At 46.0% G+C, this 57,671-nt stretch carries 48 protein-coding genes (1 of these 48 running past the window's edge); 37 read left to right on the forward strand and 11 right to left on the reverse strand.

Annotated elements, in window-relative coordinates; genetic code table 11:
- From A37S_RS24145 to A37S_RS0109170, 4 genes are all read left to right on the forward strand, one after another.
- Nucleotides 1-256 (forward strand): IS30 family transposase (locus A37S_RS24145; protein ID WP_036601995.1); only part of this gene is annotated, 256 nt, incomplete at its 5' end.
- 287 nt (nucleotides 257-543) lie between these two features.
- On the forward strand, nucleotides 544-2,319 hold the full coding sequence (locus A37S_RS0109160) for a sensor histidine kinase (RefSeq protein WP_028296729.1): 1,776 nt from the start codon (nucleotides 544-546) through the stop codon (nucleotides 2,317-2,319).
- On the forward strand, nucleotides 2,316-3,002 hold the full coding sequence (locus tag A37S_RS0109165; RefSeq protein WP_028296730.1) for a LytR/AlgR family response regulator transcription factor: 687 nt from the start codon (nucleotides 2,316-2,318) through the stop codon (nucleotides 3,000-3,002). Before A37S_RS0109160 ends, A37S_RS0109165 begins: the two co-directional genes overlap by 4 nt.
- A gap of 173 nt (nucleotides 3,003-3,175) precedes the next feature.
- Complete coding sequence (locus A37S_RS0109170; RefSeq protein WP_028296731.1) at nucleotides 3,176-3,856, forward strand: hypothetical protein; 681 nt, start codon at nucleotides 3,176-3,178, stop codon at nucleotides 3,854-3,856.
- Between the two features lie 10 nt (nucleotides 3,857-3,866).
- Here the strand turns inward: A37S_RS0109170 and A37S_RS0109175 are convergent, their stop codons facing one another.
- The 6 genes from A37S_RS0109175 to A37S_RS24155 all read right to left on the reverse strand — a co-directional run bounded on the left by A37S_RS0109175 (nucleotide 3,867) and on the right by A37S_RS24155 (nucleotide 16,919).
- Nucleotides 3,867-6,395: an MFS transporter gene (locus A37S_RS0109175; protein WP_028296732.1), complete on the reverse strand. Its 2,529-nt coding sequence runs from the start codon at nucleotides 6,393-6,395 to the stop codon at nucleotides 3,867-3,869.
- Between the two features lie 5 nt (nucleotides 6,396-6,400).
- Nucleotides 6,401-9,031 (reverse strand): TonB-dependent receptor plug domain-containing protein, encoded by a 2,631-nt coding sequence (locus tag A37S_RS0109180; protein ID WP_028296733.1) that lies wholly within the window; start codon nucleotides 9,029-9,031, stop codon nucleotides 6,401-6,403.
- Complete coding sequence (locus tag A37S_RS24150; protein WP_051292932.1) at nucleotides 9,031-12,234, reverse strand: nSTAND1 domain-containing NTPase; 3,204 nt, start codon at nucleotides 12,232-12,234, stop codon at nucleotides 9,031-9,033. The genes A37S_RS0109180 and A37S_RS24150 overlap by 1 nt, the downstream gene beginning before the upstream one ends.
- A gap of 9 nt (nucleotides 12,235-12,243) precedes the next feature.
- Entirely contained in the window at nucleotides 12,244-13,740 is a 1,497-nt protein-coding gene (locus A37S_RS0109190) for a toll/interleukin-1 receptor domain-containing protein (RefSeq protein ID WP_028296734.1), read from the reverse strand.
- Between the two features lie 22 nt (nucleotides 13,741-13,762).
- Complete coding sequence (locus A37S_RS0109195) at nucleotides 13,763-15,709, reverse strand: NAD-binding protein (RefSeq protein WP_028296735.1); 1,947 nt, start codon at nucleotides 15,707-15,709, stop codon at nucleotides 13,763-13,765.
- 172 nt (nucleotides 15,710-15,881) lie between these two features.
- Entirely contained in the window at nucleotides 15,882-16,919 is a 1,038-nt protein-coding gene (locus A37S_RS24155; RefSeq protein ID WP_036602001.1) for a LacI family DNA-binding transcriptional regulator, read from the reverse strand.
- Between the two features lie 218 nt (nucleotides 16,920-17,137).
- Here A37S_RS24155 and A37S_RS0109205 point away from each other — a divergent pair, with 218 nt between their 5' ends.
- The 4 genes from A37S_RS0109205 to A37S_RS27975 are packed head-to-tail and all read left to right on the forward strand — an operon-like array spanning nucleotide 17,138 to nucleotide 25,568.
- Nucleotides 17,138-20,365, forward strand: a complete 3,228-nt coding sequence (locus tag A37S_RS0109205) for a SusC/RagA family TonB-linked outer membrane protein (protein WP_028296736.1) — start codon at nucleotides 17,138-17,140, stop codon at nucleotides 20,363-20,365.
- Between the two features lie 39 nt (nucleotides 20,366-20,404).
- On the forward strand, nucleotides 20,405-22,258 hold the full coding sequence (locus tag A37S_RS0109210; RefSeq protein ID WP_211229752.1) for a RagB/SusD family nutrient uptake outer membrane protein: 1,854 nt from the start codon (nucleotides 20,405-20,407) through the stop codon (nucleotides 22,256-22,258).
- Nucleotides 22,259-22,288: 30 nt separating this feature from the next.
- Nucleotides 22,289-23,890 (forward strand): DUF5123 domain-containing protein, encoded by a 1,602-nt coding sequence (locus A37S_RS0109215; protein ID WP_028296738.1) that lies wholly within the window; start codon nucleotides 22,289-22,291, stop codon nucleotides 23,888-23,890.
- A gap of 31 nt (nucleotides 23,891-23,921) precedes the next feature.
- Nucleotides 23,922-25,568 (forward strand): pectinesterase family protein, encoded by a 1,647-nt coding sequence (locus A37S_RS27975; RefSeq protein ID WP_036602003.1) that lies wholly within the window; start codon nucleotides 23,922-23,924, stop codon nucleotides 25,566-25,568.
- 8 nt (nucleotides 25,569-25,576) lie between these two features.
- Here A37S_RS27975 and A37S_RS24165 read toward each other — a convergent pair whose 3' ends face one another.
- From A37S_RS24165 to A37S_RS24170, 4 genes are all read right to left on the reverse strand, one after another.
- A complete protein-coding gene (locus A37S_RS24165; protein ID WP_084163834.1) occupies nucleotides 25,577-27,073 on the reverse strand; it encodes a glycoside hydrolase family 28 protein in 1,497 nt (498 codons plus the stop codon).
- A 128-nt stretch (nucleotides 27,074-27,201) separates the two neighbouring features.
- Nucleotides 27,202-28,110 (reverse strand): alpha/beta hydrolase, encoded by a 909-nt coding sequence (locus A37S_RS0109230; RefSeq protein ID WP_028296739.1) that lies wholly within the window; start codon nucleotides 28,108-28,110, stop codon nucleotides 27,202-27,204.
- 48 nt (nucleotides 28,111-28,158) lie between these two features.
- Nucleotides 28,159-29,787, reverse strand: coding sequence for a glycoside hydrolase family 43 protein (locus A37S_RS0109235; RefSeq protein WP_028296740.1), 1,629 nt, complete (start codon nucleotides 29,785-29,787; stop codon nucleotides 28,159-28,161).
- Nucleotides 29,784-30,815, reverse strand: coding sequence for a pectinesterase family protein (locus A37S_RS24170; protein ID WP_051292949.1), 1,032 nt, complete (start codon nucleotides 30,813-30,815; stop codon nucleotides 29,784-29,786). Before A37S_RS24170 ends, A37S_RS0109235 begins: the two co-directional genes overlap by 4 nt.
- A gap of 273 nt (nucleotides 30,816-31,088) precedes the next feature.
- Between A37S_RS24170 and A37S_RS0109245 the strand changes: the two genes are divergently transcribed.
- From A37S_RS0109245 to rocD, 8 genes are all read left to right on the forward strand, one after another.
- Entirely contained in the window at nucleotides 31,089-32,576 is a 1,488-nt protein-coding gene (locus A37S_RS0109245; protein ID WP_157278539.1) for a pectate lyase family protein, read from the forward strand.
- 174 nt (nucleotides 32,577-32,750) lie between these two features.
- A complete protein-coding gene (locus A37S_RS0109250; RefSeq protein ID WP_036602006.1) occupies nucleotides 32,751-34,364 on the forward strand; it encodes a glycoside hydrolase family 28 protein in 1,614 nt (537 codons plus the stop codon).
- Between the two features lie 21 nt (nucleotides 34,365-34,385).
- The gene (locus A37S_RS0109255; protein WP_028296743.1) at nucleotides 34,386-36,308 is read left to right on the forward strand and encodes a glycoside hydrolase family 88/105 protein; all 1,923 of its coding nucleotides are present in this window, start codon (nucleotides 34,386-34,388) and stop codon (nucleotides 36,306-36,308) included.
- Nucleotides 36,309-36,332: 24 nt separating this feature from the next.
- Nucleotides 36,333-37,871: a tagaturonate reductase gene (locus A37S_RS24175; RefSeq protein ID WP_169719467.1), complete on the forward strand. Its 1,539-nt coding sequence runs from the start codon at nucleotides 36,333-36,335 to the stop codon at nucleotides 37,869-37,871.
- 2 nt (nucleotides 37,872-37,873) lie between these two features.
- Nucleotides 37,874-39,517, forward strand: coding sequence for a UxaA family hydrolase (locus A37S_RS0109265; protein ID WP_028296744.1), 1,644 nt, complete (start codon nucleotides 37,874-37,876; stop codon nucleotides 39,515-39,517).
- Between the two features lie 23 nt (nucleotides 39,518-39,540).
- Nucleotides 39,541-40,953: a glucuronate isomerase gene (gene uxaC, locus A37S_RS0109270; RefSeq protein ID WP_028296745.1), complete on the forward strand. Its 1,413-nt coding sequence runs from the start codon at nucleotides 39,541-39,543 to the stop codon at nucleotides 40,951-40,953.
- Nucleotides 40,954-41,018: 65 nt separating this feature from the next.
- The gene (gldG, locus tag A37S_RS0109275) at nucleotides 41,019-43,436 is read left to right on the forward strand and encodes a gliding motility-associated ABC transporter substrate-binding protein GldG (RefSeq protein ID WP_036602010.1); all 2,418 of its coding nucleotides are present in this window, start codon (nucleotides 41,019-41,021) and stop codon (nucleotides 43,434-43,436) included.
- Between the two features lie 78 nt (nucleotides 43,437-43,514).
- On the forward strand, nucleotides 43,515-44,765 hold the full coding sequence (gene rocD / locus A37S_RS0109280) for an ornithine--oxo-acid transaminase (protein WP_051292937.1): 1,251 nt from the start codon (nucleotides 43,515-43,517) through the stop codon (nucleotides 44,763-44,765).
- Nucleotides 44,766-44,789: 24 nt separating this feature from the next.
- On the opposite strand, the gene scpC is transcribed toward rocD, so the two are convergent.
- Nucleotides 44,790-46,313, reverse strand: a complete 1,524-nt coding sequence (gene scpC / locus A37S_RS0109285) for a succinyl-CoA:acetate CoA-transferase ScpC (protein ID WP_028296748.1) — start codon at nucleotides 46,311-46,313, stop codon at nucleotides 44,790-44,792.
- A 374-nt stretch (nucleotides 46,314-46,687) separates the two neighbouring features.
- On the opposite strand from scpC, the gene A37S_RS0109290 reads away from it, so the two are divergent.
- The 21 genes from A37S_RS0109290 to rpsE form a co-directional block, all read left to right on the forward strand.
- Nucleotides 46,688-47,488 carry an AraC family transcriptional regulator gene (locus tag A37S_RS0109290; protein WP_028296749.1) on the forward strand — a complete coding sequence of 267 codons (801 nt, stop codon included), beginning with the start codon at nucleotides 46,688-46,690 and terminating at the stop codon, nucleotides 47,486-47,488.
- 127 nt (nucleotides 47,489-47,615) lie between these two features.
- Nucleotides 47,616-48,740: a DNA polymerase III subunit beta gene (gene dnaN / locus A37S_RS0109295; RefSeq protein WP_028296750.1), complete on the forward strand. Its 1,125-nt coding sequence runs from the start codon at nucleotides 47,616-47,618 to the stop codon at nucleotides 48,738-48,740.
- A gap of 30 nt (nucleotides 48,741-48,770) precedes the next feature.
- Nucleotides 48,771-49,418 carry a DedA family protein gene (locus A37S_RS0109300; RefSeq protein WP_028296751.1) on the forward strand — a complete coding sequence of 216 codons (648 nt, stop codon included), beginning with the start codon at nucleotides 48,771-48,773 and terminating at the stop codon, nucleotides 49,416-49,418.
- A 115-nt stretch (nucleotides 49,419-49,533) separates the two neighbouring features.
- Complete coding sequence (gene rplC / locus A37S_RS0109305; protein WP_028296752.1) at nucleotides 49,534-50,148, forward strand: 50S ribosomal protein L3; 615 nt, start codon at nucleotides 49,534-49,536, stop codon at nucleotides 50,146-50,148.
- Nucleotides 50,149-50,152: 4 nt separating this feature from the next.
- Complete coding sequence (gene rplD, locus A37S_RS0109310) at nucleotides 50,153-50,782, forward strand: 50S ribosomal protein L4 (RefSeq protein WP_028296753.1); 630 nt, start codon at nucleotides 50,153-50,155, stop codon at nucleotides 50,780-50,782.
- Nucleotide 50,783: 1 nt separating this feature from the next.
- Nucleotides 50,784-51,074 (forward strand): 50S ribosomal protein L23, encoded by a 291-nt coding sequence (rplW, locus tag A37S_RS0109315; RefSeq protein ID WP_028296754.1) that lies wholly within the window; start codon nucleotides 50,784-50,786, stop codon nucleotides 51,072-51,074.
- 6 nt (nucleotides 51,075-51,080) lie between these two features.
- Nucleotides 51,081-51,905 carry a 50S ribosomal protein L2 gene (gene rplB, locus A37S_RS0109320; RefSeq protein WP_028296755.1) on the forward strand — a complete coding sequence of 275 codons (825 nt, stop codon included), beginning with the start codon at nucleotides 51,081-51,083 and terminating at the stop codon, nucleotides 51,903-51,905.
- Entirely contained in the window at nucleotides 51,905-52,171 is a 267-nt protein-coding gene (gene rpsS, locus A37S_RS0109325) for a 30S ribosomal protein S19 (RefSeq protein WP_028296756.1), read from the forward strand. The genes rplB and rpsS overlap by 1 nt, the downstream gene beginning before the upstream one ends.
- A gap of 7 nt (nucleotides 52,172-52,178) precedes the next feature.
- Nucleotides 52,179-52,613 carry a 50S ribosomal protein L22 gene (gene rplV / locus A37S_RS0109330; protein WP_036602013.1) on the forward strand — a complete coding sequence of 145 codons (435 nt, stop codon included), beginning with the start codon at nucleotides 52,179-52,181 and terminating at the stop codon, nucleotides 52,611-52,613.
- Nucleotides 52,614-52,624: 11 nt separating this feature from the next.
- Nucleotides 52,625-53,440, forward strand: a complete 816-nt coding sequence (gene rpsC / locus A37S_RS0109335; protein ID WP_028296758.1) for a 30S ribosomal protein S3 — start codon at nucleotides 52,625-52,627, stop codon at nucleotides 53,438-53,440.
- 49 nt (nucleotides 53,441-53,489) lie between these two features.
- Nucleotides 53,490-53,912 (forward strand): 50S ribosomal protein L16, encoded by a 423-nt coding sequence (rplP, locus tag A37S_RS0109340; protein WP_028296759.1) that lies wholly within the window; start codon nucleotides 53,490-53,492, stop codon nucleotides 53,910-53,912.
- A gap of 91 nt (nucleotides 53,913-54,003) precedes the next feature.
- A complete protein-coding gene (gene rpmC, locus A37S_RS0109345; protein WP_028296760.1) occupies nucleotides 54,004-54,234 on the forward strand; it encodes a 50S ribosomal protein L29 in 231 nt (76 codons plus the stop codon).
- 14 nt (nucleotides 54,235-54,248) lie between these two features.
- Entirely contained in the window at nucleotides 54,249-54,503 is a 255-nt protein-coding gene (gene rpsQ, locus A37S_RS0109350; RefSeq protein WP_028296761.1) for a 30S ribosomal protein S17, read from the forward strand.
- A gap of 1 nt (nucleotide 54,504) precedes the next feature.
- Nucleotides 54,505-54,873, forward strand: coding sequence for a 50S ribosomal protein L14 (gene rplN / locus A37S_RS0109355; protein ID WP_028296762.1), 369 nt, complete (start codon nucleotides 54,505-54,507; stop codon nucleotides 54,871-54,873).
- A 1-nt stretch (nucleotide 54,874) separates the two neighbouring features.
- A complete protein-coding gene (rplX, locus tag A37S_RS0109360; RefSeq protein ID WP_028296763.1) occupies nucleotides 54,875-55,201 on the forward strand; it encodes a 50S ribosomal protein L24 in 327 nt (108 codons plus the stop codon).
- On the forward strand, nucleotides 55,201-55,770 hold the full coding sequence (gene rplE, locus A37S_RS0109365; RefSeq protein ID WP_028296764.1) for a 50S ribosomal protein L5: 570 nt from the start codon (nucleotides 55,201-55,203) through the stop codon (nucleotides 55,768-55,770). The genes rplX and rplE overlap by 1 nt, the downstream gene beginning before the upstream one ends.
- On the forward strand, nucleotides 55,763-56,032 hold the full coding sequence (gene rpsN / locus A37S_RS0109370; protein ID WP_028296765.1) for a 30S ribosomal protein S14: 270 nt from the start codon (nucleotides 55,763-55,765) through the stop codon (nucleotides 56,030-56,032). Before rplE ends, rpsN begins: the two co-directional genes overlap by 8 nt.
- A 140-nt stretch (nucleotides 56,033-56,172) precedes the next feature.
- Nucleotides 56,173-56,571 carry a 30S ribosomal protein S8 gene (rpsH, locus tag A37S_RS0109375; RefSeq protein ID WP_028296766.1) on the forward strand — a complete coding sequence of 133 codons (399 nt, stop codon included), beginning with the start codon at nucleotides 56,173-56,175 and terminating at the stop codon, nucleotides 56,569-56,571.
- A gap of 16 nt (nucleotides 56,572-56,587) precedes the next feature.
- Nucleotides 56,588-57,145 (forward strand): 50S ribosomal protein L6, encoded by a 558-nt coding sequence (gene rplF, locus A37S_RS0109380; protein WP_028296767.1) that lies wholly within the window; start codon nucleotides 56,588-56,590, stop codon nucleotides 57,143-57,145.
- Between the two features lie 5 nt (nucleotides 57,146-57,150).
- On the forward strand, nucleotides 57,151-57,504 hold the full coding sequence (gene rplR / locus A37S_RS0109385) for a 50S ribosomal protein L18 (protein WP_028296768.1): 354 nt from the start codon (nucleotides 57,151-57,153) through the stop codon (nucleotides 57,502-57,504).
- A 13-nt stretch (nucleotides 57,505-57,517) separates the two neighbouring features.
- A protein-coding gene (rpsE, locus tag A37S_RS0109390; RefSeq protein ID WP_028296769.1) for a 30S ribosomal protein S5 crosses the window boundary here: on the forward strand, nucleotides 57,518-57,671 show its 5' end (the start). It continues 365 nt past the right edge of the window; the window shows 154 of its 519 coding nt (coding positions 1-154); it begins with the start codon at nucleotides 57,518-57,520; its stop codon lies off the right edge, out of view.

A 57,671-nucleotide genomic window follows, 5' to 3' on the forward strand; every position in this document is an offset into this window, starting at 1 on the left:
CATCGCAAAGAAACTGGAGGCCGATTTCTTCTTCGCCCACCCCTATTCCTCTTGGGAAAGGGGACTCAACGAATACACCAACAAGCTTATCAGGCAGTATATACCGAAAAAGCAGCCCTTTGAACAATTCAATGAACAGGATATCAGAAAGATACAGCACAAAATCAATGCAAGGCCAAGAAAAAAACTAGATTACCAAAACCCCAAGAGCATTTTTTATGCTACCTTAGACCAAAATGTTGCATTGGTGAGTTGAATCTACCGTGACGTACAAATCAGTTTTCGATATAAATAATATGCGATAGGAATGCTATATTTGCTCGGGCTTATGTCATTAAAGGCTATCCTGAACCTATAAAAAAAGGATGTTTTTTAATGGAAGATGATATGATAAGAAATTCCGTTCAATAAACTGCATCGATCATGTGTGTTTCTGTTTTTTTAGCCTTTGTTTTCAGTTATGGTTTTGCCCAAGATCTTCCTCATTCGTCTCATACGGATTCTTTGTACGAGCAAGCTTTTGCATTAATTAGCGCCGATACTATGAAGGCCGATTCCTTGATTGAAAAAGCCATGCACCTTAGCCAGGTACGTAAAGATACTTTAGGCATAATCGACGGATATTATTACAAAGGCTGTCTTTTGGATCATCAAAGCCATTTGGATAGCGCGATAATATATCTAGAACAATCTAGGGCGGGCTATGAACGTCTAAAGGTATATAATACCAATTTGGCCAATAATTATGGCCGGTTGGGACTTTTGTACGATAAGAAAAACCAATATAAACTCGGCTTAGAAGCGTTGTTGAAAGGGCTTTCCATTGCAGTGGAAAATAAGCAAAACTTATCTGTTATCAGACTAAACAATGTGCTCGCAATGCATCACAATGATTATACGGGCAATTATAAGCAGGCTATAGCGCATTTAAACAAGGCGGAAGAGATGGCCATTAAGGAGAAAGAAAGCATGTTGTTAGGCCATATTTACCTGCAATATAGCTTGAGCTATAACCTGCTAAAAAATCTGAATGAGGCACTTTCCTATACCAAAAAATCGGCTCAAGCCTTTCAAAAAGTAAAGAGTAAATACAATCTGGCAAGGGTATGGCTTACGCAGGCTGGCATCTTCGAGAAAATGGATGATGTAAGGTCATTGGACTCAGTTATGGACAAGCTAAGGCCTGTAATGACCGACTACACGGCCAATTTGCAATTAATGGCCAAGTATGAGGAATACCGTGCCGTGTCGTTTTATATGAAAAAAGAGTACCAAAACGCTTTAGAACGGGCATTGGCGTGTGAGAAATATATGCGTCTTGGTGGGCAGGACCGGGATGAGCAGACAATCCGTCCCATGTTGATCAAGCTATATTACCTTTTGGGTATGCGTGAGCAAGGTGATTCGTTGTTCACGAGGTATAGCACGGTCAATGACAGTGTGTTTTCGCAACATGCCATTGCTAGCGATACCGAAATGCGCAGTAAATACAATGCCGAACAGCAGGAGAAGGAAATTGAGTTGCAACGATTGGCGATTAAAAATGCTAGTATTGTCCGCACTGCCCTGATAGGTGCCGGTATTTTTCTTCTGATACTGGCTGCTTTTTTTCTCCTTAGGGCTAAGGAGAAAGAACGTGCAAGTGCTGTGCTGACCCTGAAAAACGAAGAAATCGAACGCAAGAACGAGCTATTGGTCAAGATAAACGCACAAAATGAGACCCTTCTGCGGGAGATCCATCACCGTGTGAAAAACAACCTGCAAATGATTACCAGTCTGTTCAACATGCAGTCGCGACGGACACATAGCCCCGAAGCACTCAGTGCGCTCAACGAAGGCAGGAGTCGTCTCAAGAGCATAGCCCTTATTCACAATAAATTATATCAGCAAGACAGGCTGAACAGGGTGAATGTACAAGAATATATTCAGCAATTGAGTGATTATTTGCTGGGACTATATCAGGGAGACGAGTCGAAGATTGCCGTTGAAGTAGCTGCAGAAAAGATCGAATTGGATGTAGACACGGCAGTGCCTCTGGGGTTGATCGTTACCGAGCTTTTTACCAATTCGCTGAAATATGCCTTTACGAAGCATGAAGAAGGGATTATCAAGATAAAGATAGATCATCAAGACGAAGGGTATTGCATGGAGTTTTCCGATTCGGGAGAAGGTATTCCGGCAGATGTCGACCCTGTACATAGCAATACGCTTGGATTGCGCCTGGTGCGAGACCTTACGCAACAATTGTCCGGAGTTTTCCAGTATAAAAACGAAGGAAAAGCCGTGTTTTTCGTTCGTTTTAAGGAACAAATTGTATGAAAGATTTTTCTGTACTTATTGTTGAAGATGAGATGATTATCGCTAATGATTTGCGAGACATTCTTGAAATACTTGGTTATCAGGTTTGTGGTGTCGCCAGATCCTACGAAGAGGCCGTTGTAGCAGTCAATAGTGAAGCTCCTAACATGATTTTATTGGATGTCATGATCAGCGGGAACAAGACGGGAATAGATGTAGCCAATTATTTGAACGAACATAAACCAATACCTTTTATTTATATTACGTCGTATACAGATCAACTCACCCTCAAGCAAGCATTCCACACCAAACCATTGGGCTATCTCGCAAAACCCTTTGAGCTTAAGGATGTGAAGGTGGCTATGGCCATGGCCATTGATAAGAGCGAAAACGCAGATGAATTCCTTTTGTTACCGGATGGGAAAAAGAAGATAAAAATATCTATTAATGAAGTCTACTATGCTGAGGCGGACGGCAATTATACCTTTATACGGATGAAAGGCAGGTCCCATTGCCTAAGAAAAACATTGAAAGACACCCTCGTCTATTTACCGGTAGAAAGAGGCTTCGTCCGGATTCATAAATCCTATGTCGTAAATCTTTTTCAAGTGAGAAAGATAGGTGCACATGAAGTGGTCATGGCCAATGAGACTGTTCTACCGGTAGGTCGTGCCTATGCCCAAGAGCTAGACCACCTTAAATAGAAATGTCGCTATCATCTTTCTCCTTGTGATGTTGTTCATGTACAACAATCGGTTGTTTGCATGCGCTATTCTTTAAGGTTTTTATATTTCTGTTTATTTGCTATCTTATTGATATCTAAATGGCTATGGGCAAGTAAGCGGTGCTTTCTTGTTTTGCAAACACAACGTAAACTATGGAAACAACAGCCCAATCGATTTCTTTTTTGAGCAATTTCAAGGAAAACAAAGAATTGATCGCTGAAATTCTGGAACTGACCTTACCAAGTTATGTTTCGAATGCGCAATTGATAGACCGCGAGATTATGCATAACAGGGACATCTACCTCATTCGATCTGATGAGGGGGAGTTGTTGGCCTTTTTTATGGTCAATTTTGAGTCCCTCGGTTCGGAGGAGACCTTTTACCTGGGCCTGAGTGCCTGCCGGGAAGAGCATAAAAGTAGAGGTTTGGTAAAGTCCTTGTATATGAAGTTTCTGGAAGATTGTCGCAGCAAAGAGAGGCTTCATGAGAAGAAATATTTGCTTTGGTGGACTACCGCAACACCAGTGGTGTATTACTGGTTCAATAAACATGTGGCTCGTGTTCAGCCCGATATGGATGGCGCATATGATGAGCTAGGGAAGCATTATGCCATCAAGATCATAGGCGAAAAATTTCGTCATATCGTCGTCGATGAGGTACATCCATTTATATTAAGAAAGGTCGCTGAGGAAACCAATTATTCCGAGCAGGAGAAGATGCGATTGAAAGAGGTGGCCAATAGGTTGAATTTTGATATCTTCGATCGTTTTTTACTGGACGAAGCAGGGGGTGACCGGTTCTTGATGATTGGCTACGCACCGGATAATGTATAGCAATAGATGGCTAATGTATTTCTACATCTTTGAGTAAGCTGATAGCTAGCGCATCTACCCACATCGCAAACTGACTGCCCTTTTGCATCACCATATAAGGATGACGATTGATCAAGCCTTTGCTATGATGGGTTGACTTGCCATGCCCTTGACGATCATCATGGCATGCCCAATTCATCAGGCAAGTAACCTTCCTAACATCATAATCGAGTGTGTTTGTCAGTATCTGGCACAAGTTTTCCCATTCCTGTTGGTCATGGTCTACAGGTTCGCCAAGCAATTGCAGGGCTTGATGCCTTATATTCCTAAACGGACTTGTTTTAAAAGCGTGGGCTACTAGATTATCACCGGTCAAATGATGATAATGTTCCAACACCAATTGCTTAAGGTAGGGCCCCACGACATTGGGGTCATGCATGAGTATATCCTTTAGGCGCTGAGCAACGGTAAAATGATGTATAGGGAAAATCTTTTTCAATTTGCTTTCCTGCTGGTCAAAGGGAAGTGGCTCCAATAGAGGCAGAACTAGCTCTTTCAGGCTATCGTCCAAAACAGCATCCAACAACTCCAGAGCAAAAAAATGGTTTTCCTCGTTCTGTCCTTTTACCGAAAGGATGTCATAGGCAACTTGGATGTTCCTTGCCGACTCGGCACTATACACCTTCAATAACAAAAAAAGCAGTTGTCGCAAAGCACGAAGGAGGTGGTTTATCTCGTTCATGAGCGTGCTATCATTCAAATATTGTAGATCTCGTTTTGTGCTTAGCGTCCATGCCATTTCCGTACAGATCTGTTCACATAGTGTGGCAATGCGGAAACGAAAAGCTTCATCTATAGCCATGTTGGATTGGTTGGCAGTTCTGGTCAAGATTATTCTAAGCGAAAGATCCGATGCATTCCAATAGGTGTCAAAGGAATGGATATTCCATTGAAATGCCGTTTGCCCGATATATTTTAGCGTGCTGAGCCGTGAGAAAAAAGAAGGCATTCTATAATAGGACTGTTCCAATTTATGAAGCAAGGTGTCGTTGTTTGAGGAAAAATGATGGTCCTGTGCAATCGCGGGCAAATAGCAGCGAATGGCTTCTGTTAGCTCATTTTGTTGATGGGCCAAATGGAATGCCTCTTGCAATTTTTCTCCTAGATTCGAAGAAAAAAACAGGTCGGTCAAAGGAGGAACGGAAGAAGTAAGCGCCCGCTCTTTATGTGGTCTTAGCGTAGTCAGATAGACTTCAAGTTTTCCTTTATAATGTTTATAGAGCTTGAGGGTTGCCCCGGCCCATAGGACACTGGTGAGAAAACAGATAAGTGCCACATAGGATAGAAAGTCTAATAGATTGTCATGTGCTATTACATTGGATAGCAATAATAAGATTACTCCAGCCAAAATGGCGCTAATCTGGTTAAGAATACCCTCAATGTTGGCTTCAATCTGCAGACGTTCCAATGGCCCGGTAGCCTGATAGATAACTTTTGTGGCTGGCGTCGTGATTGCCCTTCTTATTACGCGTTCGCACCATTTGGCAATGAAGACAAAAGCAATCAGAAATATGGGGTTATGCCATCCTAGGCCACTACCAGCGGCAAAACCAAAGGAGAGAAGCAGCGAAATGGGTAATAGCAATATGGCAAATTTAATGCCTTTGGCAAGGATGATACTTCCCGAAAGTAAGGAAAAAAGCAACTCTCCAAATTTCACTATACTAAAGAAAACGGCCAATATGGTAGTTATAGCTATTCCGGTATGTTCCGATAGCATACCAACGGATAGCAAATAGCTATAGTCCGTGAAGTAGATCGCTCCTACCGAGATGATGGTGACTACACCAATAGCGATATAAAAGCGGTCGTTTAGAAAGAAAGATAGGTCTATTCTCTTTCCATAGCTGCTTCTCGTTTTATGGCCCTTGAGCTGTTCGGGTTGACGTGCATGTAGTAGTATTAAGGGAATATAGCTCATTAGCACAAATAGCGCGGACATGGGAAAGAGGTAATAAATATGATCGAGCCATAAGATAATGAACGGAGTGGTCAGATAGGCGATTATGGACGCAATGATCTCGCCCGAGCTTACGACAGCCAGTAGGCGTTTGCTTTGCGAAAGGTTGAACAGCTTGGCGCAGATGGCAAAGAAATTAAGCGAGAAGATGACCGTGATGGGCATATTGAAAACAAAGCCAAGGTAGGCAAGATACAAGTGAGCTTCTTTGTGACTATCGTAGGTAAGATAGCACGCAAACATCAAAAGGGATACCAAACAGAAGATGATGATATTCTCGGTATAGTTGCGTAAGATCGTGTTTTTCTGCTGCCGAAGCTGATATATCTTCAACAAGAAAAAGCCCACCGTGCCCGATAGAATATAGGCTATCGGAAGGCTATTGATGTCCGTATTGCTGATAAGAAAAGTATTGACCGCCACGAAATAGTAAGACAACGAACAGCCTGTAATGAGCGATAGCAGGAACAGGAGTGCAAACGATCTTTTTTCATCGGCACTTCGAAACAATCGGTTGGCATAACTATTCCATGTTTTCATATACGCTAATTTCCGACATTGAACAGCAACTTGGCCATAATTACCCTGCCCATTTGTGGTACTCTGGAACTTTGTATCCCGCTAGCCGCCCTTACGCCTGGCGAATAGTAGAATCTATCCGTAAGGTTTGTCCCCGATAGCTGCAGGCTTGCCTGGCGGAGCATTTTATAGGTAAGACTTCCGTTAATTAAGAGATATCCAGGAGTTTTGGTGTATGGACTGGCACTGATGGTCGTATTTGACCCAACAGGCTTATCTCCTACGAAGTTTGCCCGCAGATTGACGTTCAGCTTGTCTTCCATCAGTGACAGGTTGATGCCCACATTTGCCGATAGGTCGGCTATGTCCCCTACTCGGATCTTTCTTTCCGCTCCATCTACGTTTCTAATGCTCTTGGGATTTGCCCAAGTTGCGTTAGCATATAGGTCTATTTGTTTGTTAAATTCATATTGTCCGGAAAGTTGGATGCCCTGGAGATGCGATTGACCAATAGCTTGATATTGGGTAGTACTGATACCCATCGTATCCACATTTACCGTGCCCAGGATATTGTTATAGGAAGCATTGTAGTAAGCGATTTCCAGGGAAGTTTTGCTTGAGAGCAGGTACCTGGCAGACAATTCCCTGTTTTTTACCCTTTCTGGTTCCAGTGTGGGGTTGTTGATGAGACGGGCAGACGATATGGCAAATTTATTGTACACGGAAGCATCTAGAAAGGCTTCTGAATAAATAGCCTTAAAGATAAAGCGTCCGGGATAATAGATGGCTGTTACCCTCGGATTGAATACCGATCCATAGCCATAAATGCTATTGATTCTATTGTTATCTAGTCGTCCACCGGCGGAGATGTTCAATTTTTTGGCTTCGTTTTGATAGCTCAGTTGTCCATACACCCCTAAATCGAGAATGGAGTAGTAGTTGCCTCCAGCAATGCTGTCACTTGCCACCCCATGGGTGATGGGATCAGGGACAGTGGCGTTGACATAATCGCCCTGCAACAAGCCGTTCCTGATCTCAACGCCCATATTGAGGTCCATTTTTTCATTGATAGTATAATTGAACCTGTTCTCCATACGGAATTGCTTGGATTGTTGGGAGTAGTAATTGGGACGAAAATAGGGCATGTCGCCTTGCATTAGATCTACGAAACCAAGCCCACCATTTGCAAATCCATAATACCTGGTGGTGACGGTGTTTTTCCCGAAGTCACTTGTTCTGAAATAGGTGAAGTGGGAGAAAGAGAGGCGATTGAAGAGGTTGCGATCATATCGAACATAATAATTGTGCTGTCTTACCTCCCACTTGGAGAGGTCGGAATTGAGCGCATAATAGAGATCGGTATAGTCTGGCCCCGCGCCTTCAGACCAATATTGGTAATCCAGTCCTATTTTGATATCTCCAAAATTTACTTTGGCAGAGATGTAATTGTCGTTAACGATATCGCTAAATTTATGGCTGAAGTTGCCATAGCCTTGATGGTAAAGCGATTGATCTAATGAATCGGCAAGGGATATGGCCCTGGCCGTCGGGACCAGTAGAGAACCATCTGCGCTGGTAGTGAACAATTCCCCCTGCGGGTCATAGGTAGCGTATTGCGCCGCCAGTTCTGGCGAATAGTTGGCGGAGAATCTGTTGAAGTAGTTGTTTGCGCCAAAATAATCTGACTGCCATTGTCCGTCCCAATCGGGAAATGAGGAAAGATCTGTGTCGTGCCCCTTAAATCGGCGCGCGGTGATGGCCACGAAGAGGTCTTTGTTCTTTGCACTGAACGTGGCGTCGCCAAAATGATTTCCACCATTGGCAATGCCTGCCTGTCCCGTGAGCAGATACCTGCTTTTTTCATCATTGCTCGGCTGATTTATGGCATCTTGGTCAAAATAATCCTCAGCGGTTTTGGTGATGACATTCACCACTCCAGTGAAGGCATTGGCACCGTAAATGGTGGAGGCGGGACCATATATAATCTCCACTCGTTTTATGTTGCTCAGTGGGTATTGCCTGGATATGAACGCCGCGTTGGACCACATCTCATTGTTCTCCACCCCATCAATTAACAACAAGGTACGGTCTGTATTGGCGGCCGATCGATAACCTCGTTGGTACATCACGGCATAGGAAAGTCCCGATGTGAGCGAGATGTCAAAGCCTGGAATATCGTTGAACAATTGCTGTAGATCGGTGTATCCTCGTTTAATGATATCCTCGTCACTGATAATCTGCATGGTGGCAGGTGCCAGCTCGATGCGTTCTGCTTTCTTCGATACCGAGGAGGTGAGGTTGGCCCTCATGCGCGATCGAACATGACCTACAGCGGTACGAAATCGATCCGGGTCTCGTATATCTGCCTCAAAATTGTTCTTTAGCAGTAGCAGTTGTACAATATGTTTGTCGGCCATTTCTATAGAGTCCATGGCTAGGTAAGACATGGAGATGAGCCGAAATGCCTGGACCTTTTCATCGAAGTTCATGGCTTTGCTGTCCAGGCAGCCCCTAAGCAGTCGGATTCCTTCCTCAAACCTACCTATTTCATAAAGCCGTTCCGCATCGCCTATGGACATAGGACCGCATTCTTGTCCAAAGCCCTTTACTAGGAGACCAAAAAGCAAACATATCGTATAAACATATTTCCTGATCATTATTGACGTATATTGTTGCTTAGAGATACCGACAAAATAACTTCCCGATTTTCTTCTGGAAACTTCACCAAAGTTGTGCGAACGGCCATAGCAGAGGCAAACTTTGGTGAAGTTTTTAAGCTTCGAATTAGGGAAGTTATTTTGTCAAGATTACTTAGACGCAGTTCATTAAAAAGACTAGCCATATTCGTATAATAGCCTATGATGTTCCTGTCCTCACTGCAGGAATAAATATTGCTGCCATTCGCCGTATAGGCTATTCCGTACACCCATTGATTATGTCCTTTGATAGACAATACGTTTTCAGTCGTGTTCCTGGTCGTGATCAGATGGTTGAAGTCCCACAATTTGACGGTCTGGTCGCTACTGGCTGTCGCTAATTGTACATGATCATGGCGACCCGGCCGGAATTGTATGTCATTAATGGCCGAAGCATGCAGATTGAGAAATATCGGATTGCTATCCTTTTTGATGTTCTTCACCCAAAGGCGGCCGTCGGTACAGCCAGCCAACAGGTAAGTCTCCGATGGATCGATGGCAATGCTGCTGATTCTTGCTTTTATCTCGTACATGGCCTTTGGTGTATCTGGTATGTCCTGGCCTTTTTCATAATAAAATATTTTATTGCTGGTGGACAGGAAAACGCCCTCCTTGGTTGTGGTCAGATCGGTTAGGTTATTGGTAGGAGTGTAAGTTTGCTGTACGATTCCAGTAGGTGTGCTTTGGAAGGAGGCTACGCCAGCATTGCTAATGGCAATTAGCTTACCGTCTGGTGAGTAAACAACAGCCTTGCCAATTCCCTGTATTTTGCTCCGATATTTTTCCTGTAATGCGCCTGTTTTCTTTTGCAATTGGTAGGTGATAATCGTTCCACTGGCTGTGATTACGGTGAAGTCGTTGGTCGCTTGCATAGGCACTATGGAACGGATATCTTCGCGTAGGTTCTGGCTGTTTAGCATGGTGAGCCGTCCATTGTTGGTTTGCGAAATGATCAATCTGCCCGATTCGTCTCCAGATATAATGAGTTGAGCGTCAGTATGAAAAACAATGGATTTTATAGGGGCTTGGTGTCTGCTGAAGCGATTTTCAAATTGGATTTGATTTTCCCAGTTTTTGTAAAGTGCAGCGTAGATGTCATTGTCTTGCTCTGCACCTTGATTGTTCTTGTTTAAGGTGTAGGCCTGTAGGGCCATTTGCTTGCTTTCATCATAGAGATGTTCATCCAATTTTACCAAAGCCTCGTAGGCGAGATTATGGGCAAGGGCCAAATCTTTGAGCCTGGAGGAAAGCTGTGTTTGCTCCTTGGCTATTTGTTCGTTCTGCTGGGCCAGGCCTGTTTGGCGTTGTGCTATTTCTTGTTGCTGTTGGGCCAGTCTGGCATTTCTCTCGGCAACGCTTCGCTGATCGAATGCGTATAGCCGTTGTTCATCGGCAATGTTTTTTTGCGCAAGAGCCTCTTTCTCCTTGCTTTCGGCCCGTTTGGTCTCTTCCAGTGCAAATTCCTTTTGAATGAGCGCTTGCTCCTTGTTCTCCTCTGCAATCTGTTGTTGCCGTAGCGCTTCTTCGCGCTGTTCCAGGGCCTCTTTTCCCCTGTTTTCAGCTATAGCCGTCTGCCTATTGGCCTCGTTGCGCAGCTCAAAAGAATAAATGGCAAGGAATATGGCAGCCAAGGCTATCAGGGAAATAATTCCTACCGTTCGGCGTGCGCGAAATAATTTTTGTTTCTGAAGTTTCTCCTTATGTTCTATCTCGAGGATATATTGTTGCTTGCTATGTTCCAGAAACAGCATGGCCTTTTCGTACAGTTCATTATACCTGCTAGCCCACACCTTGTTTGGCTTGTGTTCTTCTTGCCACTTGAGGGCCAGTTGCAATTCTGGACCGCTCAGCAGTGCGCCGCTTCCTATTTCATAGTGTTGTGCAGATTCGCATAGGCGAAGATAGATTTGTCTAGACTCGTTTTCATCTTCAACCCAGGCAATAAGTCGTTCCCATACCCGCATTAGGCTTTCGTGGGAGATGTCTATAATGGTATCGGGTGCAAGCGGGACGATATAGGGCGGCATAAGAAAAGCCCTTCCGTTTTTTCTGAAAACCTCTATGACGTGAATCAGCTCGTCAATGGAGCATTCGGCCAGTGCGGCAATTTCCTTCAACTCCCTGGGCCGTCTGATGCCTGCACTGTTGATACCCTTGTCGGTGAGTGCCTTGAACATGATTTGGCAAATATGACGTTGCTGATCGTCACCCAATTCGCCATAGGCCTCTTCGGCGTGTAAGGAGAGGGCTTGCTGCATGGTACCTATGCGTTCATAATCGTCTACGTCAATAGGTGGTGGATCCTGTTCATTCGCTTCGCTCGAGTACCACAGGTCCCAGGTTCTCATGAGGGCATGTTGCAGTATCGGTAATTGGTCGGGGTTGTCCCCCATATCGTTGAGCAATAAGTTGAGCAACCTGTTGCTGATGTGGCCTCCAGCCACGGCAATTGGGCCACTTATGGCTTCCTTGCGTTCATCTCGGGTCATTCTGGGCACCAAGTATTGACCTTGGTTGATGGCTTCTGGAAGCCCCCTGAATTCGGTACATTCGCCCAAGAAATCCGAACGCATGGTTAGCACCACATAAATGGGGTACTGACTTTGGTTGACGGCTTGCAGCAATAGGTTGACAAAGGCTATTGAATCTCGCTTGCCCGCGCCTGCCTGTTTTTCGTACTGGCTAAAACGGAAGATTTCTTCAAATTGGTCTACTAATATCAGCAGGTTTTGGCTATGGTCTATACCCGATTGCCTATAGGCTTCTATCAGGCCATTGCCACTTCGCCGCAAGGTGCTTTCATTGATGGCCGCAAAAGTAAGATAGTCTTCATCGGGCATTTCGTCGTACAGCATACCTCCCTGCGCAAGCGCCTTGGCCAGGTTTCCTATGGGATCATTGCCTGGACGGAAGGAGCATATCTTCCAGCGAGAACCAGATCCAGACATGAAGCCGCTATGTAAGGCAGGGATTAAACCCGATTTTACCAAAGATGATTTCCCGCTTCCTGAAGAGCCTACTACGGCTAGGAAGCGAACTATTCTGAGCTTCTTCAGCAATTCGTCTATCTGTTTCTCCCTTCCAAAGAAGATAATGTCCTCGTGCTCTTCAAAAGCACGGAGACCTGGAAACGGATTTATGTATGACGCTGTATCACTGTTCATGTCCTTGCTCTATAGTTTGGATAATAACTGTTTCAACTGTTGCTCTGGAAGTCCTGATAATCCATTTATAACTTCGGCTCCCAAGCTTCTGAGGCGCGTCTTGGCCGTACTTTCGGGCGGTGCCACGTAGATGGCCTTCAGGGCTATAGGGCTTGTTCTTCCATATCCGTTGATTTTCATGAAATCGCGCATTTTCGACCGTAGCCAAAATTCACTGGCATCTTTGTAGAAGATAATTGCCCCTTTGCATGTCTTCAGGTTTTCGATATGGTCTTCCCTGATGACCGACTCATCTCCCTCAAACATGGGGATGACCACCTCAAATCCCTGGTCGAAAAGAAAATCTTCCAAAGGAGCTATGGCTTCCACATCCTGCATATCACAAATGAGGTAGATAAGCTTTGCCTCGCTATCTACAGGCGTTGCGGGCTGCGAAAGGACTTCCTTTTCCTTGATGAAGCGAAGCTTGTCCATCACCACTGCCTTAAAATCTTCCAACGTACTTTGTACCAAGTCGGCTCCGACGATACCATCTGCCCCCCTATTCAGCCTGTTTATGAAGGCCATCTGCCTTTCATCGTGGGGGTCGCATCCTTCTGGGATCCATATCAGCCTAGAGATATTGGTGGTGGCACTGTGCGCTGACGCGATTTCGTTTTGAATCTCCACGATAGACTTTTGGCTTCCTTCGGGTACTACGCCGTAATTTTCGCCGATCAAATGAATGGAAAGGGTCGATTCTCCCAGGTATTTTTTGACGCTCTCGTGCAATGGGGGAGCCATCAGCGGAAGCTGCTTGTCTGGAAATATTTGGTACCCGAAATCTTGCAGTTCTCTCTTGAGGCTGTCTCTGAACTCTTGCGTGTCATAACTGGATTCTGCTAAGAATACCTTGGTTTTCTGTGATACGGTAGACTTTAGAGCGTTGGGTTGGGAAGAGGTGCTAACGGCTATGGGTTCACTCAAACTCTCCAAAAAGGCACAGATATCGTGAGCCAGATCGTCCAGTTTTTCCCAATAGGCCATTTCGCTCTGTTGCCCAAAAGCTTGGTTATATTCTTTTATCCGGCCAGTGGACGGGTCTACATGGTAAAACTCATAGCCGAGCACGTTTTGGATTTTTTCCGGATGTTGTTCTATTCGGACAGGCGTTTTAATTATCTTAAAGATTCTTGCTCTGTTGTTTATATTAAATCCAATATTCTGTTGACATTTCTCGTAAAACTCATCTACCTCCCTGAGGCACCATTCCGACTTCACATACCGGGGAGTCAGAATGGAGATCATGATCGCCACTTCATGGAATTGATCGAGTATCTGCTGGTCGAATAGGTGGTTACCCTGCAAGGCGGGGTCGCGCCATATTACCGGTCGTCTCCCAAGCAGCTGTGCCAGACGGATATCTAGCGCCCGATGAAACTCGGAGATCCAACCTTTTTGATTGACAATCAACGATTCGTCATCTATATGGGCATAACTGATAAAGAGATCTGTTTTGAATGTCATGGCACAAAAATGTTTGGCTGTATCAATGATCGATTAGGGCTTGCAGCAAAGGGATGAGCAAAAACATATTGATGTCTTTTTCCTTCTCTCTGTCGCTTAGCTTCTCATATGGAATCAATTGATCATGGATTTTGAGGATGTCTTTCAATATCTTGGCATCCTCATGGGGTTCTTTCAACGATCCGTACTTGAAATTGAACACCATTTTTTCGGCACTCCACCTTTTGTGTTCCATAGGAGCCAGCTTTGGAAAGAAATGCAGGATATTTTCTTGGTTGATAGGCTTACAGCCCATCTGCTGGAGCAAGTGGATTTTTAATTTCACTTGGCGTGCGGCATATCTGTTGGAATCTTTTTTCCTATTGGTAAGCCTAGACCACCTTTTGTTGATGGAGAAATGCCTGTCCAGTTCTGCATGGGGGATGGATAGCAAGCCAGATAGGTAGTCGATGACGTGTGCTTCTATTTCCTCCTCGTTTATATGATCTTTGCTGTGGGGCAAATCGAGTAAAGAGGATTGGATTTTTTGTAATACTTTGCGAGTAACCATCAAATCTAGGTTTGGATAAAGCGTGCACAATTCCCCTTCGAATTCGTATTTTACAGAAAAGAAATAGTTGATGACCCTTGCCATTAGGTCAGTAGTGGCTGTTTCTTCCAAGAGATTTTTTGCAGTACAAGTGTCACTTATCAATGAGATGGTTTGAATATTCAGGTGTTTGTTGAATGTGCTTTTGAACTGTCCCTCAGATGTAGGGGTCTTATTGATTAGGGCTATGAGTTCGTTTGACTCAGGTACGCACATGACAATGGGAGCCTGAGAGATATTTAAGGTTTGGGCATAGTAAAACTGCCGAAAACTGGTGGCTGCCGTGAGCAATGCGGCATCGCGCTCACCGAACATATACATTACCTTGGCTTTACTTAGTTTCTCGATATCCTTCTTTGACCAGGTAAAGTTGGCATAAAATACGGAGTTGAGTAACTTCACCGGTATCAGTTCTATATATTCATTGTAATAGGGATATTTGAACGAAAAGTGGTTTAAACAGGTTTCTGCATCTTGATCCACCAAATAGATTTTGAGATTGCCCATTTCGGGATAATGGCTCAATATGATGTTCTCCAGTAGGAAGTATTCGGTAGTTTTGGTAAAGCCGAAAACGGCAATGGCAAATTCCTCTTCCCTGTCTCGCAAGTCCAGGTAATGATGCGGAGGATATTGGTCATATATCCGTTTTGCCGCAAGTTGATGTATATTGAACGTTTCCAGGTCGTAATGCTCATGCTCGTTCATGATATCGAAATAGTCTTTCAGCACATGGTTGTTGTCTGTATCATTGGCCAACACTTGGAGCTTAAGCGGTTTCTGTCCTTTGCCTGGATGTAGAAAAGCTATGCTTTGCGAGAGGATACGTATATTATCGGTATCGTTGGGTGTGGCAATAATGCAGGCCGATGCTTGCTTTAGGGCGGCAATTTTGCCGATTTTTTCATTTGTAAGTTCGGTATGAATGATCTGTGCCCTTTTTTGGCGACGTTTTAGCGAAAAAGAAATGGACGCATGGTCATCTACAAAAACTACTTTTTTGCCTTCATCGATCAATTGTTTGGCAATGGACCTGGTAATGTGGTTAAAAGGAATGAGTACCGTATGGCCTTTAAAGAAATTACTGATCTTGTAGGCTTGCCAATGTTTGTGGAGATAGGTGAACGTGAGCGCAAAGATTCCAAACAGAAAGATGATGGCAGCCAGAAACTCGGCAATGAATAGATACACGTTGTGTATCTCCGCGTCGGCATGATGGAGAAAGAAGAGTAGGGTGACCGCATACAGGGCTCCCCATAGACTGAAGTGGTCATCCAGTAACTGTGAATAGCCTATGCATCCCAATATGAAGACAATAAGAATACTGGCAAAAATTATCAAAGGATGAATTTTGATAGGCGAAGACGGAGCACTACTCATAGATAAATGGTGTTCTATTGTTTCAGTAAAAATCTAATTCTATAAAGTTTAAGCCAACTATGATATGCTTTCCTCTTTAGGCTTAGAGCAATAATAGCTTATTCCTTGCTTGTGGGCAAAGCAGTGTGTACGAACGACCTGATTTTGTGGGTGAATGCGAAAAGGCGGACGGCTATATCTTCGATACGATACCTATGTTATTATTGTAGAAATTGGCTTTGAAAGTAATTGCCTGGGGCACTATTTCCCTGTTTTTCTGGATATCCTCAATCAAACCTATCAAGGTTTCGGCAGCCTTAGCACCGATATCAAAAGCAGGTTGCCTAATGGCGGTGAAGTTTTTTTGCAACTGATAGAGTACCTCATTGTTGGAGAAACCAACGATCTTGAAGTTGGGATTGCTATCGCCCAGTTTAGTCAAGGCGGTAATGATTCTCGTGCTAAGTCTGTCACTGGCAATTAAAAGTGCGTCGATGCGGTGCTGGTTTTCCAGTAATTTACTGATTATTTCGTCAAGTTCCTGTTGTACCTGTCCGCCGTGTTGACAGAAAAATATCAGACTGCGGTCATAGGCTATCCGATGTGCATCATGAGCCCTTTTATAACCTGCCAATCTTTCCTCGGTAATGGAAAGATGGGGGGCATTGCCTATAAAAGCTATGCGACGGAGATCGCTCTCGATCAATTGATCGACAGCCTGCTTTGTGATGGCAAAATTGTCGATATTGATGACATGGGTGTCGATGATATTGGAGACCCTATCGAAGAAAACGATGGGCAAGCCCAGTTCATATACTCTCTTGATATGTTCGAAATCCGTTGTTTCTGCAGAAAGGGAGATGAGTAAGCCGTCGATAGATCTATTGGCAAGGTGATTTATGTTTAACACTTCTCTTTCGTACGAATCGTGACTTTGGGAGATGAAGATGTGATATCCCTGGCTGTAGGCTACTGACTCCATGCCGTTTATTGCTTGCGAGAAGAAGCTATTCGCTACTTCCGATACCATCACCCCAAGGGAATAGCTCCTTTGCTTTCTTAGTCCAAGCGCAATGGGATTTTTCTTGTAGTTATTGCTTTGAGCATACTCCAAAACCCGCTTTTTGGTTTCTGGATTTACCTCATAACTGTCGTTCAGTGCCCTAGAAACAGTGGAAGGAGATAAATGGAGTGCCTCGGCAATATCCTTTATGGTGATAGGCTTATACATGTTGCTAGTCTTGTTTGCTCAAAAATACGGAAAATATCACGGTATGGAAATACAAGCCGCAATTTCTATGCTTGGAACTTGCAATCGTTACCGAAAACGTTGCCGTAACTTTTTATAGATAAGCCTCGAGCTTTCATTACTAATTGCCTAACATTGCGCTCAGAAACCAATTATTGGACTTTGGCCGATGATAACTGAATGATTTTAAAACCAAAATTATGATAAGAAACCTATTTTTATCGTTATGCTTTTTTGTATATACACTCCATTCTTTTGCGCAGTCACGCAAAGTCTCTGGACTGATAAAGGATGCAGAAACTAGCGATGGCTTGCCCGGCGTTTCCGTATTGATCAAGGGGTCTAATGGCGGTACCCAAAGCGATGCGAAAGGGGCGTATTCCATTACTATTCCCGATGGAGAGGTAACCCTTGTCTTTCGTTTCATGGGCTATAAGCAACAGGAAATTGCCGTACGGGACAGGAAAGAAATCGATGTCCTGATGGAATCGGATGCTAACGTATTGGACGAAGTAGTAGCCATTGGCTACGCCACGGTGAGCAGGAAAGACTTGACAGGATCGGTTTCCTCCGTTGGCGAGCGCCAATTGAGGGATATTCCCCTGAGTTCGGCGGCAGAAGCCTTGACAGGTCGCTTGGCGGGGGTCAATGTCGCTACAACCGAGGGATCCCCGGGAGCAGATGTGACCATCCGTGTGCGTGGGGGAGGCTCTATTACCCAGGACAATACACCGCTCTACATCGTGGATGGGATTCAGGTGGAGAACGCTTTGTCCATATTGTCACCGCAGGAAATAGAGAGCATAGACGTGCTGAAAGATGCAGCCTCTACCTCCATCTATGGTGCTAGAGGAGCCAATGGGGTAGTTGTCATCACAACCAAAGGTGGCAAGGGCATGCCCACGCAAATCAGCTACAACGGTTTTGTGGGAATGCGCAACATTACGAACCAATTGGATGTAATGGATCCGTATGATTTTGTGATGTATCAATATCAAGCCTACAATTTCAATACGAACGAACAGACCAGAAACAGCTTTCGCGACACGTACGGACGATGGGAAGATTTGGAGCTATATAGGCAAATGCCTTTTCGCAATTGGCAGCAGGATGTCTTTGGGAGGGATGCTTGGGGACAGACACATATCCTGTCTCTTACGGGGGGCGATGAGAAAACCACTTTCAATGCCAGTATCAACCATACTGATGAAAATGGTATCATGTTGAACTCCGGTTTCAAGCGTACCCTGGCGGCACTGAAGTTGGACCATAATGTCTCCAAAAAACTCAAAGCAGGCGCCTCTGCGCGCTATAGCAGCCAATTGGTAGAAGGGGTGGGTACCTCCGCCACGGGCGGCCAAAGCAATAACCGTTTGCGCAACTCCGTGCGTTATATCCCGTTCGTTGCACCCGGAATGGAAGCCATGGTGGACGAATTTGATCCTGATTTTGCCAACCAGACAAATTTGGTCAATCCGGTATTATTGGCTAATAACGAAATCCGGGAGGATACACGAAACAATCTGATCCTCAATGGTTATTTTAATTATAATATCATCAAGAACCTGACTTTTCGCAGTACTTTCGGGTACAATAAAAACTGGCGGGACAACAATGTGTTCAATGGCAGCGTGACGGGTTTGGCACGGCAAAATGCCAATAAACCGGTGGTGGATTTGAGACGCTCGGAATCAGATGCCATCACCTTTTCAAACACCTTGTCCTATCGTTGGAATATAGACAAGCGGCAACGTGTGGATGCCCTGCTGGGACAGGAAATATATGAGATACGCGATTTTGCGCACAATAGCTTGGTAAAGTGGTTGCCCGAGGAAATCACGGCCAAAGAGGCCTTTGCCGGTATTCAAAGGGCTACGCCAGGACCGGGGCAGATCCAGGATGCGCCTACTACCTTTCAGTCAACGCAGAAACTGTTTTCCTTGTTTACTAGGTTAAACTATAGTTTTGGCGATCGGTATCTCGCTACCTTCTCACTGCGTAGGGATGGTTCGTCCTTGTTCTCTCCGGAGAACAGGTATTCCTATTTCCCGTCTGCGGCATTGGCATGGCGGCTTTCCGAGGAGCAATTCATGCAATCGACAAAAAATTGGTTGTCAGATCTCAAGCTTCGCTTTAGTTACGGTAGCTCGGGCAATAACCGTATCGGGCTAGACCGTTTCAAAACCATGTACAATATCAGCGGCAATTATGCCTATGCGTACGAAGACAATCTGACGCCGGGTCTGGCACCGGACTATTTGGCCAACCCCAATTTGAAGTGGGAGACCACCGTTTCCCGAAACCTGGGGTTGGATTTCGACCTCTTTAAGGGGCGGTTGAGTGCTTCGGTTGATGTATATACCAATAGTGTGAAAGATTTGCTGTTGGATGCCCGTATACCTACGTCCAGTGGTTATATTACCCAGTTCCAGAATATAGGTGAAACGCAAAATAAGGGATTGGAGATACAGTTGTCGTCCATTGTTGTGGATAAGGCGGATTTTAGCTACAGTGCCAATTTCAATCTCTCGTTTAACAGGAACAAGATCGTCAGCCTGGGCATTAATCCAGACGGCAGCCAAAGGCAATCTTACTTGGAACGATCGGGCTGGGTGAGTACTGCCTTTGAAGATTTTATGGTGGAGGTAGGGCAACCCATTGGTCAATTCTATGGTTATGTGACCGATGGTTACTATCAGTTAGAGGACTTTGACTACAACGCTACTACCGGGGCCTATACGCTACGGGCAGGGGTTCCCAATAGCAGAAACGTGGCCTTGGGAAACAGGGAACCTCAGCCAGGTGACCTGAAACTGATGAAACTAACCGATGATGACAACATGATCATCGGTGCGAATGATAGGACCGTACTGGGCAATGCTCAGCCGAAGTTCATCGGGGGGCTCAACCAGCAGTTCCGTTACAAGGACTTCGATATGAGTGTGTTTATGAATTGGTCCGTTGGCAACAAGGTATACAATGCCAATAAGATAGAGTTTACCACACAGTATCTGTATCGCGATAATAACATGCTGTCTACCATGAACGATAGGTGGCAATGGTATGATGGCAGCGGTTTGTTGGTAACTGATCCGGCTGCGTTGGCAGCGATGAACGAAAACACCACCATGTGGACGCCTCCGCTAGGGCAGTATTTCCTACATTCCTGGGCCGTTGAAGACGGGTCTTTCCTTCGGATAAGCAATGTTACCTTGGGCTATTCCCTACCCAAGCAATTGCTGAACCGCATCAAGATAAAGCAGTTGCGCGTATATGGGACGGTAAACAACCTTTGGACCATTACCGGATATTCTGGATATGATCCGGAGGCCAATACCCGGCGTTCCAACCCTTTGACGCCCGCTGTCGACTATGCGGCATACCCACGGAGCCGTTATGTGGTCGCCGGTGTTAACCTGACTTTTTGATAAGATAAAGAAATTTGAATGATACTAAAATATTATATCATGAGCGTATTAAACTATAAATCAAAATACCGTCTCTTTCAATCAGGAGGCAAATACGTCTTTTGTATGTGTGTGCTGGTTGTTATGGGGATGAGCGGTTGCAAGGACTATCTCGAGATAGACAACCCCTCTACCATATCCGATGCACGTGTGTTCAATAGTACTTCATATACTTTTTCGGCATTGACGGGTGTCTATAATAGGCTGATGGGGGATGATGCCTATGGAAGTAGACTTTCCATTATCTATCCCTTTTCTACGGAAGATTTTCGAGTGGGGGGCGACTACAACCCATTGGATAGGCGTGGAGTAGGAGGTTATATGGCCAGCCCGCAGAATACAGAGTTGAATAACCCTTTCAACCAATTGTACGAGGGCATAGAACGGGCCAATATGTGTATCAGATTCATCCCTGAATCAGAAGTGTTTAGAACGGGAAGCGCATCGGAGCAAGAGTTGATGAACACTTATCTAGGGGAGGCGCTGACATTGAGGGCGTGGTTTTTCCACGAATTGATCCGTAATTGGGGCGATGTGCCGGCACCTTTCGAGCCCGCATCATATACGCCTGACCTGTTTCTGCCCAAAGAAGACAAGGACGTGATTTACGACAAGGTGCTGGAAGATCTGGCCCGTGCCAGCGAACTGGTGCCTTGGCAGAGTGAGTCGGGCAACCCATCCTCGCGACTGACGAAAGAAGCTGTAAAAGCTATTCGTGCCCGTTTGGCCTTGGCCCGTGGAGGATATTCCTTGAGGAGAGATGGTAATACCATGCAAAGGAGGGAAGATTACCTCCAATATTACCAAATGGCCCACGACGAATGTCTGTCTATTATCGAACATGGTGGGCATCGTCTGAATCCGGTGTTCGAAAACGTGTTCCGTTTCCTGCATTCCGGAGGCAATCTAGACAATACCAATGAGGTGATTTTCCGTGTGGGTGCTTTTGGTGGGGGCTCCCGTACAGATAGTAAGCTGGGTTATGCCAATGGTATACGGATCAATACCAATTCAAGTTATGGCCAGGCAAATGGGGGAACCGTGGCCAACGTCACTTTCTTTTATGAATATGAACCCAATGACCAAAGACGCGACGTTACATTGGCTTTCTTTGAGATAGATGATCAAGACCGGAAGACCTTTCAGGCCTCCAACAACCTCAGGGACGGTAAATTCAGGAAATATTGGACCAATGTGCGCGACGCTTCCCAGAGCCTTGGTGTAGATTGGCCCATGATCAGGTATTCCGATATACTATTGCTGTTTGCTGAAGCGGACAACGAATTGAACGGGGGGCCTTCGGCACAAGCTATCGAAGCCTATGACGAGGTTCGGGCCAGGGCCTTTGGCGTGGAACGGTCGGATTTGAGCCCCGCCCCATCAGATTATACGGGATTTTTCAATGCCATCAATCGGGAACGGATGTTGGAATTTGCCGACGAGGGTATTCGTAAGTACGATTTGATCCGTTGGAACCTGCTGGGTAGCATGATAGATGAAACCCGCAACAAATTGAGGCAGTTCATGAATAGGGAAGGTCAATATAGCAATGTGCCACAATACGTGTATTATAGGCCCACGGCATTTCAGAATGCCTCTTCTACAGATGATGAGGTGGCTAGTCTCGATCTATACGGCGGCAACATCAATCAGGTACTGTTTACGCCAGGTCCTACCAGTACCCCTACGGGCTATTCCAGGGTAAGCTGGTCACTTGGTGTCAACGAGGACCTTATCACGGGGCCATCGCGCGGATTTGCCATAGGTTTTCAACCCAACAAGAGCGAGCTGTTGCCTATTTATAGTGAGATCGTGAGTCAAAACTATAACCTGACTCAAGATTATGGTTACTAAACTTATTCGTGAAAATTAAAGACTTTGACCATGCGCAATAACTATATTTTGATATTAACGGCATTTGTGGGGATGATGTCATCCTGCAAGAATGACCTTGATCATGCATTTAATCCGGATCGCCTGTTCATGCCGTCCGGGACAATCAGTGCCACCAGCGGCGAGCTGGAGGCCCTACTCACATGGGGAAGAGCATTGAACACCGTAGATGATACCTATGAGGTGCAGGTATCGATAGATAGCCTCTTTGTAGATGAGGGCGATATTCACCTGACTCGCAGCACGGATACCACGGGTATTCGCTTTACGGGCGAGGATATTGTCGTCGGCCAGTATTACTATGCTCGTGTCAGGACGGAGGGTAATAACCAGAGTGCTAGTTCCAATTGGTTGCACAGTAGCCGTTTTCGGGTCATTGGAGAACAGTATTTCTTGCCTATCAATATGGCAACGGATGTTACGCCTGGTTCCGTATTGCTTAGATGGAGAACATCTACAAGCCTTACGACCATCAAAGCGGAGAAACGAAACGCCAATGGTACCTATGAGGAAGTAACTACTTATAATTTGACACAAGAGGATCTGGCCGAGGAATCATATCGTTTCACGGAACTGGACGCGGCTACCACGTATCGCTTTACGATCTTTGAAGATCAGCTACAGAAAGGACAATTGGAAGTGACCACCAGAGAGGCCTTGGATGGTACCATTATCGACCTTACCACTTTCTTGGATAGACCCAATGTGCTACGTGATACCTTGATAGACCCCTCACTTCCTGCAGGAAGTATCATTAAGTTGAAACGTGGCGTCACCTATGACATTGGTAGCACCGTAAACTTGACCAAGTCCGTCACCATCATGTCTGACGATGAAGACTTCAGCGAAGGAAAAGCAATCATTAGCATTTCCGGTCAGCTTGTCTTGGGCAATGGCTCTTCCGTTGCGTTTGTCCGTATGGAAGACGTGGAAGTAGTGGGCAATGGCGGCAATACCACGAGCAATTACCTGTTTTATATGCAATATGCCTCTCAATTGGATGAACTGACGCTAACGAATATTGATATTCGTGGGTTTAGGGGAGGCGTTCGCCTGGCCAATGTGGCTGCTACTTTGGCGGAACTTTCCGTTGAGGCCGCCCGGGTCAGCGAGATTTCCGATTTCTCGTTTGTCCGTGTGCAGGGAACGAGCGCTCGGATAGACAAGATGCGCATTGCCAATAGTACTTTCTATAGGATGGAGCGCTTCATACAAAATCAGGGAAGTGCAGCGACTTCGGTGGTCATTGAATCCAATACCATCTACGCCGCTCCTAGCGGAAGCAATGTACTGATGGACTTCAATTCCGTAGTTTCTACAGAGGGTTATACGATTCGTGACAACATCTTTGGTCCGCACTATGCTGCCGGTACGGCATCACAGATGATTCGCGTCAACGGTGGGGCCATTAGCGCTAGCAACAACTATGCGACGTCCGATTTTGTTGCGGGTAGTAATCCGCTTTCGGGATTGATCATCTATGGTCGGGCATCCAACGAGTTATTCAGCAATCCTGCAAATGGCGATTTTACTATTATCGATCAGGCATTTCCTGGACGGAATACAGCAGGTGATCCACGTTGGCGCCAGTAATGGCGTGGTTTTTTGATAAAAAGCCTATTATATGATAAGTAAACTGAAAATAGTTGGATTCATATTGTCGGTTCTTGGCCTTTTGTCCCTTGGGCAAAGGGCCAAGCTCGTTGTGTGGGTGGTGGGCGACTCTACCATGGCCATCAAGGCCGCCAACAAATATCCCGAAACAGGTTGGGGTGTGCCTTTTGCGAATTATTTTGATGATCGGGTGCGGGTAGAAAACAAGGCCATGAACGGTCGTAGTACCAAGTCCTTCATTGATGAGGGAAGGTGGCAATATGTGTGCGAAAATTTGAAGCAAGGGGATTATGTGTTCATCCAGTTTGGGCACAACGACGAAAAAATGGATAAGCCCGAGGTAGGGACATCGTTGCACGAATACCAGTACAATCTTTCCTTTATGATTGGTCAGGTTCGTGACAAAGGAGCTTTTCCCATCCTGCTTACGCCCATTGCCAGAAGGAATTTCGTCAATGGCCGGTTGCAGGATACCCATCGCGATTACCCCAAGGCCATGAAACAGGTGGCCGACAGCTTGGACGTCCCGTTGATTGATATGACAGCGATGTCCAGTGAGTTTTTGTCCTCATTGGGAGCAGATGCCTCGAAGGAGCTATTCCTGCACTTGGAGCCGGGAGATAAAAATTATCCGGAAGGGGTGGCGGATGATACCCATCTCAACGAGGCAGGTGCAAAGGCCATTGCCGATCTTGTAGTAGATGGGTTGAGGTCCAATGGTATACCATTGGTGGCTTTTCTCAAGCAGAGCAGCACCCTGGTGGTAGCACAGGACGGTACCGGTGACTTTACTTCTGTGCAGCAGGCCATAGATGCTGTTCCGGACGATAGCCCGGAGGAACATACCATTTATATCAAGAAAGGTATTTATAAGGAACGCTTGGTACTACCGGCTTCCAAAAAGCGTGTCAAGATGATCGGAGAAGATGTGAATGCAACGGTGCTGACCTTTGACAATTACGCATCCAAGGTAGATGAGTCGAACGGCAAGCCATTTGGTACCACGGGTTCATCCAGTTTTTTTATCTATGCCGATGATTTCGTGGCGGAGAACATCACTTTCGAGAACAGTGCCGGCCCCGTAGGGCAAGCGGTTGCCGTGAACGTCGTGGGCAATCGGGTAGCATTCCTGCACTGCCGTTTCTTGGGCTTTCAGGACACGCTCTATACCAAGGGACCACAGGACGATGCCCGCTACCAAAGCTTGCAGTACTACAGGGACTGCTACATCGAAGGGACGGTCGATTTTATATTTGGTGCCGCTACCGCCTATTTTGAAAATTGCATACTATTCAGCAAGTCTGCCGGATATGTGACGGCTGCTTCTACGCCGCAGGATAGGCCCTACGGCTATGTGTTCCATCAGTGCCGGTTGGAGGGAACTGCCCCCGAGCAGTCGGTCTATCTGGGTAGGCCTTGGCGGCCTTACGGGCACGTCGCTTTTATTGACTGTTTCTTGGGGGGCCATATCAAGCCAGCGGGTTGGGACAATTGGGGAAACAGCGCGAACGAGCAGACTGCAAATTATGTTGAGTACAATAGCCATGGTCCCGGCACTTCAGCGACCAGGGTACCATGGTCCACGCAACTATCGCCTACAGAAATTGGGAAGTATGCCAAGGAAAAGGTTTTGGCGGGCTGGGACATGAAATTTTAGAATTCATTTCATTTATATACAATGGCCGCTTCCATCGTTTTGCTAACGGTGGGTTTAGGTGCTATGACACGTACGTTCTTGAAAAATATGTTCTCTGCCTGTTCTCCTACCACACCTTCCCCAGCCTTTATCTCTACGTTCTCAAAGTAGAGGTCGTGGATTTTTTGTTCCGGCAGGCCGCGGATCAGCATGGCTGTCTTGGCTTCGGTGCATTGCACGTTCTTGATGTGGAAGTCGGTAAAGTGCGGGATTTTCTGTCCCGTATGCTGGGCAGCCTTGGTCTCGTCCGTGCTGCCAACGGGTGCATCGCTGTAGTAGGTGTCGAAGAGGATGGCCTCGTTCAGGATCTTGGGCATGCGGATGTCCTCTATGTAGATCTGGCGCACCAGGCCGCCCCTGCCAGTATTGCTCTTCACGCGGATACCGATATCCGTGCCGTCAAAGGTGCAGTTGCTCACATAGATATTGCGCATGCCGCCATCGGTATTGCTGCCGATGACAAAACCGCCGTGCCCCTCGTTCACCGTACACTCGGCAATGATGGCATTTTCCAGTTTGGCTTCGCCGTCTGTCGCATCACCACTCGATTTCATGCAGATGCCGTCGTCTCCGGCATTCACCTTGCAATGGTAGATGATGACATTCTTGGAGGCACTAATGTCTATGGCATCGCCATTTTGTGCCCAGCTGGGATTGTACACGGTGACGTTACGGATGATGAGGTTGGTGATCTGCTTGGGATTGATGGAGAAATGGGGTGAGTTGAGAAAAGTGGGGCCATCAATAAGCAGGTTCTTCACTTTGGATAGCGTGAATAGCTTTGGGCGCAGAAAGTCCCTCGCAGGCAGGTAATCCTCAGCTGTGGCATTGCCTTTCTTTTCCAGTTGCTTGACATATTCTACCCCATCCATGGCCTCTTGGCTGGGCCACCAAACTTTGCCGTCGTCGCCAAGGACACCTCCAGAGGCTACCAGATTTTCCCACTGGGCCTCACTTACCTTGAATTTCTTGACGGGGCGCCAGGCGTCGCCTGAACCATCGAATATCCCCTTGCCGGTAAATGCCACGTCTTGTAGGTTATCGCCCCAAAGCGGTGGTGTCACGTCAAACTTGCCCTTGCTGTATTCCCTCATCGGGTATTGTGTCCTATCTGGGGTAAACAAGACGGTGGCTCCCTCTTCTACATGGAAATCCAGCTTGCTCTTGATCTCGATCGGCCCCGTAAGCCAGATGCCTTTGGGGACGATAAGCCTGCCCCCACCGGCAGCTTCACAGGCGGCAATCGCCTTGGCAAAGGCCTCCGTGTTGAGGGTCTTGCCATCGCCAATGGCACCATAGTCCGTGATGGAAAATGGGCGACGGGGAATATTGGGCTCGGGCACCGCAGGCATATCAAAAGGAGCTTTTTGGATATAATGGGCAATCTCTCGCTCTTGGGCTATCAGCATAGAGCAAACGGAGATGAGGAGTAATGGAACCAAGTATATTTTTATGTTGTAAGTCATAAGTTACGAATTGGCTTATTGTAAAAGTAGTCATTAGCGCAATCGTTTCTAGCTGATCAGGGCAAAAATTGTGCAATCGTTTCCGTAAGATCGCTTGATTTTGCCTTTTCTTTGGGCATTGAAAGCGGTTATTTGGTGTCAAGCCTATTTATGAAGTTGACAATCGTCTCTATCATGGAGTCAAACCAAGGGTGGAAAAACCAAAACGGATGTGGAGCATCATCGAAGGTTCTTGTTTCATGGTAGATGCCCCATTGGTCCATAAGGCGGATGGCATCATCACGTCCAGCGTGGAATCGTGGAATAGAGCTGTTGATGAAGAGCATGGGAGGGGTGTGTGCATGGATGTGCGTGAGGGGAGAAGCCTCTTCCCAGGTCTGCGGCCTTGCCTCATAGGTGCCACCAAGCCATTGTGCTGCCATTTCCCCTTCGGCAGATTCGGGATGTTTAAAGGCCATGATGCCATCTATGTTTACGATGGCATTGATATGGCTTTTGCTTGTCAGCCCCACAAGGGAGGCCAATTGTCCTCCTGAAGAACAGCCCAAGATGACGATGTTGGCGCTGTCCAATTGCCAGTGGGAGGCGTTATCACGTATCCAGCTAATCAAATCCTTCAGATCGTCTACGGCCGCGGGGTAGGTAGCCTCCAACGACAGACGGTATTCGGGGCTAAATACGGCATATCCCCTTTTTGCCATGGCAACGGCCATATCCTTGTTCTGCGATTTATCGCCCGAACGCCAACCGCCGCCATGTACCATGATGATCACTTGTTTCTCGGGATCTACGCTGGGCCGATAGATGTCTACGGACAGGGTGCGACCGCCGATGGTTTTATAGGGTACGTCATTGGACAGGGCAATGCCTGTTGGATCTTGGGTAGCCACCTCGATGTACGGCCGGTATCGGCGCTCTTTCTGAAAGGTAGCAGATAAGGTAAAGGAGGTGTCCCTGGGAATGGGATCCTGTGCCATTAGTGCCAATGGCTGTCCGTATGGGATGCAGATGAATAGTAATGCGACTATTTTTTTCACGCTGTTATTCTATTGGTATGCAATATATTGAATCTTTTGAATCGATGGTTATTTGCTTATACGGAACCAATCGTAGTCGCCCCAGCCGGCATCGTTTATGCTTCCTTCCCTTTGGCTGAAGAGCCCCAGCTTGGCACCGATCCAATGGCCCTCTCTGGCAGTGAAGCTTTGCGGGATGGGAGTGAATTGCCGGTTGTCCATGCTGTAGCTGAACTGGCACTTGGCATCTGAGGTGACCTTGACGCGCAGGTATAGGGTATTGGTGTCTACTTTCCTGATTTTTGTTTCCTGCTCGGTAGCGCCCTTATCTGCTTTTAGCGCTTGGCCATAGACCAGATAAAGGCCATCGTCTTCCTTTTTCAGGGCGATGTAGGCATAGTCACGTCCCATGACTATCAGTCCGGACCGTTCACCGAGGAGCTTTTCGTTGGCCGTGAAACGGAGCTGGGTCGTAGCCGTGAACGATTCGGTGGGGAATTTTTGCAGCAGCACATTGGGCAGGTCGCGCAGGTTCTTGCCTTCATCGGGTAGAGGCTGCGTATAGAGTCGCAGGCTGCCCTTGCTTTTGTCCAGAAAGGCCCAAGTGGCCCGTGGGTTGGCGGGCCATTGCCACTGCTTGCCGAGTTCCAGGCCGTCAAATTCATCGCTTTCCACCGGGGTTACCGATGGATAGCTCTTGCCTATGTTTGGTTTTGTATGGGTGAGCACGGGCTCTCCCGTCATGCTGCCCTTGGGCGCCCTACCGATGACGGGCCAATCATCGACCCATTGCAGGGGCTGTAGATGTACCACGCGGCCGATGACGCCCTTGTCCTGAAAGTGCATGAACCAATCTTCGCCACGGGGCGTGTCTACCCAGCCTCCTTGGTGCGGGCCATTGATGGGGCTGCTCCCTTGGTGCATGGCCACATGTCGTTCATAAGGGCCATAGATGTGCCTGGAGCGCAATGCGAGCTGCCAGCCGGTGGCGACTCCACCAGCGGGGGCGAAGATGTAGTAATAGCCATTGCGCTTGTACAGCTTGGGGCCCTCCACGGTAGGGTCCAGTTCGTGGCCGTCATAGACCAATACCCCTTGATCCAAGGTTTTCGTGCCGTCTGCCGTCATCCTTTTGATGGCCAGTACGCTTTTGATACCTGCCCGGCTGCCTGCAAAGCCGTGCACGAGGTAGGCACTCCCATCTTCGTCCCAAAATGGACAAACGTCAATGATGCCCTTGGCGGCCTCTACCAGCACGGGCTCGTCCCAAGGCCCGGCGGGGTCTTGGGATTTGATCATATAGATGCCGAAATCCGGATCGCCGTAATAGATATAGAATTCACCTTGGTGATGGCGCAGCGAGGGAGCCCACACGCCATCGCCGGGGCGGGTTTTGGAGAAGTGCTCATAGGGAGGCTGACGCAAGAGGGCATGGCCTATGATGGTCCAGTTGACCAAATCCTTGGAATGCAGGATGGGAAGCCCGGGCACGGCGTCGAAACTGGATGCCGTGAGGTAATAGTCTTCGCCTACACGGATGACATCCGGGTCGGAGTAGTCCGCATCGATCACTGGGTTTTTATATTTGCCGCTGCCCAAATCGGGAGACCAGACCTTTGAAACATAGGGCTGATCTTGGGCCTGTGCCAAGCTGAACGGGATAGCAAGGGAAAGAAATAAGTGGGGTAATAACTTCATTTCGTCGTATTGTCTTGAGGTTTATAATCTAATGCCAAGTTGCCTTTAGGGGGGCTCCATCTGGAGCCGCCCGCAAAGATCTTTGCGGGCACATATGCTTTTGCTTCCTTTTTGTCCAATTGGTGACTCCAACTTACCCTGTTGCTTGCTATCGCGCCAGGCCCTTTACTGTTGTATTCGGCATAAAAGGCCGTTTTTTCATTCTCGGTATTGCGCCAGTTGTCCCAGCCTTCTGGGCGGATATGTGCGCCTAATTGGCAGTTCAGGAATACGGTTTTGGCGTATGGTCTCCATGGTCTTCCAAGGAATACCTTGGTGGCTTCGGGCGCAGCCGTCAGTCGGCACTCTCGAAAGACAAAGCCAAAGGCCTGTGCCTGGGGTGTTGCCGCTGCCGTGATGTAGGAATTGGAAAGGCTATGGATGGTACAACGGTCAAAAAGAGCCGTAGCCCGGCCGAAAATAAAATCCGTGGTGCCCTCGATATAACAGTCCAGATAGTATTGTCTACTTCCCTCGGCAGCAGGGAGCAGCGTATCCTGGTTGCCAAGGATGCGGCAATTGTAGACCATGATCCTGTCACCCTCTACGTGCAGCGCCACCGCCTGCCCCACACGGCCGGCCTCATTGAGGATGGTGAGGTTGGCCAACTGGACATCGTTTCCCGCTACCAATAAGGTATAGGAAGTAAAAGTGCTGAATTTCCTGCTGGAGTCACTGGACATCGGCTTGCCGGAGTAATCATCCCATCCGATAATGGTCGAATCACGTGCTTCGCCGACCAGGGTGATGTTGCTTTTCCAACTGGGGATGGACACTTTTTCGTTGTAACGTCCCTTGGCAATATAGATGACCACTCGTTCCGGAGAAAGATCCCGCACGGCATCGATAGCCTCCTGAATGGTACGGTAATCGGCCCCTCCTCTTTGGTCGACATAAAGGGTCTTTGCATATACGGACGGGCTGTAAAGAGCCCATCCTAGCAATAGGTAAATCCATATGGGATAAGTAAAATGTACTTTATGTGTCATAATCGTAGGCCTATGCAGCGCATGTGCAGCATTACTATATTGTGCATTGGTATAGCTTACCGAGGCAGTAAAGGTAATGTATTTTTGCAATCGGTTGCAAGAAGGTGTCGAAACAATCGCTGCAATCGTTATCGGCAACGATTGCAGCTTTATTGGAGACAATTCGCCTACCTTTCTGTCCTGTTGCCTAATATTGCACCCTCAAGTCTTTCCTGTCTTCGTAAGGAAAGATAGGGGGATGCCAATTAATAAATTATTGATAAATACCAAATTATGATGAAAGTAGTATGCTATTTGTGCCTATTGATTTTCTTGTCGTTCATGGTTTTTGCCTGTTCCAAAGGCGAGGAGATAAATTCCGATATACCGGAGGAACCGAGTGGTCCAGAGCTCCCCGATGAAGAAGCTTTGGCATTTCCGGGTGCCGAGGGCTTTGGTAGGGCGGTTACCGGTGGCCGGGGTGGCCGGGTGATCAAGGTTACTAATCTGGATGACAATGGTCCTGGTAGCTTAAGGGCGGCCGTTGAAGCCACCGGTGCCCGGATAGTCGTTTTTGAGGTTGCGGGAAATATCAAATTAAGTTCAAATCTGGTGATTCGAAACAGCGACTTGACCATAGCAGGACAGAGTGCGCCCGGCGATGGGATATGTGTCCAGAATTATCCGGTGATAGTCAACTCCGATAATATTATTATCCGCTTCATGCGGTTTCGTATGGGCGATTTGGCCAATGTTGAGGGGGATGCCCTTGGCGGATATGAACGCAAGGACATCATTGTAGACCACTGTTCGATGAGTTGGTCTACGGATGAATGTGTTTCTTTTTACAATAATGACAATTTCACGCTGCAATGGTGTATCATTTCAGAAAGCCTGCGTCTTTCTGCCCATGATAAAGGCGCGCATGGCTATGCAGCTATTTGGGGCGGCAAGCACGCCAGTTTTCATCACAATCTTATTGCACATCACGACAGCCGCAACCCACGTTTTGGCGAAAGGGAGGGTAGTGCATACGCCCTGACCGATCTGGTGGACTATCGTAACAATGTGATATACAATTGGGGAAGCAATAGTGCCTATGGCGCAGAAGCGATGAACATCAATATCGTGAACAATTATTATAAACCTGGTCCAGCTACTCGGAGCAGTGTGCGTGATAGGTTATTCGCCGCTGATAAGTATGCCGGTAATGCGTCATCACCTATCTATGATACCTGGGGCAGGTTCTATATTGCAGGCAACGTGGTGGAAGGAAGTAGCGAACCCAGTAATGACAATTGGAGTTACGGTGTTTTCAACCAGTTTCATTCACGTTACGTACCGGTGAGCGAAGCCGATAAGCAAGGAATGCGGTTGGCAAATGCCCTCCCCATTGAAGACAATGTGGAAACGCACGCGGCAAACGTGGCTTATGACCTGGTACTGGAATGGAGTGGAGCCCGCTTGCATAGGGATGCGGTAGATAATCGGATTGTCGCTGAAGTGATGAACGGTACATTTACCTATGAGGGGTCCAGTGGTGATGAACGGAGCAAAAGCGGTATCATTGATAGTCAGGAGGACGTAGGTGGATGGCCCTTGTTGCAGGCAGGTACCGTGCCACAAGATAGCGACGGCGACGGCATACCCGATGAGTGGGAGCAGGCCAACGGCCTCAACCCAAATAGTAACGATGCGGCGGGACATCAATTGAGTAAGGTGTATTCCAACGTGGAAGTCTACTTGAACAGTTTGGTAGCGGATATTATGGCAAGGAAGTGAGGGCTGGAAAAATTGCGGGAGTCTTCCGAAATCGCAAACGTTGCCGACAACGATTGCATACTTTCATGGGAGTCAATCTTTGTATCCCCCAAATATAGAACTAACATTGTATAGCTAAAATTATAAATAAAGGATAACGTGAAGAGAAGAAACAAATGGTATTGGATTTTGGGTATGTTGGTAGGAATGGGCACGGCAAGGGCACAGTCTTTTCCCGAGTTCCCGGTGGTTAATATACAAGAAACATCCTTTCCAAAGGATACATTTGATATTCAGGGATATGGTGCAAAGATTGGACTATTGAACACCCAAGGCATTCAACAGGCCATTGATGCATGCCATCAGCAAGGAGGAGGCGTGGTACTTGTGCCTGCCGGATTGTGGTTTACGGGCCCCATCGTGCTGAAAAGCAATGTCAATTTGCATTTGGCAGAAAATGCCCTGTTGCAGTTCACGGACGACTTTGACCAGTACCCGCTGGTGGCTACCAGCTGGGAGGGTATTGAACAGATGCGCAACCAGTCGCCCATATGGGCGAAAGGCGCACAAAATATCGCCATCACGGGCAAAGGCATCATCGATGGTAACGGAGATGCCTGGCGAATGGTGAAAAAAGGGAAATTGACCGAGTCGCAATGGAAGAAATTGGTGGCAAAGGGCGGTGTGCTCAATGAGAAAAAGGATACCTGGTATCCCTCGGAAAGTTCGCTGAAGGGATCGAAATACCAAGACCCTGGCGAGCTAAGCAATGATAAAAATCAGGAGTTTTACCAAGAAATAAAGGATTTCTTGAGGCCCAATCTCATTCTTTTGGAAAGCTGTAAGCAGCTATTATTGGAAGGGGTTACCTTTCAGAACTCACCGGCCTGGAATATCCATCCCCTAATGAGCGAGGATATCGTGGTGCGCAACGTCAATGTCCGCAATCCGTGGTACTCCCAGAATGGCGATGGTATCGACATCGAATCGTGCAGGAATGTACTGGTGGAGAACAGCCAGTTCGATGTGGGCGATGATGCCATATGTATCAAGAGCGGGAAGAATGAAGCAGGGCGGAAAAGGGCTATGCCTACCGAAAACGTGTGGATAAGGAACAATACGGTATATCATGGGCATGGCGGAGTAGTCATAGGAAGCGAAATGAGCGGAGGCGTGAAAAACTTGTACGTGTCCAACTGTACGTTCTTGGGTACCGACATAGGTCTTCGTTTCAAAACCGCTCGGGGAAGGGGCGGTATCGTAGAGGATATTTACATCAAGAATATCTATATGAAGGACATTCCCGGCGAGGCCATATTGTTCGATATGTACTATGAGGCCAAAGACCCGCTTCCTCTGGAAGGGGAAGGACGTACTCCTCCCAAAGTGCAAACACTTCCTGTGACCGATGCCACGCCGCAGTTCAAAAACTTTTACCTCTACGATATTTTTTGCGATGGTGCACAAAAGGCGTTTTTCGTGCGTGGCGTACCCGAGATGCACGTGAAGAATATCACCGCAGAGAAATTGTACATCAAGGCAGAGGAAGGGCTCGATATTCAGGAAGCTTCCAACATCGTGATCCGTGATAGCTATTTTGAGATAAAGTCCAAGGATAATTTGATTTACCTGTTGAACAGCGACCATGTAGTATTCGACAAGGTTCGATCTCCAAGCCCGGTAGCGTACCTCGTGCATGTGCAGGGAGAGCGCAGCCAGGGTATCGTCCTCCGTAATTTGGATGTATATGCCGATAAGGTCAAGACAGATTATGGCGCTCCCAATGGTGCAATAAATAGCAGTAAATAGCACAATGAAAAAGGCAGGCACATGAAAGGAAAGGCAAATTTAGGCTTATTTGGCATATGGATACTATCGCTCCTGATGCTTTGCGTCAGGGGTGTGGCACAGGATAAACTTCGATACAGTGAGCTCTTGTCCGAACGAGCGATGACCTTATGGCCAGACAGCTTTGCCCTGGATGGGGGCAAGGCCAAATGGAGCTACGATCTGGGCGTTATACTCAAAGGAATGGAACAGGTGGGGCTGGCCGATGGCAACAGCAAATGGTTTTTCTACATGCAGTCCATGATGGACCACTATGTGCAGGAAAATGGGGAGATAAAGGGCTATGATCCCAAGGCTTTCAATATCGATTACGTGAACAACGGTAAGGTATTGCTCACGCTCTATCGCGTCACGGGAAAGAAAAAATACCTCTTGGCCGTGCAGCAGTTGAGAAAGCAATTGCGCGAGCATCCGCGCACGCGAGAGGGGGGCTTTTGGCACAAGGAAATATATGAGCACCAGATGTGGTTGGACGGCCTATACATGGCGCAGCCTTTCTACGCCGAATATGCCCAGCTTTTTGGTGAAGATAGCATATACGACGACGTGGTAAAGCAGTTTACGCTCATGGAAAAGCATGCCGTGGACGAAAAGAGCGGTCTGCTGTACCATGGTTGGGACGAATCTAGGCAGCAGAAGTGGGCAGATCCTCAAACGGGCCGGTCGCCCAATTTCTGGGGCAGGTCCATGGGATGGTTTGGCATGGCCCTGGTAGACGCGTTGGATTATTTTCCTCACGATCACCCCAAAAGGGACACGTTGATAGCCGTGGCTGCACGCTGGGCTTCGGCCATAGCGGCTGTTCAATACAAAGACGGTCTGTGGTACCAGGTATTGGATATGCCCGAACGGGAAGGAAATTATCCGGAATCTTCGGCTTCGGCAATGATCGTCTATGCACTGGCCAAGGCGCAACGGTTGGGATATATAGATGATAGGTACGACGCCGCAATAAAAAAAGGTTACCGTTCCATCATCCGGCAATTTGTTTACGTTGATGCCGATGACCACTACAACCTGAAAGGCACCGTAGCGGTATCTGGCCTAGGCGGGGAAAAAAACTATAGAGATGGTTCGTTTGATTACTATATAAGCGAGCCTGTCATCCAAAATGACCCAAAGGGTATCGGCGCATTTATCCTCTGTGCTTCGGAAATGGAACTTCGGCAACTGCCCAAATACGGGAATGGGAAAAAGGTCGTCCTAGATTACTATTATAACCGCGAATGGAGAAAAGGAGCAGACGGTCGTAACGTGCGCTACCATTACACATGGGAGGATAGGGCAAATAGCGGATATTCATTGCTGGGATACCTATTTAACAGCTATGGTGCCGAAACCGACTCCCTGGCCCAGAAGCCTACGAAAGCAAACCTGGAAAATGCTGCGGTGTACATCATAGTGGATCCCGACACGGAAAAGGAAACCGAACAGCCTAATTTTATCGAAGAAACCGAAATGGAAACCTTGGTAGATTGGGTTAGCCGTGGTGGTGTACTGGTCTTGTTGGCAAACGATAATGGCAATTGCGAGTTGGACAGGTTCGATGAGCTGGCATCGCGTTTTGGCATAAGTTTCAACAAGGACAATGCGCTTATGGTCAAAAACGATGATTTCTCCCAAGGGACGGTGTACACCTCCAAAGGAGACGTGTTTAAAAGCTGGTATCCCATCTACATCAAAGAGATCAGTACGCTATCGGTACACAAACCCGCCAAGGTGATATTGAAGCATTTAGATGCCGAGGTGATGGCCGTATCCAAGTACGGCAAAGGAGCAGTGTTCGTACTGGGAGATCCTTGGATTTATAACGAATATTTGGATGGACGTAAGCTCCCAGCAAGTTTAAAGAATTATCAAGCAGCGCATGACTGGGTAGTTTGGTTGTTGAGACATGCCAGGTAATAGCAGATGGTGGTACAGCGAAAAATGGAAAAGAAAAGAGATTTTTTAAGTAAGGCATGGTTGGAGGGAAACGAGTTGATCCCCGATATTCCCCCTTTGCCAAAGGCTTGGGATCGTATCCCGGAGCGTGTCCTGCAATTTGGAACCGGCGTGCTTTTGAGAGGTCTGCCCGATTATTTTATTGATAAGGCAAATAAGCAAGGCAAACGTCAGGGACGTATTGTGGTGGTAAAGTCTACGGACGGTGGGGTAGATGGATTTCATAGGCAGGATAACCTATATACGGTATGTGTCAGGGGAATAGAAAATGGGGAGACGGTAGACCGTCTGATGATCAATAGCAGTATCAGCAGGGTCTTGTCTGCCAAAGAGGAATGGAGGGAAATTTTGGATTTGGCCAGTTCGCCTTCCATGGAAATCGTTATTTCCAATACCACTGAGGTCGGTATCGTGCTGGATCATAGGGATATGGTGCAGCACGAGCTGCCATTTTCCTATCCGGGGCGTTTGTTGGCCTTGTTGTACCGGCGTTTCCAGCACTTCGGAAACGCGGAGGATAAGGGACTGGTCATATTGCCCACGGAACTCATCGGCAACAACGGCGATGAGCTACGGAAGATCGTTCTGCAGTTGGCAAAGCACCAGACTCTGGGGGAGGAGTTTTTGGAATGGCTACTTGGGGCAAATGACTTTTGCAATACCTTGGTGGACCGCATCGTGCCGGGTAGCCTGTCGACAGAGTCGTACCGGCTAGTAGCTGACAAATTGGGCTATGAGGATAGACTGATGATCATGGCCGAGCCATTTAGGCTTTGGGCCATAGAGACCTCCGAAAAGCGGGTGAGCGACAAGCTGTTTTTTGCAACTGTCGATGAAGGAATCGTTGTGGTCAGCGATATCACCAAGTTTAAGGAACTAAAATTGAGGTTGCTGAATGCCACGCATAGCCTTTGTTGCGGGCTGTCATCGCTGTTGGGCTTTTACACCGTGAAAGCTGCGATGGAAGATGGCCCGATGAAGCATTTTGCCCGCACCTTAATGATGGAAGAGATCGTCCCTTCGGTTTGTAGCGGAGATATCTCCAGAGAAGAAGCAGAGCGATTTGCCCAGCAGGTGCTGGATCGGTTCTCAAACCCCTTCCTACAGCACAAATGGCATCAGATAGCATTGAACTATACCTCCAAGATGAACGCACGTGTTTTTCCCTTGGTTACCAGCTATATGGGCAAATTGGGTAAAGTCCCCGATTTGATGGCCATTGGAGTGGCTGCATTCATATATTATATGAAGTGTCATCAAGAATCCGACGGGAAATTTGTAGGATTTGATAGCCAGGACACCTACTTTATACAAGATGAATACGCCCATTTATGGTGTACTTACTGGAATGGGGCAAAGGATGAAACGGAGTTGATAGCGCATGTTTTTGCCGATACCAAACTGTTTCATACCAAAGTCCCAACAGCCTTTATAGACAAGGTTGCCGAATATTTAGCTGCGATGACGCAGGGCAAGGCAAGCTTTCTGATTGAATCGACCTATAACTTAAATCGTACTTGTTAAAAATGAGACAGCGTGTATTGAAGATTCATCCCAAGGACAATGTGCTGGTCGCCTTGCAGGATTTGCGTCAGGGAGAACTTATCGTATATGAAGAGAAGGAATACCTTTTGGTAGAGGACGTACCCGCCAAGCATAAGTTCTACATGCAAGATATGGCAGTGGGCGAGGAGGTGTTGATGTACGGTACCTTAGTGGGCAAGGTTCAGGTTCCCGTGCAGATGGGACAGCGAATGAGCACGGAAAATTTGAGGCATGCTGCAGCACCTTATTCTTATCGTCCATACCGTTACGAATGGCATAGGCCCGATGGGGCTATGTTTGAGGGGATGACCTTCAACGGTTATCATAGGCGCGACGGTAGGGTGGGAACGGCCAATCATTGGCTGTTTATACCCATGGTGTTTTGCGAAAACAGGAACCTGGATGTCCTCAAGGAGGCATTGCTGGATAATTTAGGCTACTCGGTCACGGATAGGTATAAGCTGCGCGCATCGATGCTTCGGAAGTTATATTTGGAGGGGAAAGATATTGCTAACGCAGACCTACAAATTGTAGAGGATACGGCTCCCGTAGGGCGCTTGTTCGAAAACGTTGATGGTATTAAATTCCTTAACCACGAGGGCGGTTGCGGGGGTATCAGACAGGACGCTGCCATACTGGGCAAATTGCTTTCTGCCTATGCCGATCATCCCAATGTGGCGGGCGTCACCGTATTGAGCTTGGGGTGTCAGAATCTGCAGGTGAAAGATTTTCTGGATGATCTATACCGGCGCAATCCGCTATTCGATAAGCCACTGTATGTCTTCGAGCAGCAGCAGAGTGAGAGTGAGGAATGGATGATTACAGAAGCGATGCGTAAGACCTTTGAAGGGCTGGTGGAAGCCAACAAAGTGACAAGAAGTCCAGCGCCATTGAGCGCACTTACGCTTGGTGTAAAATGCGGTGGGAGTGACGGATTTAGTGGCATATCCGCCAATCCGGCCGTGGGGTATTGCGCTGACCTGTTGGTTGCCCTTGGTGGCAAGGTCCTATTGGCCGAATTTCCCGAGCTATGTGGTACCGAGCAAGACATGATAGATAGAACGGAAGACGAGGCTGCAGCAAGGAAATTTATCCGTCTAATGGAAGCTTATGGACGTGCAGCAGAAGCGGTTGGTTCGGGTTTTCACATGAACCCCTCTCCGGGCAATATAAAGGACGGCCTTATTACCGATGCGATCAAGAGCAACGGGGCAGCCAAGAAAGGCGGCACTTCGCCTGTGGTAGATGTACTTGATTACACCGAGCCAGCTGTAAAGCCCGGATTAAACTTGGTTTGTACGCCCGGTAATGATGTGGAGGCTACCACGGGCAAAACCGCTAGCGGAGCAAATCTTATCCTTTTTACCACGGGCTTGGGAACACCTACGGGCAACCCGATTTGTCCGGTCATAAAGGTAGCTACGAATTCCAAGCTAGCTGATCGCATGAAGGACATTATCGATTTCGATTGCGGCCCTATCATTGCCGGAGAGAAGAGCATTGCTCAAATGGGCGAAGATATGCTACTGTACTGCATAAAGGTAGCCAGCGGAGAGGTGGTGCCCAAGGCGGTTTCCTTGCAACAAGATGATTTTATCCCGTGGAAAAGAGGTGTTAGCCTATAAGTAAAACAACATAATTGGAGAACATGAAAGATTTTTTGGATGACGATTTTTTGCTGAAGAGCAAGACTGCCCAGGTATTGTATCACGAGTATGCCAAACAAATGCCAATCATCGATTACCATTGCCATTTGCCGCAGCAACAGATTTACGAGAACACGCAATTCGAAAATATAAGTCAGGTGTGGCTCAATGGCGACCATTATAAATGGAGGGCCATGCGTACAAACGGGGTGGATGAATCCTATATTACGGGTGATAAACCAGATCGGGAAAAGTTCAGGAAATGGGCAGAGACGGTACCGTATACCATGCGCAATCCATTATATCACTGGACCCATTTGGAGCTGCAGCGCTATTTTGGTATAAAAGAAGTGCTTAATGGCGATAGTGCCGATCGTATCTACGACAGGTGCAAGGAACGTCTGGGAGCGGATAGCCATCGCGTGCGCGGATTGTTGGCACAAATGAACGTGAAAAAAATCTGTACCACGGACGATCCCATCGACGATTTGGCCATTCACCGGTCGTTGAAGGCAGATCCCTCTTTCGATATGGGTGTTTTTCCCGCATTTAGACCCGACAAGGCCATGGAAGTGCGCGATGTAAAGCAGTTTGCCGATTACGTGGCAAAAGTCGAGGCGGTTACCAATGTTTCTGTAGAAACGTTCTCCGATTACTTGTCGGCATTGAAGAAAAGACACGATTTCTTCCATGAACAAGGGGCTCGGTTGTCCGACCACGGTTTGGAAGAAATATATGTAGAGGAATATACGGAGCAAGAATTGGAGCTCATATTCCAAAAAGCCTTGAAAAAAGAACTTTTGAGCGAACTGGAGCAGCGCAAATTTAAATCGGCCATGCTGGTCTATTTTGCGGAATGGGACCATGAAAGGGGATGGGTACAGCAGTATCACCTCGGAGCCTTGCGCAACAACAATAGCCGCATGTTATCCTTGCTAGGTCCCGATACCGGATGGGACTCTATCGGCGATTTTTCGCAAGCAAGGGCGTTATCCAAGTTTCTCAATAGGTTAGATGGAAATAATAGACTGGCAAAGACTGTCTTGTATAACCTAAATCCGGGCGACAATGAACTGATGGCTACGATGATCGGCAATTTCAACGATGGTTCTGTCGCGGGCAAGATTCAGTTTGGTTCGGCATGGTGGTTCTTGGATCAGAAGGACGGGATGACGAAGCAGATCAATGCCATCAGCAATATGGGGTTATTGAGCCGTTTTATAGGAATGTTGACGGACTCCAGAAGTTTTCTTTCCTTTCCAAGACATGAATATTTCCGCCGGTTGCTGTGCGATTTGTTTGGCGATGACATTGAACAGGGAGAATTGCCCAACGATTTGCCATGGATAGGCAAAGTGATACAGGATATCTGTTTCAATAATATTCATGGGTATATAGACTGGCCAAAGCCGTAACGGCCATTGTTTTTTTTAACATAGCGGTTTTTATGTGTCATAATCTCTAAATTTGCAGATTAGCGATGCATTTAATCACACTTTTCAGGCAAGAGGTCGTTACCTTATTCAATTCCTTTGCAGCATACATTGCCATTGCGTTGTATCTGTTGCTCACGGGCATGTACTGCTGGGTGTTACCATCCACTAGTGTATTGGCTGGCGGATATGCCTCTTTGGATGTGTTTTTCTATATATCGCCCTATATACTTTTGTTTATGGTGCCGGCCATTACCATGCATAGCATAGCGGGCGAACGTGCCGAAGGGACGCTCGTACTCCTCTTGATGAAACCTGTTGCTGGGAGAACGCTCCTCATGGGGAAGTGGTTGGCCACTGTGGCGGTATGTATCTTCGCCTTGGTGCCTACCGGTATCTATTACATTAGTGTTTATTACCTTGGGGCCAGTATAGGTAATGTTGATTCGGGGGCTGTTGCTGGTTCGTATATCGGCTTGTTTTTATTGATAGGCAGTTTCTCGGCTATTGGCATTTTTTCTTCCGCTATCGCTCGCAATACCATCATTGCCTATTTGCTGGGCGTTTTTTTATGCTTCGTTTTTTATGACGGAGTTGCCGTTTTCTCCGACATGGTATCTTGGCCCCCCTTGCTCACTGCGATGGATTTTCTTAGCCTATCCAACCATTACCAATCCCTGGGCAGGGGCGTGTTGGATTCGCGAGACATATTTGCTTTGTGCAGCATCTCATTGCTATTCCTGGCATTAGCTATCATGGCACTACTGCGTGGCAGGGCTGGTAAGTCTACTTGGAGAAGAGCACGTATATACGTCATCTCGCTATTTTTCGTCCTCATTGTGGGCAATATTTTAGCACATAGCTATTTTACCAGATGGGACTTTACGGCCGAGAAGCGATTTACGCTTTCGGCCAGTACCGAGGAACTGCTGTCATCCTTGGACGATGAGGTGCACATTGCCGTGTTCTTGGAAGGCGATTTGCCCACGGGGTTTAAAAGGTTGCAAACTGCCACAGCAGATATGCTGGCCGATCTAAGGGCCTACTCCGGGGGCAAATTGCATTATTCCTTCATCAACCCGCTGGAAGATGACGGCTCCCGGAACGAAGAAATCATCCATACATTGGCGTATAGGGGTATAGAGCCAGTCAATCTCAACCTGAAAACCGAAGACGGCTTGGTACAGAAAATCATTTTTCCATCGGCCGTGGTGATGCACAAGGACAGGGAAATCCCGGTCAACCTGTTGCAGCAGAAAATGTATACCGACGCGCCGGATGCGCTTAATAGTTCGATTCAGCACTTGGAATATGCCTTTGCCAATGCCCTGCATAAATTGCAGCAGGAGGAGCAAGCTACCATAGCCTTTACGGAAGGGCATGGCGAGCTGACGGACCTGGAACTGCATGGAGCCTTTCAAAGCTTGTCGCACGGCTATTTGGTAGGGCGTTTGCACTTGGATTCCATTTCCTTTGAAGATTTGCTGGGGATTAAGGTCATCGTGGTGGCTCGGCCCGAAGAAGCGTTTAGCGACTTGGAAAAGTTTAAGCTCGATTATTTCGTTCAGCATGGGGGGAATGTACTTTGGGCCATCAGTCCGTCCAGTGCCAGCTTGGATGGCTTGCGGTCTGCGGCGACTGAGATGATCGTGGCGAGGCAGATCAACCTAGATGACCTGCTTTTCAGGTATGGTATTCGTTTTCACTACGACCTGTTGGCCGATATGAACTGCGCGCAGATACCGCTGCAGTTGGCAGGTGGCGGACAAATCCAACTAGTGCCTTGGGTGTATTACCCGCTTTTGGTGCCCTTATCTACTCATCCAATTGTGAAGGACTTGGAACTGATCAAAACCGAATTTCCCAGCACCTTGGATACGGTAATGACCAGTGTGCCCATCCACAAGCAATTCTTGCTGTGGAGCTCGCCCTACAATAAAGTGTTTGCCTTACCTAAAGCCCTGTCGTTGTCGGCCGCAGCAAGCTTTCCGGATACGGCCTCTTTCAAGGGGCCGCCAAGGCCCGTCAGTGCTTTGCTGGAAGGCAAATTTCCGTCGGCCTATCATGGACGGGCCACGCCAAAAGGGGTGCCGGCATCGATTACGTTGGCGGCCGTTGCCGCCCATGAGAGTAAGATGATTGCCCTATCTGACGGCCATGTCCTGAAAAGCCAGATGGATGCTGGCGGCAAACAGGCTTTACCCTTGGGCTGGGATAAGTACGGCCAAGTGCAGTATGGCAATAGGGCATGGCTGCAAAATATGATCGATTATCTGGCAGAAGATACAAACCTGTTGCCCTTGCGAAACAAGGATTTCAAGCTAAGGCCATTGGACATGGTCTATGTGAGAAATCACAAAGCTACCATCCAGTTGCTCAACGTAGGTTTGCCATTGCTATTGCTGTTGTTGTTTGGGGGCATACAGCAATATATGCGATATGGGAAATTCGGAAAATATAAATAGCGGCAATAGAAAGCCATATTGAAAAATATCCTTAATTTCGCCTTTTTCGGCAATTTACTGTTATAATCTGGTTGATTTATGGAAGATGTGAATGAGAAAGTGAATATTGTTCTATCGGAAAGAACGAAGTATTATATTGATAGGGAAGAGAAATACAGTGCGCACAACTACCACCCGTTGCCGGTAGTGCTAAATAAAGGTGAAGGCGTATATGTATGGGACGTGGACGGCAAGCGTTATTACGATTTTCTTTCTGGCTACTCCGCCGTGAACCAAGGGCATTGCCATCCCCATATCATACAAGCCCTCACAGACCAGGCGGCCTTGCTGACATTGACTTCGAGGGCCTTTCATAGCGATGTGTTTGGTGAGTATGCAGAATTTCTTACCAAAACATTTGGTTTTGACAAGATGCTGCCCATGAACTCCGGAGCAGAGGCCGTGGAAACGGCTATCAAGATTGCCCGGAAGTGGGGCTATCAAAAGAAGGGGATTGCCCAGAACAGGGCTAAGGTCATCACGGCCAGCGAGAATTTCCATGGTAGGACCATCAATATCGTTTCGTTCAGTACGGACGAGACGGCCAAGAACGATTTCGGCCCTTTTGTGGAGGGCTATGTTACGGTGCCCTATAACGACTTGGAGGCATTGGGAAATGCACTTCAGGACAAGGATGTGGTAGCCTTTTTGGTAGAGCCGATCCAAGGGGAGGCCGGCGTAGTGGTTCCAGACGAAGGTTACCTTGCCAAGGCTTTTGCGCTTTGTCAAGAGAACAATGTCTTGTTTATTGCCGACGAGATACAGACAGGGCTGTGCCGCACGGGTAAGCTGCTTGCTTGCGACTATGAAGACGTTCATCCCAACATGCTGATTCTTGGAAAGGCACTCAGTGGCGGTACCATGCCGATTTCTGCCGTGCTGGCAGATGACGAGGTGATGCTGTGCCTCAAGCCGGGCGAACATGGGTCTACCTATGGCGGGAGTCCATTGGCTTCAAAAGTGGCCATCGCATCCTTACAAGTACTTTTGGAAGGCAATATGGCCGATAATGCCTATAAAATGGGCGTATATTTCAGGGAGAGATTGAAAGCTATTCAACATCCTTATATTCAAGAGATAAGAGGGAAAGGGCTCTTGAACGCATTGGTCATACAACACGAAAACGATAATGCTGCTTGGGATTTGTGTCTTTTACTAAAAGAAAAAGGGTTGCTTGCTAAACCTACGCATGGAAATAAAATAAGGTTTGCACCTCCATTGGTAATTACCAAAGAACAGATCGACGAATGTTTGGCTATCATCGAGCAATGCTTGAATTTGCTTGACTAGCAAAGTTTAGATTCTTCGAGATGGCTAATGCACATCTCGAAGAACTTCTTCCCCTTCTTTTTTCATGGTTTTTGTTTTCATCAAACGCGCATGAAAAGCAAAGGCTTCCTCTAGCAAATGGGGGGTCTGACCACCTACCTTTTCGCATGCCCTATTAAAATAGTCCAACAAATCGGCCTTATAATCGGGATGCGCACAATGCTCTATAATGAGTTTGGCTCTTTCCCGAGGTGCCAAGCCCCTAAGGTCGGCATAGCCCTGATCCGTTACCACTACATCCACATTGTGTTCGTTATGATCTACGTGAGAAACCATGGGTAGAACATGAGAGATAGTATCGCCTTTGGAGGCTGCTTGCGTGACAAAGATGCTGAGATGCGTGTTGCGGGCAAAATCTCCTGAACCACCTATTCCATTCATCATTTGAGAACCACTTATATGAGTAGAATTGACGTTGCCATAAATATCAAATTCAATCGCCGTATTGATGCCTATGATCCCTAATCGGCGTATAACTTCAGGTGAATTGCTGATGCTCTGAGGCCTTAGAACAATCTTGTCTCGGTATTGGTCCAGGTTATTGAAGACCCGCTCATAGCATTTTTCAGATACGGTAATAGATGCGGCAGATGCAAAATCCAGTTTACCAAGATCTATCAAATCAAAAGCACTATCCTGCAAGACCTCTGAATACATGGTAAGGTGCTCGAAATCACCCCTGCCTAGCCCTTGCATTACCGCATTGGCAACTTTTCCAATTCCAGCTTGTAGTGGGCGGAGCGACTTCGTCAATCGTCCTTCTTTTACCTCTTTACTCAGAAATTCAATCAGATGATCGGCAATTGCCGTTGTCTTTTCATCTGGTTCAGCAATATCTGCGGGGCTATCCTGTATATCTGAAAACACGATGGCAACTATTTTGGAAGTATCGACATAGATCGCTTTGTCTCCTATCCGATCGTCTGGTTTCAATATCTCGATTGGTTTTCTGTCTGGATAGGCTTCGAGCTGGTAAATGTCGTGTATGCCATAAACATTTTCATGTACGGCGGTATTTATTTCAATAATTATTTTTTTTGCATGTTTGGCGAATATAGGGCTATTGCCCACTGAGGTCGTTGGTACAATGCCGCCATCTTCAGCAATGAAAGCAGCCTCTATAACAGCAATGTCAATATCAGGTATGTCTCCGTCAGTCAACATTTCGCTGGTTTCACCCAGATTCTGGTCTATGAATAATATCTCTCCTGCATTGATCTTTTTTCTCAATACAGTGTCTACCTGAAAAGGCATTCTGCGTTTCAGTACTCCAGCCTCGGCCAAGGCGCCATCTGTGTTATGCCCAAGAGAAGCTCCCGTAATAAGGGTAATGCCTATAGGACGCCTAGGAGCATCTTTGGCCAGTGCCTTAAGTATTACCTTACTGTCTCCAGCTTTGGTGAAGCCACTTGAGCCGACTACAGCACCATCATAAAAATGTTGCAAGGCAGATTCTGGATCAGTGATTTTGTCATGTAGTGTTTTTAATTTTACTCTCTCAAAATTCATGTTGGTTTAACTGTTTTGGTTTTTAAAGGTACGTACGATACTTTAAAATACGTATTGCCCTTTTTATAGTTTTTAGTTTGTTTAATATAAAGGCAATTACCTACTGTTGATCAAGTATGGATGGCAAAAATTTATATCCCTCTGATAACAAGAATGTAAAAGCTTACAAGATTATCGTTTTTCGTTGTTTTAATCTTATTGTTAGGTGTCATATTCTTATTTTATGCAGCCATTATAAAAAAATCATATATTTGGAAACTGTTAATCTAGTGTAAAACTGGTATGAAATGGATTTTTCATCTGTAGTTTCACTGGTGAATAATTATGAATAGGAATAAATTTGGAACATCCTAAACAATATTAATAAGCACGGCATGGCAGGTGAAAAGTATTACATGACGGAGGTGGATGTGCATTCAGATTCCATCTATTGTTACCATAATATTATGGGGGAAGTTTTTATTCCCTTACATTCGCACAATAAGGGCCAGTTCCTGTATACAGAAGGAGGTGTGGTTTTTGTAAAAACCCCTATGAAAACCTTTTTCCTGCCTGCAAGACACTATATGTGGATTGCGCCTGGCGTAGATCATAGCATACATCCCGGTACGCCAGAAGTCATCATGCGCAATCTTTATTTCCCCGTATATGAAGATGATGATCGTTTTTATAGCAATACAGGTGTGTTCCCTGTAAGTGATCTCATCTTGCAGTTGCTTATGTTTACTGCTAGATGGCACGGTGACATCTTCAAGTCCGATAGTACGAATTATACCATACTGGAGTCCTTTAAGTTCTTATTGGAGAAAACTAGCAAATATGATTTGCCACTGGCTTTGCCCTTGGCCAAGGACGAGCGCCTCAGACAGGTGGTAAACTATTTGGAAAGCAATACTTCCGAAGACTTACTCTTCAATGATTTGGCTGCTAAATTTGGCTTTAGCCCGAGATCCCTTTCTAGGTTGTTCCAAAAGGACCTAGGGATGTCCTTCATACAATATTTTACCGTGTTGCGAATGCTGAAGGCGCTGCAGTTGTTGCTCGAGAAGGGAATGTCGGTCAATGAAGTGGCCTTAGGAGTAGGTTATAATAGCCTGCCTACTTTCAGCAATACTTTTCAAAAAATAGTGGGCGTTCGCCCAAGTGAGTATGTGAAGCTTAAGAACGTCCTATAAAGAAAATTTCAGGTCATCTGGTGCTGTTTCCCTGCTGTTGATTATTTTTGCCTTTCAACGTTTTTAAAGAATATGCCCAAAAATCTCGCATATTTTTTATATCATTGCGCTAATATTTTTTCAGTTTATGAGATTTATAGTTTCTACTTCAACCTTGCTTAAGCAGTTGCTTGCGGTAAATGGCGCATCTAGTAGCAGTACCGTATTGCCCATTTTGGAGAATTTCCTGTTTGAGATTAAAGAGAACATCCTTACGATATCTGCTACCGATCTTCAGACGAGCATGATAACATCCTTGCAAGTGGAGTCAAAAGAAGAAGGGAAAGTGGCTGTTCCGGCTAAAATTCTGATTGAAATATTGAAGACCTTGCCAGACCAGCCAATAGCTTTTTCGGTAGATATCGATACCTATGCGATTGAAATAAGTGCTGGGGATGGTAAATATAAGTTGAGTGGCGAAAACGCAGACGATTTCCCGAAGATACCTGTTGTGGAAAATCCTTCTGCGGTAGCTATGCCAGCTTCAGTGCTTTTGGAGGCCGTGAATAAAACGATTTTTGCGGTGAGCAACGATGAGCTTCGGCCAGCTATGACCGGTGTGCTTTGTCAGCTAACTCCGCAAAATACCACCTTTGTTTCTACCGATGCGCACAAGCTGGTGCGCTATAGAAGATCGGATGTTCGATCGGAGGCCTCTGCGTCGCTGATTTTGCCAAAGAAGGCACTGACTTTGCTTAAGAACTCTCTTCCTGCGGATGATGTAAGTGTTTCTGTAGAATATAACAATACTAGTGCGTTTTTCCGTTTTGGCAATATCAGCCTGATCTGCCGTTTAATTGATGAACGTTATCCAGACTACGAGGCCGTTATTCCTCAAGTTAACCCCAATAAGTTGACAATAGACCGAAGTGTTTTGCTAAACACTTTGCGTCGCGTGGTTATATTTGCCAATAAGACCACGCATCAAGTAAGGTTGAAGATTACTGGCAGTGAACTGTACATTTCTTCAGAAGATTTGGATTTCTCCAATGAAGCACACGAAAGATTGTCTTGTCAGTATGAAGGTGAAGACATGGAGATTGGCTTTAATGCCAAATTCCTCATCGAAATGCTGAATAATATGGACGGAGAAGAAGTAGTTCTGGAAATGAGCACGCCCAATAGGGCTGGATTGCTATTGCCAGCATTACAGGAAGATGGAGAAAGTCTCTTGATGCTGGTGATGCCTGTGATGCTCAATAATATGGGCTAAACCTGTTAAGCTATAATAAACGCCGCCATTTTGGATTTCCTTAGTTCTATTATTGATTTCATATTGCATATAGATAGGCACCTGGATGAGATAGTGACCAGCTATCAGACTTGGACCTATGTGGTGTTGTTCCTGATCATTTTCGCGGAAACAGGCTTTGTGGTGACCCCATTTTTGCCGGGCGACTCTTTGTTGTTTGCTACGGGGGCTATCATTGCCAGTGACAACAACAACCTCGAGTTGTGGCTGATGTGGCTTATATTGATTGCGGCTGCCTTTTTAGGCGACTGGGCGAACTACCACATTGGTCAATATATAGGGCCTAAAGCGTTCTCTGGGAAGTATCGTTTTCTGAAGAAAGAGTATCTGTCAAAAACAGAGGCCTTTTATGAAAAGCATGGTGGAAAGACCGTGATTTATGCCCGCTTTGTACCCATTGTGCGTACGTTTGCACCATTTGTAGCGGGTATAGGCACGATGAGCTATTCAAAGTTCGCTTCTTATAATATTATAGGTGCCCTATTATGGGTTTCCTCCTTTCTCGTCATTGGTTATTTTTTCGGAAATATCCCCGTCGTGAAAACCAATTTCACCTTGGTGGTTTTTGCCATCATTCTACTTTCCGTCATCCCTCCTTTTATCGAAGTCATTAGAAGTAAAAGAGAAGGAAAAAAATAATTTCGTAACTATTTGATAGTTAATAGAAGTTTCCTATCTTTGCCGTCCCTTTTGAGGGGTATTATGTCTTGAACGAAGCCCTACTGCTTCGATGGACGCAAAGAAAATTAAGAAAATGTCAGGAATTATTGGAAAAAAAGTAGGAATGACCAGCATTTTCGACGCCGAGGGGAAGAACGTTCCCTGTACGGTGATTGAGGCTGGCCCGTGCGTGGTAACGCAGATACGCACGGTAGAAAATGACGGTTATGAAGCTGTTCAGTTAGCTTTCGACGAAAAGAAAGAAAAGAACACTACCGCATCATTAAAGGGGCATTTCGCGAAAGCGAATACAACGCCCAAGCGTAAGTTGGTTGAATTTGGAGATTTTCCTGAGAAAAGCCTAGGGGATGTTGTAACGGTTGATATTTTCGCTGAAGGCGAATATATCGATGTAGTGGGAACATCGAAAGGTAAAGGTTTTCAGGGCGTTGTGAAACGTCACGGTTTCGGGGGGGTAGGTGGCCAGACCCATGGTCAGCACAACCGTATGCGTGCCCCCGGTTCATTAGGCGCGTCTTCTTGGCCTTCTCGCGTATTTAAAGGGATGCGAATGGCAGGTCGTACAGGTGGCGACCGAGTCAAAGTTCAAAACTTACAAGTGTTGAAGGTGTATCCAGAACAAAATTTGCTGGTTGTCAGTGGTTCTGTTCCTGGTGCAAAGGGCTCTTACGTAATCGTAGACAAATAAGAAGATGGAAGTACAAGTTTTAAACATTTCAGGTCAAGAAACAGGTGCCAAGGTGCAACTTCCTGAATCGGTGTTTGGAGTAAAGCCAAACGATCACGCAATTTATTTGGATGTGAAGCAATACTTGGCCAACCAACGTCAAGGGACTCACAAATCGAAACAACGTAACGAAATTGCCGGGTCAACCCGTAAATTGCATAAGCAAAAAGGTACTGGTGGAGCTCGTGCCGGTAGTATCAAATCCCCGTTGTTTAATGGTGGTGGACGTATCTTCGGACCTCAACCTCGCGATTATAGCTTTAAGCTTAATAAGAAATTGAAGGTTTTGGCTCGTAAGTCAGCATTGTCGTACAAAGCACAAGAAAATAATATTGTGGTAATTGATGAGGTTAATTTCGACTCTATCAAGACTAAACAGTATTTGAAAATGGTGACAGATCTTAATGTTGCCGAAGAAAAGACATTGCTGGTATTGCCATCGCTCAATAAAAATGTTTACTTATCTAGCAGGAATTTGAAGAAGGCAAGGGTAATCGTAGCTTCAGACCTTAACACTTATGAGGTATTGAACGCTACCAAGCTTTTGTTTACAACAGAGACCGTTAAAACTTTGGAGGAGGCATTGTCCAAATAACATGAATTGCATTCAAAAACCCATTTTGACAGAAAAGGCATCGTTGTTGACAGAAAAGTCCAACCGTTATGCTTTCAGAGTAGATCATAAAGCCAACAAGGCAGAGATAAAAAAGGCTGTTGAGGATATGTTTAATGTGGTAGTAAAATCCGTAAATACCATGGTGGTGGTTCCGAAAACGAAGAGCCGTTATACCAAAGCTGGTAATATTACTGGTCGTGCCGCAAAATATAAAAAGGCCATCATTACTTTGAAGGATGGTGAAACTATTGACTTTTACAGTACTATATAATTAGAGATGGCAGTTAAAAGATTTAAACCGGTTACCCCTGGTACTCGATTCAGAATCGGGGCAGATTATTCTGCTATTACGACTAATGTTCCTGAAAAATCATTGGTTGTAAAGATCAAGAAATCAGGAGGTAGAAATAGCTCCGGTAAAATGACTATGCGTTATATCGGTGGTGGGCACAAAAAATCCTACCGCTTGATCGACTTCAAACGCGATAAAAAAGAAGTCCCAGCAAAAGTAGCTACGATAGAGTATGACCCAAATCGTACGGCTTTCATTGCTCTATTGCATTATTTAGATGGTGAAAAAAGGTATATAATTGCTCCTGAAGGTTTGCAGGTAGGCAGCACAGTCGTTTCTGGCGATAATGTTGCTCCAGAAGTAGGCAATACCTTGCCTTTGGCAAATATCCCCTTAGGATCTATAATCCACAACATCGAGTTGAATCCTGGACAAGGAGGTTCTATAGCACGCAGTGCAGGTACTTATGCACAGCTATCTGCTCGCGACGGTAAATATACCATTATCAAATTACCTTCTGGTGAAACACGTATGATATTGGCTACTTGCCTAGCCACCATTGGCACAGTCTCTAACGGAGAAAAGTCCAATACGGTACTGGGTAAAGCTGGTAGAAAACGTTGGTTGGGCCGTAGGCCACGTGTACGTGGTGTAGCGATGAACCCTGTAGATCACCCTATGGGTGGTGGTGAAGGAAGGGCTTCCGGAGGTCACCCACGTTCACGCAAGGGATTGTTAGCCAAAGGTTACAAGACCCGTTCCAAGAAGAAAATATCGAATCGTTACATCATTGAAAGAAGGAAGAAATAATGGCTCGTTCAATTAAAAAAGGTCCTTATATCGATCATAATTTGGAGAGAAAAGTTCTTTCCATGAATGAGAGCAACAAAAAATCTGTCGTGAAGACATGGTCAAGAAGGTCGATGATCTCTCCAGATTTCGTTGGTCATACCTTTGCAGTACACAATGGGAATAAGTTTATCCCTGTTTACGTCACTGAAAATATGGTAGGCCATAAACTGGGAGAGTTTGCTCCGACCAGAACATTTAGAGGTCACGCTGAAAAGAAAAAATAATTAGGCAATGGAAGCAAATAATAAAGTAAAGAAGAAAAAATCCGTACTGATAAGAGAACGGAAAGAGCAGGCTCAGAAGGGTGGTGCTTCTACTGCCAAATTGAATGATTGCCCTACGTCTCCCAGAAAGATGCGCTTGGTGGTCGATCTTATCAGAGGTGAAAAAGTCGAAAAGGCTTTGTATATATTAAAATATACCAATAAAGAAGCTGCTATACGCGTAGAGAAACTTCTGCTATCTGCAATCAAGAATTGGGAAGCTACAAACGAAGATAAACGCGTAGAAGACAGCGAACTTTATGTAAAGGAAATATTCGTGGGAGGTGGTCGCCAATTGAAGAGGTTGAGACCCGCACCTCAAGGACGTGGATATAGGATACGCAAGCGTTCAAATCACGTAACTATTGTTATAGATAGCAAAACTACAGAACCTAATAACTAATTGAAGGAGAAATGGGACAAAAAGCACATCCAATAGGTAACAGATTAGGAATCATCAAAGGATGGGATTCCAATTGGTTCGGTGGCAATAACTACTCCGACAAATTAGTTGAAGACGAAAAGATCAGAAAGTATCTTTCTGTTCGTATCGCTAAAGGTGGTGTAGCAAAAGTGGTTATCGAGCGTACATTAAAACGTATCACTGTAACAATTCATACGGCACGCCCTGGTATTGTCATAGGTAAAGGAGGACAAGAGGTAGATAAGATCAAAGAAGAGTTGAAGAAAATCACTAAAAAGGATGTTCAAATCAACATATTCGAGATCAAACGTCCTGAGCTAGATGCGCAATTGGTAGCAGATGGTGTTGCCAAGCAACTGGAAGCGCGTATTTCTTTCCGCCGTGCCATGAAGACAAGCATTGCCTCTACCATGAGAATGGGCGCAGAGGGAATCAAGATTATGTGTTCTGGTCGTTTGGGCGGAGCTGAAATGGCCCGTACCGAACAATATAAGGAAGGCAGAATTCCTTTGCATACTTTCCGTGCAGATATCGACTATGCCTTGGCAGAAGCACTTACTACTTATGGCAAAATAGGTGTAAAAGTGTGGATCTGTAAGGGAGAAGTATATGGCAAGCGTGATCTATCGCCAAATATAGGCCAAACGAACGTCAAAGGACGTAATGAAGGACCTAGTTCCTATGGTGGTGGCAATGATCGCCGTAGCGGAGGTAGAGGAGACCGTCGTAACGACCGCCGTGGCGGAGGAGGACAAGGCGGCCGTGGAGGCAACCGTGGTGGAGCACCAAAAGGTAGAAATAATTAATTGGTATTGACTATCGTCGAAATAGACGGCAATTAAATAATTTATAGAAATGTTACAGCCAAAAAGAACGAAGTTCAGAAAGATGCAAAAAGGCCGCATGAAGGGTAATGCCGGACGTGGTGCTGAGCTTTCTTTTGGATCATTCGGCATAAAATCATTGGAACCAGCGTGGATCACTAGCCGCCAGATCGAAGCTGCGCGTATTGCAGTGACACGTTATATGAAACGTGAAGGACAGGTTTGGATTCGTATATTCCCTGACAAGCCAGTTACCAAAAAACCTGCGGAAGTACGTATGGGTAAAGGTAAGGGTGCTCCCGAATATTGGGTAGCTGTGGTTCGTCCAGGACGCATTCTTTTTGAGGCAGAAGGTGTGCCTTTGGAGGTAGCTAAAGAGGCTTTGCGCTTGGCTGCTCAAAAACTGCCGATTCAAACTAAGTTTGTTATACGTAGAGATTACGTAGAAGCATAAGATCATGCTGTTTTCGAGAAGAGGGCGACCTGCCGTTACCAGGTTCAACAACAGCTCTCCTATTATGGAAACAGATTAATATTGATAAAAGATGAAAAATTCAGAAATCTTAGAATTGTCAAACGAGGATTTGGTGGAGCGCATCAAACAAGAGAAAGCCAATCTTCACAAATTAAAATTCGCTCATGCTGTTTCGGCTATCGAGAATCCATTGAGGATTAGGGCAGCTAGAAAATTGGTGGCTCGATTGAGTACCGAATTGTCTGCACGCAGGAATGCGGAAGCAAAAAAGAAGCAGGAAACAGCCGCTGAAGCACAATAAATTTTTAAGTCGAAATGGAAAGAAATTTAAGGAAAACAAGAATCGGCTTGGTAGTAAGCAACAAGATGAACAAGTCTATAGTAGTGGCAGTTGAGCGTCAAGTGAAACACGCTATCTATGGCAAGTTTGTAAAGAAAACTACCAAATTTAAAGCTCATGACGAGGAAAATACTTGCGGTATCGGCGATAAAGTATTGATAATGGAGACTCGTCCGCTGAGTAAGACAAAAAATTGGAGACTAGTTGAAATTTTAGAAAGGGCTAAGTAAGATGTTACAACAGGAATCAAGGCTCAATGTAGCCGACAACAGCGGGGCTAAAGAAGTTTTAGTCATTCGTGTATTGGGCGGTACCGGAAAGCGTTATGCATCTATAGGCGACAAGATCGTTGTGACCGTCAAAAGTGCTATCCCTTCTGGAAATGTCAAAAAAGGAACAGTTTCTAAGGCCGTAGTCGTTAGAACGAAAAAGGAAATCCGCCGTAAGGATGGATCTTATATTCGTTTTGATGACAATGCAGCCGTATTATTAAACAATCAAGATGAACCGCGCGGTACACGTATTTTTGGTCCAGTGGCCAGGGAACTTCGTGAGAAGCAGTTCATGAAAATCGTATCATTAGCACCGGAGGTCTTATAAAATGGCAAAGATTAAATTGAAAATCCGTAAAGGCGATGTGGTACAGGTCATTGCTGGCGACTCAAAAGGTACTCAAGGAAAGGTACTGGAGGTAATTGTTGCCAAAAATAGAGCAATAGTTGAGGGTGCTAATTTGGTGTCCAAACACACTAAACCTAGTGCTACCAACCCTAATGGAGGTATAATAAAGAAAGAAGCTTCTATTCACATATCTAATTTGACCCTTCTGGATCCTAAATCCGGAAAACCTACTCGTGTAGGCCGTCAAAAGAACAGTGATGGTAAGTTAGTTCGTATAGCAAAAAAATCAGGGGAGGAAATTAAGTAATGGCGTACGTACCGAGATTAAAGGACAAATATAACAATGATATTCGTGCAGCGCTGAAAGAGAAATTTCAGTACTCCAGTATCATGCAAGTTCCAAAACTTACTAAGATTTCGATCAATCAAGGTGTGGGTGGAGCTACAACTGACAAGAAATTGATCGAGATTGCAATATCTGAAATGACTACCATATCAGGACAGCAGGCTATAGCAGCTAAGTCTAAAAAAGATATCTCCAACTTTAAGCTGCGTAAGGGTATGCCTGTGGGTGTATACGTTACTTTGCGTGACTCAAAGATGTATGAGTTTTTGGATAGATTGATCGCCGTGGCTCTCCCACGAATTCGTGATTTTAAAGGAATCAATGATAAAGGATTTGACGGACATGGCAATTATACGTTAGGTGTGACAGAGCAGATCATATTCCCAGAAATAAATATTGATAAAATCAATAAAATTATGGGAATGGATATTACCTTTGTAACCACTGCAAAAACCGATGTCGAAGCGTTGGAATTGCTGAAACAGTTTGGATTACCATTTAAGAATCAAAATACAAATACAAATGGCTAAAGAAGGAATAAAAGCACGTGAAGTGAAACGTGCAAAATTGGTAGCTAAATATGCTGAAAAGCGTGCTGCGCTGAAAGCTGCAGGCGATTATACAGCATTGGACAAACTGCCAAAGAACGCTTCTCCAGTGCGTTTGCATAACCGTTGCAAACTTACTGGTCGCCCAAAAGGTTACATGCGCCAATTTGGCATATCTCGTGTAACTTTCAGGGAGATGGCGCTTGCTGGGAAAATCCCGGGAATAAAGAAGGCATCTTGGTAATACAATAATTGCTTATTTATTGAAGAAGTTGCTTTTGAGACGTGTCTTAATAAAAAGGCACGTCTCAATCTATTGAATTCACAGATAGCAGGTCTTTGCCCACGGAGGGAAAGGAGATACCACTATCATAATTATAACAAATGAATACAGATCCAATAGCAGATTACCTTACAAGAGTAAGGAATGCCATTAAGGCCAACCACAGGGTTGTAGAAATTCCTGCATCAAACCTTAAGAAAGAAATTACTAAAGTTCTTTTCGATAAGGGTTACATTACGAACTATAAGTTTGAAGAAGTAGGTCCTCAAGGTTCTATAAAGATTGCCTTGAAATACCACCCGATAACTAAAGTTCCTGCTATTCGCACATTGACTCGTGTGAGTAAACCAGGTTTGAGAAAGTATGCAGGTGTAGACAGTATACCACGCGTTTTGAATGGTTTGGGCATAGCCGTTTTGTCAACTTCTAAGGGAGTGATGACAGACAAGGAAGCTCGTAACCTAAATATCGGTGGTGAGGTTTTATGTTACGTTTATTAATCGGGAGGAAAACACAATGTCAAGAATTGGAAAAGCACCAATCGCTATCCCTGCGGGAGTAACAGTTACCGTATCAGATAAGAATTTGGTGACAGTAAAGGGACCTAAAGGTGAATTGTTGCAACAGATTGATTCAGCAATTACCGTAACCCAAGAGGACGGTCATATTTTGGTGAAGCGTCCTACGGATAACAAAAGGCACAAGTCATTGCATGGGCTCTATCGTGCATTGATCAACAATATGGTGGTAGGTGTGACAGAGGGGTATAAAACCACGCAAGAGCTAGTAGGTGTAGGTTACCGTGCTTCTCATCAAGGAAGCACATTGGACCTGACTTTGGGATATTCGCATCACATTGTTATGGTGTTGCCAAAAGAAGTCAAAGTAAGCACTACAGCAGACAAGGGTAAGAATCCTACTATCACATTGGAATCTATTGACAAGCAATTGCTTGGTCAGGTAGCCGCGAAGATTAGATCTCTACGTGCTCCTGAGCCTTATAAAGGAAAAGGTATTAAATTTGCCGGTGAAGTACTGAGAAGAAAAGCAGGAAAGTCAGCATCTAAAAAATAATCATCATGGCAGGAAATAAAGTATCTCGCAGAGAGCGAATCAAAAAAGGTATCAGAAAAACATTACATGGTTCCACTGAACGTCCTCGTCTATCTGTTTATAGAAGCAATAAAGGGATCTATGCACAGATTATCGATGATGTTGTTGGCAAAACCTTAGTATCAGCATCTTCACTTTCGAAGGATTTTAGTGCTTCAGGTACTAAAATTGAGCAATCTAAAGCCGTTGGTAAGTTGGTGGCTGAAAAGGCAAAGGCTGCTGGAATCAGCAAAGTTGTATTTGACCGTAATGGTTATTTGTACCACGGACGAGTTAAGTCATTGGCTGAAGGGGCTCGTGAAGGCGGTTTAGACTTTTAATTTATAAAAAGAGATGTCAATTAACAATATAAAAAGAGTTAAATCGAGCGAAATTGAATTGAAAGATCGCTTGGTGAGTATACAGCGTGTTGCCAAAGTTACCAAAGGTGGACGTACATTTAGTTTTTCGGCCATCGTAGTTGTTGGTGACGAAAACGGTGTGGTTG

The sequence above is a fragment of the Olivibacter sitiensis DSM 17696 genome, assembly GCF_000427965.1.
Taxonomy (GTDB): Bacteria; Bacteroidota; Bacteroidia; order Sphingobacteriales; family Sphingobacteriaceae; genus Olivibacter; species Olivibacter sitiensis.

Excerpts from the sequence above, each read along its gene's own strand:
- A37S_RS0109245 (WP_157278539.1), top strand. The coding sequence starts at position 31,089 with ATGATGAAAGTAGTATGCTATTTGTGCCTATTGATTTTCTTGTCGTTC.
- rplR (WP_028296768.1), top strand. The coding sequence starts at position 57,151 with ATGGCAGGAAATAAAGTATCTCGCAGAGAGCGAATCAAAAAAGGTATC.
- rplB (WP_028296755.1), top strand. The coding sequence starts at position 51,081 with ATGGCAGTTAAAAGATTTAAACCGGTTACCCCTGGTACTCGATTCAGA.
- rplD (WP_028296753.1), top strand. The coding sequence starts at position 50,153 with ATGGAAGTACAAGTTTTAAACATTTCAGGTCAAGAAACAGGTGCCAAG.
- scpC (WP_028296748.1), bottom strand. The coding sequence starts at position 46,313 with ATGAATTTTGAGAGAGTAAAATTAAAAACACTACATGACAAAATCACT.
- rplE (WP_028296764.1), top strand. The coding sequence starts at position 55,201 with ATGGCGTACGTACCGAGATTAAAGGACAAATATAACAATGATATTCGT.
- rplP (WP_028296759.1), top strand. The coding sequence starts at position 53,490 with ATGTTACAGCCAAAAAGAACGAAGTTCAGAAAGATGCAAAAAGGCCGC.
- rplX (WP_028296763.1), top strand. The coding sequence starts at position 54,875 with ATGGCAAAGATTAAATTGAAAATCCGTAAAGGCGATGTGGTACAGGTC.
- A37S_RS0109205 (WP_028296736.1), top strand. The coding sequence starts at position 17,138 with ATGATAAGAAACCTATTTTTATCGTTATGCTTTTTTGTATATACACTC.
- rpmC (WP_028296760.1), top strand. The coding sequence starts at position 54,004 with ATGAAAAATTCAGAAATCTTAGAATTGTCAAACGAGGATTTGGTGGAG.
- rplF (WP_028296767.1), top strand. The coding sequence starts at position 56,588 with ATGTCAAGAATTGGAAAAGCACCAATCGCTATCCCTGCGGGAGTAACA.
- A37S_RS0109160 (WP_028296729.1), top strand. The coding sequence starts at position 544 with ATGAAGGCCGATTCCTTGATTGAAAAAGCCATGCACCTTAGCCAGGTA.
- uxaC (WP_028296745.1), top strand. The coding sequence starts at position 39,541 with ATGAAAGATTTTTTGGATGACGATTTTTTGCTGAAGAGCAAGACTGCC.
- dnaN (WP_028296750.1), top strand. The coding sequence starts at position 47,616 with ATGAGATTTATAGTTTCTACTTCAACCTTGCTTAAGCAGTTGCTTGCG.
- A37S_RS0109250 (WP_036602006.1), top strand. The coding sequence starts at position 32,751 with ATGTTGGTAGGAATGGGCACGGCAAGGGCACAGTCTTTTCCCGAGTTC.
- A37S_RS0109175 (WP_028296732.1), bottom strand. The coding sequence starts at position 6,395 with ATGAAAACATGGAATAGTTATGCCAACCGATTGTTTCGAAGTGCCGAT.
- A37S_RS0109215 (WP_028296738.1), top strand. The coding sequence starts at position 22,289 with ATGCGCAATAACTATATTTTGATATTAACGGCATTTGTGGGGATGATG.
- A37S_RS0109265 (WP_028296744.1), top strand. The coding sequence starts at position 37,874 with ATGAGACAGCGTGTATTGAAGATTCATCCCAAGGACAATGTGCTGGTC.
- gldG (WP_036602010.1), top strand. The coding sequence starts at position 41,019 with ATGCATTTAATCACACTTTTCAGGCAAGAGGTCGTTACCTTATTCAAT.
- A37S_RS24165 (WP_084163834.1), bottom strand. The coding sequence starts at position 27,073 with ATGACTTACAACATAAAAATATACTTGGTTCCATTACTCCTCATCTCC.
- A37S_RS0109235 (WP_028296740.1), bottom strand. The coding sequence starts at position 29,787 with ATGAAGTTATTACCCCACTTATTTCTTTCCCTTGCTATCCCGTTCAGC.
- A37S_RS24175 (WP_169719467.1), top strand. The coding sequence starts at position 36,333 with ATGGAAAAGAAAAGAGATTTTTTAAGTAAGGCATGGTTGGAGGGAAAC.
- A37S_RS24155 (WP_036602001.1), bottom strand. The coding sequence starts at position 16,919 with ATGTATAAGCCTATCACCATAAAGGATATTGCCGAGGCACTCCATTTA.
- A37S_RS24170 (WP_051292949.1), bottom strand. The coding sequence starts at position 30,815 with ATGACACATAAAGTACATTTTACTTATCCCATATGGATTTACCTATTG.
- A37S_RS0109180 (WP_028296733.1), bottom strand. The coding sequence starts at position 9,031 with ATGATCAGGAAATATGTTTATACGATATGTTTGCTTTTTGGTCTCCTA.
- rpsC (WP_028296758.1), top strand. The coding sequence starts at position 52,625 with ATGGGACAAAAAGCACATCCAATAGGTAACAGATTAGGAATCATCAAA.
- A37S_RS0109210 (WP_211229752.1), top strand. The coding sequence starts at position 20,405 with ATGAGCGTATTAAACTATAAATCAAAATACCGTCTCTTTCAATCAGGA.
- A37S_RS0109290 (WP_028296749.1), top strand. The coding sequence starts at position 46,688 with ATGGCAGGTGAAAAGTATTACATGACGGAGGTGGATGTGCATTCAGAT.
- A37S_RS0109195 (WP_028296735.1), bottom strand. The coding sequence starts at position 15,709 with ATGAGTAGTGCTCCGTCTTCGCCTATCAAAATTCATCCTTTGATAATT.
- rpsH (WP_028296766.1), top strand. The coding sequence starts at position 56,173 with ATGAATACAGATCCAATAGCAGATTACCTTACAAGAGTAAGGAATGCC.
- rplC (WP_028296752.1), top strand. The coding sequence starts at position 49,534 with ATGTCAGGAATTATTGGAAAAAAAGTAGGAATGACCAGCATTTTCGAC.
- rplN (WP_028296762.1), top strand. The coding sequence starts at position 54,505 with ATGTTACAACAGGAATCAAGGCTCAATGTAGCCGACAACAGCGGGGCT.
- rplV (WP_036602013.1), top strand. The coding sequence starts at position 52,179 with ATGGAAGCAAATAATAAAGTAAAGAAGAAAAAATCCGTACTGATAAGA.
- rpsS (WP_028296756.1), top strand. The coding sequence starts at position 51,905 with ATGGCTCGTTCAATTAAAAAAGGTCCTTATATCGATCATAATTTGGAG.
- rocD (WP_051292937.1), top strand. The coding sequence starts at position 43,515 with ATGGAAGATGTGAATGAGAAAGTGAATATTGTTCTATCGGAAAGAACG.
- rpsQ (WP_028296761.1), top strand. The coding sequence starts at position 54,249 with ATGGAAAGAAATTTAAGGAAAACAAGAATCGGCTTGGTAGTAAGCAAC.
- rplW (WP_028296754.1), top strand. The coding sequence starts at position 50,784 with ATGAATTGCATTCAAAAACCCATTTTGACAGAAAAGGCATCGTTGTTG.
- A37S_RS0109190 (WP_028296734.1), bottom strand. The coding sequence starts at position 13,740 with ATGACATTCAAAACAGATCTCTTTATCAGTTATGCCCATATAGATGAC.
- rpsN (WP_028296765.1), top strand. The coding sequence starts at position 55,763 with ATGGCTAAAGAAGGAATAAAAGCACGTGAAGTGAAACGTGCAAAATTG.
- A37S_RS0109165 (WP_028296730.1), top strand. The coding sequence starts at position 2,316 with ATGAAAGATTTTTCTGTACTTATTGTTGAAGATGAGATGATTATCGCT.
- A37S_RS27975 (WP_036602003.1), top strand. The coding sequence starts at position 23,922 with ATGATAAGTAAACTGAAAATAGTTGGATTCATATTGTCGGTTCTTGGC.
- A37S_RS24150 (WP_051292932.1), bottom strand. The coding sequence starts at position 12,234 with ATGAACAGTGATACAGCGTCATACATAAATCCGTTTCCAGGTCTCCGT.
- A37S_RS0109170 (WP_028296731.1), top strand. The coding sequence starts at position 3,176 with ATGGAAACAACAGCCCAATCGATTTCTTTTTTGAGCAATTTCAAGGAA.
- A37S_RS0109255 (WP_028296743.1), top strand. The coding sequence starts at position 34,386 with ATGAAAGGAAAGGCAAATTTAGGCTTATTTGGCATATGGATACTATCG.